We start from the raw sequence: 54,330 nt of genomic DNA on the forward strand, positions 1-54,330 counted from the left end.
TCCGAAAGGGTCAATTCGGCGAAAACGGCCTATCCGCTTTTCAGCAGTTCGCGGCGCTCGCAGCATAATCATGTCCAGAGGTCAGGCCTCTAAAGCCTGATCAAATCTATGCGACAGAACCTGCCCCGACTGCGCTGTTCGATCTGATGGATGACAATGGGTATGCCCGCGAACTCGACTACGGTGAAATCGCGGTATGCCTCTCTGCTGTGCCTGCAACCGTCGCCAGCCCAACCTATGCGCGGGCGCATGTGGCCGAACCTCAAGCAGCGCCGCGAGCGCATTTCAAGTCGAAATGAACTCTCTGAAACTCCTTTTGGAGAACTGCCCAAAATGGGTTGAAATCCAGCAACACAGCAGGCACCGCGCAACGATAGTTGTCGCGCCCCCGCTGGCTGGCAGTGTTGACCCCATTCGCTATTACCTCGAACTCGCCCTCACAGGAAAGGGCGGGGTCTCAGTGAGGGAGCAGCCAGAACATCGCCGATTTCCTGAATTCTGTATGGAGCGTCACATAAATCCAGGGGGCACCTTTTGCCTCGAATACGGGTCTGAAGACAGGCTTGGCGATGTCGATGCGGCCAATCGATGGTGGTCGAGCTTGGAGACCTTTCTTCATAATCAGGAGTACGCTGCAAAACGCAGGGAGTGGCCTCTCGCTGCGGGATTGAGCCATGGGGAAGCTGCGCTTGAACAGCTCGCCATGGAAGAGCTCGCCAAGCCTTTGGGGTGGATTGACGAACTCCTTGGAGGAATGTTTCGCGATCGAGGATGGCTTGCCGAAAAACTCCCACGCGCAACAAAGAAACTGGATCGCGTTGTGAATGCGAGGACGCCCTGTCCTCGTGGTTGTACTTGGAAACACAAATCCCTGAGAAAAAATTCATGCGAACTGGATCGCTGTGAAACCGGTTGTCGAAAGCAGCACAAGCCGATCCTTCGTGCAGACTGCCCAAATCGGCGGGTCGTCGAAGAAATCGTACTGCGTGAGCATCGAAGACGAGCGATTGAGGCAGCACTAGTTGCTGACCTGAAAGGGAAAAAAAACTTATGCTGTGGGACAATGAAGAACTGCCCGCTCCGATAGGACACGGCGGCTGAAGCAAGATCCGCATAGAAGTTGGGCCGGACTCTAATCGAGCGTGGAAGAAGAATCGCGTGGCAGGTCACACAACCCCCGCGTCCTCCAACTGCTCCCGCTCTGGCAGATCCGCGAGAGTCGCCAGATCAAATGCAACAAGGAACTGCTCGGTCGTCACAAAGGTGTAGGGCGCACCGCGGCGTGGCGATCGTGGCCCGGTCCCGATCAAGTCGCGCGCATGCAGCCGCCCGATCAGGTCACGGCTGATCTCCTTGCCAAAGATATCCTTCAACCCGTCGCGCGTAATCGGTTGATGGTAAGCGATGGCGGCCAGAACCGCGACGTCGAATTCGCTCAGATCGAGTAGCTGGTCCCCGACATCTGCCGCCGCGCGGATCGCGGGGGCGTAGGTGGCACGCGTGCGGAACATCCAGCCGCCAGCAACCTGGGCGATCTCGAAGGCCCGCCCCTCCAGATCGGCGGCAAGGTCCTCGACCAGCAGATCCACCGAGGCCCCCTGCCCGACGATGCGGGCAAGGTCTTCACGCGGGACCGGCGCGGCCGAGGCAAACAGCACCGCCTCGATGCGGCGCATCCATTCACGCCAGCGCAGCTCGGGCGGCAGGTCGGACAGCTCGCGATCCAGATCGGGGTCAGGGCGATCCTTTGCCATCGCTACAGCCCGTAGAGCCGGAAGGTGTCGCGCCCGGTCAGCTCGCGCACGGCGCCGAGGTCAACCAGCCGGTCACATAGCCGCCGCGCGGCGCGATCCGGTAAAGGCAACGCCGCAGGCACGACCGCATCGCGGGTCAGAAACATCCCGACCGCCTTCCCGGCCCCTTTTGCTCGCAGCTTTGGTGCGACCGCTTTCAAATGCGCCGCCCGACGCGCGAGATCGGCAGCCTGCCGGACAGCCTCGGCCCCCGATGATACAAGGGCGCGATGGCAGGCGAGACGCAAGTCGTCGCCTTGCTTGCGCAGGTCAGCGCGTTTCAGGCCCGGGGCCAGCAGCGGCACGACACGATCCCAACCGAGGGCTTGGGCAAGGGCCGCATCCGCGAGGACCAGCGCCGCAACCTCCTCCCGCGGGGCATCGACCAGAACGGCCTCCAGCACTGCCGCTGCTCGAGCTACCGGCCCGCCCTGCCCTGCATCGAGCCAAACTGCTATCCGCGCTGGATCGAGTTGCGGCAAGGCCCGGTGCAAGGTCCCGATCGACACCTGCCGCTCCGCCGCGCGTTGCCAAGCCTGACAGACCGCGCCCGCCGGACCGGTCAGATCGCCCGGACGCAGCAGATGCACCGCATCGCGCAACTCCCCTGCCCGCTCGGGCCGACCGGCAAACGCGACACAAGCTTCGGCCGCGCGCAGCGCGAGGCGGTCTCGCAATAAGGCTTGGGGCACATCCGCGCGTCCCAACACAAGATGCAGGTGGGTCAGCGCTGCGCCCGACAAAAACGCAACATCTTCAAGGGTTTCAGCGCGTGCAGAGGTGACCCAGGCGGGCATCCGGGGTAACGTGTCTGGGTCGGTGATGTGATCCGGTCGGGCAACTGTCATGACCAAAGCCTATATCACCACGGCGTTTTTCGCCACAAAAATGCATAGAAACCGCCCCACCTTCCCGTATCGTATCATGTCCAATAAGTTTGCATTATCGGACATACTGGAAGATACTGCGAGACAGGTGAGTTTCATCGCCGGATTCAATGGAAAATGCCCTCAGAGATCGAAAAACCGGGGTCAGCGCGCTCTGATGAGCTTGATGGTTCCCACATCACCAAGAGCGATCAGGATGAACGCGACGACATCGCCCTGCCCTCTCGTGTCGCCGGGTCTGGCAGCCTCGATCGTCTGGTGGATACCGCACGCGACTACGCCCGCGCCGCAGCGTCGGACAATACGCTGAAGGCCTATGCCAAGGACTGGGCACATTTCGCCCGCTGGTGTCGGATGAAAGGGGCCGAGCCGGTGCCTCCCTCGTCCGAGATGATCGGGCTTTACCTTGCGGATCTCGCCGCCGGGTCGGCGCCCCGTGCCCTCTCGGTCTCGACAATCGACCGCCGCCTGTCCGGCCTTGCCTGGAACTACGCGCAGCGCGGCTTTTCGCTGGATCGCAAGAACCGTCACATCGCGGCGGTGCTGGCCGGGATCAAACGCAGGCATGCGCGCCCGCCTGTGCAGAAGGAAGCGATCCTGCCCGAGGATATTGTCGCGATGGTCGCCACCCTGCCGTTCGACCTGCGCGGGCTGCGGGACCGGGCGATCCTGCTGCTGGGCTATGCGGGCGGGCTGCGCCGCTCTGAAATTGTCTGCCTTGATGTGCACAAGGACGACACGCCCGGCAGTCGCGGCTGGGTCGAGATCCTGGACAAGGGCGCCCTGCTGACGCTGAACGCCAAGACCGGCTGGCGCGAGGTCGCGATCGGGCGGGGGTCCAGGGATCAAACCTGCCCGGTCCATGCGCTCGAGCAATGGCTGCACTTCGCGAAGATCGACTTCGGCCCAATCTTCACCGGCACCTCGCGCGATGGCAAACGGGCATCCGAAACCCGGTTGAACGACAAGCATGTCGCGCGCCTGATCAAGCGCACGGTCCTCGACGCCGGCATCCGGTCGGACCTGCCCGAGAAAGACCGCCTGGCACTGTTCTCCGGTCACAGCTTGCGCGCCGGTCTCGCCAGTTCGGCAGAAGTCGACGAGCGCTATGTCCAGAAGCAGCTTGGCCATGCAAGCGTCGAAATGACCCGCCGTTACCAGCGCCGCCGCGACAGGTTCCGGGTGAACCTGACGAAGGCCGCCGGTCTGTGAGCGCTTGCCTTTCCCGTGGTTTGGTTTTCGCGTGCGGATCGAACGGAAAGCCGAAACAGGGTTTCGATGCAAACAGCACATGGCCTGTCACGCCGCCTGCCCGCTGAGCCTGCCATAGAAGCTGCGCTCGAGATGCAGATCCCCTGCCCCGGCTTTCTCGACCATGCCCCGTAGATAGCCGCCCGGCGAGGCCACCTCGCCCGCGCTGTGCTTTTCGAACACAAGCGCGAACGCCGCCGTCGCCAGCTGTTTGCCCATTCTGTCCTGGGTGATGTTCCACGCAAGCGCCGAGATCCCGATCATCGGGCTGAGTTGCCCGGCAACCCGATGCAGATCGCCCCAATCCCGGACGAATCCGCCCATATTGCGTGCCCATGATGCGAACTCTGGACAGGCCTGCAGGATTGTCGGCAGATCCAGCACGGCTCGTTTCTTGCGCGTTTCGGCAACCAAGGTTTCCAGATCCCTGCCGACCGGCTCTTTGGCCAGAGCGTTGGGCACCGTGGCCGCTGGTTTCCCGGATTTCGGGGTATTACTAGTTACAAGATCAAGTTGATTTGTAGTTGGTATATGAGGTTCGGAAATGACCTCCCTGGGGGTCGTTTCCTGAGTATTCCCGGGCGTTTCGGCGGCGTTGTCGGCAGAGTTCTCCACAGGTTTTACCGCGCCGGTCGCCCGGAGATAGGCCGCCTCGACCCGTTGCTGAAGGTCCTTGAACCAGGACAGCAGCCTCGCAAGCTGCTCTGAATCTTGGTGGCGGCGCGGAAGCCGGCCCAGAAGTTCATTGAAAAGCCCCATGAACTGCGCCCAAGGGCCATGCAGCGCGCTGCTGACAGCCGCCTCGATCCGGGCGCGGATCATCCGGCGCGCCACGGTGATCTGGCGCTTGAGGCGCTGGCACAGCTCGCGCTCAGCCTGCAACCGGGCATGCAGGTGTTCGAATTCCTCGACCCGCGCCGACAGCGGCGACAGATCGAAGCCATAGGCCTCGACGATACGCCCGTCTGCGTCCCTGCGGCCCCAACGCTTGCCATTGGGGCTGTCCTGAAAACAGAGCACGCCATGCTCGGCCAGCCGCCGCGCGTGGCGCTTGAGGGCCGATAGCGAAAACCCCGTCTGTTCCATCAGATAGGCGTTCGACGCCCAGACGATCGGGCGCTGCCCCTCGTTCCAGTCCTGCGCCTGGGTAAACGCCCCCAGCGTATCAAGAAGCATCATGTCGCCGGCCTTCAGGCCGATATGCGCGCCAACGCGCTTGAGCGCGACAAACGCCCGAGTTTTGGGTACTGCTACCCGTTCACCGGCTTGGGCAAGCTGCTCAGCAACCCCAAGACCCGGTGTCGGCTTGCGCCAACCTGTATGTTTCATGCCTGTATCTCACCTCCGGTTATGTGGAGGCAAAAGAATGCCGTTCGCTCAGAAGCGTTCGTCGTTGACAGCGATCCCTGTGAGACTTATCCTTAAGGCGACCAAACCAATAAGATCAGCTCTCAGGCCACACCGCTTGGGGGCTTTTCTTTTGCCTTTACGTTGCTCGTTGCTGCGTTCTCTCTTCTCCTTATTGTTCTGAAGACCTTGCCGCCGACAGTGTTGTCAGTCGGTGCCCTTCTCCGGGCTCTGGGCGCTCAGATAGCTTGCGACGAGATCTCCAAGCTTTTCGAGACGCTCCTGGTCAATCGGCACTCCTGCAACCTTGATGGACAGGTTTCCATCCACAGAAGTGACCGAGAGATTTCGGTTGCCCACCTTGCGTTTCACCGTGATCTTTCGGGGCTTGGCCTTCGGTTTGGGCTTTGATTTGTTCGCCCTCTCCAGACCCGCGAGGGCCGCCTGCAGATCGCGAAAGCTCATGTCGTAGGCATTCTTGAACGCGTTCAAGATTTGATCCTGCGCAGCGAATACGGACCGTGCACGCGAGACCAGGCTCTCATGCACGCCAATCTTTTTCGCGAAGGCGACGGCCGTCAGCTTTTCCGCGCCCGACGCCAGTGTCTCATACATTTCACCGATCGAAACCAGGCGCTCGAAGGGGCTGAGGTTTTCACGCTCTTCATTTTCGCGGAACCGAAGGAACAACATTTCGAATTTGCTGTTCTCGGCGCTGCGCGCGTCAGGCGGGGCAAGAATTGCACGAAGAGGCACCCCGAGTTCCGACGCGGCCGCCAGTCGGCGACGCCCCGTCAGCATAACGAATGCAACGCCATCCACATTTGTCGGATCCAACGGATCCGGTGTCCAGTGCGGATCCTCGGGCCAGACCAGAATCGGGGTGTCCTGCCCGTTCGCGGCAATGCTGCCAACCAAGGACCTGAAAGCGTCCTGCGACATCCAGTCCTGTCGGCGGTCGGTCCCCATCGGATCCGAGATCTGGTACGGCGACAGTCGTATCTCATGGCGCCCGTTCAGGATGTCGGAACAAAGCTCGGACCTGCTGCGCTCCATGGCGGCTTGCGACTGTGCAAGCGCTCCGGACTTCCAGGCGCTGCCGGCACCCTTGAAAGGTGTTGAAACGGCGTCGCCCGCGGTGCTGCCTTCGGCCCCGCTGGCGCGCTCCTTGGGTGTATCGGGGTTGGTGGCCTTGCTGACCAGCGACCTTGGAATACTGCGTTTCATGCGTCACCCTCGCCGTCGTCTTCGTAGAACTCGTCCATCCATGTATCGGCGTAGCCCCGTTCGAGGCCCGGCCAGAGCCGCGACACTATGGCGTCGTTCACGGCATCGGCATTTGTGATGAACCGGTTGATCCCCTTGCGCTTTCCCGGCGTGTCCGGCTCGTATTCGTAGACGGATTGATACACATCCGACGCATTCGAGATCGCGTCGGAACGCAGATAGAACACCGGCAAGATCTCTGTCGGGCAATGTTCCAGCAGGTTCCCGATATGGTTGAGGTCCTGCGCGTTGGAACGTTGCACGATCGTCGGCAACAGCATGTTTGCGCCGGATCCGATCTCGATCCGTTCATGGGCCAGAATGTGCTGAAGCATCCCCAGCAGGCCGCTCACGAAGGTGGACAGCGTCGCGATGTCGAACCCCTTCATGGTTTGCGGAATGACCAGCGAAGACGACGCAATCACGTTGTTCAGCTGAAACAGGGTAAGCGCGGGCTGATAGTCGATGATGATGACATCGAGCGTTTCGGTCAGCGCGGCGTCCAGACGTTGCTGATCGACCTTGCCGTCGACCACCAGTTCATTGGGCAGGGTTTTTGGCGGGTGACCCGCCTTCCAGCGGTCGATGGCATCGCGCAGGTAGCGGTAAAAGCTTTTCTCGGCGGGGGCTTCGCGGACAAGTCGCGCAATCTGGATTTCGCCCTCGGATGTTTCGCCGTGGGCAGGCAGCAGGCGCAGCCCCGGCCATGAGGTCTTGAGAAAGAAGCTGTCAAGCGTTTGCGCATCGTGGTCGGTGTATGGCGCGTCTTCCGACTGAAAGAGACCGGCAAAATCCACCATCGATGCGGTGTTTTCATCGGGCATCTGGGGAAGCCCCTCTCCGCCGACAAAATACAGCGTTATGGTGCTTTGCGGGTCGGCATCCATGACCCCCACACGCATGCCGTAATGCAGGCTGAGATACTGGGCGAAATGCGCGGCGCTCAGGCTTTTGGCGGTGCCGCCTTTCTGGCTCGCGAATGAGATGACGGGCAGGGGGGCGTCGGGCTTGCGCCAGGCAAGATAATCGTAGGGCCGCTTTGCCGAGGCCGCCAGAAGCGCCCGCATCTGCATCAATTCGGACAGCGTGAAAACGCGCTCTCTTCCGACGTATTCGCCTGCGGGAAAGTCGTCGCTCGAATTGGCGAACTTGGTCAGGTACTGAATGCTTACATTCAGGAACCTTGCGCATTGGCGCATGGACCACGTGCGCTTGATGCGCTGACGCAATGTAAGTTCTTTGTTCACTGCCACCATCGTGCGCTCGAGCCCACGTGACAGATCTGTCAAAAACTGTTCTAAACTACCGCTCATATATAAGCCCTGACTTCGGTTGGGTCCGAGTTCGACTCGATTCTGGCGTCATGGTAGCACGGTTATGCGCGAAAGATAAAGATACCACGCGCCTATGAATTTCAGGCGCATATTTGGCAGCTTTGTCGTTACCAAACCATCAATCTTGAACGCGTTCAAGATCGACGGTTCGACCGGACGCCCGCCTGCTTTGCGCCGCATCTTTGCCATCGCACGAGATGACCTCCCGCAGTGACAGGCCGCCCTGGCTTGCGGCCACGCAGCGAGGTCGAAGCCGTGTCTGTGCAAGATCAGGGCGCAGCCTTCGGCGCCATCCTTGCTGCCAGGCATCCTGCCAAAATGTTCCCGCCCAAGGTCAAATTTTTTAACGGGAACAGAACCGCTCCTGCCCGGTTTCCGGTGCAGAAAACACGAAGCGGAGACCTGCAAGATGATTGGAACCGAACCCCGGGCGGACCATCTGGTGCAGAACCTGATGGCGCTTGAACAGGATATGCTGGCCGCGTGCGAAACCTTGCGCGACAGGCTTTCGTCGCGGGATCATTTCGACAAGGCGGAAATGACCTGTCAGCAGTTGCCGGCGCATATCCAGGAACTGCGCGACTATGCCGAAAGGGTCGGCGTCACCCCGACCGAGGGCGGCGACCTGCGGGCGCTGCTGACCGTTGGGCGGGTCGAACTCGCCGCACTTGCGGGCGACGACAAGACCCTGCTGCGCGCGATGTCGCGCAACGAAAGCACCCTTGTCGACGCCTGGCAGAACGCGATGGCGAACCCCGAAACCCCGCCGGATCTGATGCCGCTCGCGGAAGCCGCGCTAACCGATGCAAGCCACCACCGCGCGTGGCTGCGTGATGCCGCCAAGGCGTAGAACCCCCTCTGGAACTATGTAAAACAAAGGAGAAAACGATGTTCCATCATTCCTCGCGCCTGCAGTACGAAGTTCGCGTCGATTCCCCCAATCCGGCCTTTGCCAAGCACTTGCAGCAGGCCATCGGCGGTATCGAGGGCGAAATTCGCGTCGCGATGCAGTATTTCTTTCAGGCGATGGGCGCGCGCGGCGATTCCAAATATCGCGACATGCTGATGATGACCGCCACCGAAGAGCTGAGCCATATCGAATTCCTCGGCCACGCCGTTGCGCTGAACCTTGAGGGCGCGCCGGTGTCGATGCAGGACGAGGCCGCGAAAGACCCGGTGGTGCACGCCATCCTGGGCGGCATGAACCCGCGCCACATCCTGTCTTCGGGCCTGTCGGCGATGCCGGTCAATTCCAACGGCGTGCCCTTCGACATGAGCCACGTCTACGCCACCGGCAACCTTGCCGCCGACATGATGGCCAATGCCACGGCGGAATCCGGCGGGCGTGTGCTGGCAAGCCGCCTTTACAACATGACCGGCGATGCGGGCATGCGCGACATGCTGTCCTTTCTGATCGCGCGCGACACCATGCACCAGCAGCAGTGGCTTGCGGTGATCGAGGAACTGGGCGGCTGGGAACAGCAGCTTCCGATCCCCAATTCCACCCCGACCGCGCACGAGGCGACGGAACACAGCTACTATTTCCTCAACACCTCGCTGGACGAGCCGACGCCGCAGGGCCGCTGGACCGCAGGGCCGTCGCTTGACGGGCGCTCTGAATTCTCGGTGCGCGAAAAGGTCGAACCGCTGGGCCAGAAGCCGACGCTGGGCAAGGCAAAGCCCCATTCCGGCGCCCAGTCGGAACAGACCTGACCCCCCGTGCGGCGCAGGGCGGCATGCCACCTTGCGCCGACCTTGCCGGGCGGCAATCGAACCCAGAGCCGAAAAGGATAAACGCCATGGCAAACGCCGACCGCAAATCTTTCGGGCCGGGCCAACAGGACCACGGCAAGGGCAGCGCCGAAGGCGGGATGTCCCCGGCCGATGTCAACCCGCTTCCCGACAACGAGATCCTGTCGAACCGCGACACCTCGCGGCATTCCGACCAGCGCGGGCTGGACAGCGCGCATGTTCAGACGCGCCAGTTCCACCAGCACGTTGACAATCATCAAGAGGGCAAGGGCGAACCCGGCAAGGCCGCCAGCAAGGGCAAACTTGCCGACGAGCGCCCCGGCCCCGAGGACCGCATCACCGGCGGCTCTGGCCCCGAGTGACACATAGCCGCAAACGGAGACTTCACAAATGGCCTATCCCCGCCCCCCGTTTCCCCAACAGACCCAGGACCTGCCCGGCAGCACACAGGACATGCAGCCCGTTCCCGACCATGGCGAAGACAGCTATCGCGGGTCGGGGCGGCTGGCCGGGATGGCCGCGCTGATCACCGGCGCCGACAGCGGCATCGGCCGGGCCGTCGCGCTGGCCTATGCACGTGAAGGCGCTGACGTGGCAATTTCCTACCTGTCCGAAAGCGCCGAGGCTGACCGCACGCGCGAACTGGTCGAACAGGCGGGGCAGCGCGCGTTGGTGCTGCCCGGCGACATCCAGTCCGCCGAGCATTGCCGCGAGATCGTCGCGCGCACCGCCGACAGCTTCGGGCGGCTGGATATTCTGGTGAACAATGCCGCGCATCAGATGCATTTCGACACGTTAGAAGACATTCCCGACGAGGAATGGGAGCTGACCTTCCGCACCAACATCTTTTCGATGTTCTATCTGTCCAAGGCCGCCGTGCCGCTCATGAAAGAGGGCGGCGCGATCATCAACGCGGCATCGGTCAATTCCGACATGCCCAACCCCGGGCTTCTGGCCTATGCCAGCACCAAGGGCGCGATCCAGAACTTTTCCGCCGGGCTGGCGCAATCGTTGGGCGCGCGCGGCATCCGGGTGAACTGCGTGGCGCCGGGGCCGGTGTGGACCCCGCTGATCCCCGCGACGCTGCCCAAGGACAGCGTGGCCAATTTCGGCGCCAACTACCCGATGGGGCGCCCGGCGCAGCCCGCCGAGCTTGCGTCGGCATACGTGATGCTCGCCGATCCGGCGTCAAGCTATACCTCGGGGGCGACCATCGCGGTGACCGGCGGAAAGCCGATCATATAACACCGGTGCGCTTTCAGGGAATGGCGCGCTGCGGGCGCCCCTCGCGCGGCAGCGCGAGGGGTATCGTTTCAGGCCCGGCTGACGCGCGCGCATGGGGCAGGGGGCCTCGCCCGGTGTTCAGGACACCGCATCAGCCCGAGGCGCTGCGCCAGTTGAGTGCCCGCCGGAGGTTATCTCCGGGCAATCGTGAACACGTCGATGCCGCGCCCAAGGCGCGGCTGCCGCTCGCCCTCGTATACCCGACCACTGGCGCGATGATCCGGGCGCCTCACATCTGGGCGGCGATCCAGGCGGGATAGTTCACGTTGCGCCGCGCGCCCACCCCAAGCACCCCGACAACGCGTTCCATGTCGGCCCGCGCCGCGCCTTCGATGGCGACGGTCCAGAATGTCACCCCTGCGGGAATTTCCAGCTGGGTCGCTTCCGCTTCGCAACCGCCCAAGGGGAATTTCCGCCGGATCTTGCGCAGCGCAAAGACCCGGTTGCCCTGCGCGGCAAAGGCTTCGGTGATATCGTCGGCGCTGTAGGTCCGGCCCGGGTCCAGCGCGGGAAACCCGGCGGCGCCGGAAAACACCGCCAGTTCCGCCCCGGTGGCGGGCAACGCCACGCAGCCCCGCGGCGACCAGCGTTCGAACGGCCCGCAGGTATCCGTCAGCCGCTTGCAGTCAAGCGCTGCCGCGCCGCGCAGCTTGAAGGTCTGGTGGGGGTGCCGCAGCCCCGGCGGGGTAAAATACACATCCGTCCGCCGCTCGGGCGGGCCAGGCGTCGCCATCCCCGCAAGGCGGGATCGCACCTGCGCCAACTGCGCACCGAAAATCCTGAACTCAAGCCGATCCATTCGCGTCTCCGTCTTTGCTTGCCAAACCGCCGGGCACCGGCAGGGGTTCCGCGCCGCCGGGAACATCCTGCAAAACTTGCCCTGGTTTTGCGCCGGTTTCGCCGATGTCGCTTGGGCAACAAGCCGAACTCAAAAGCGGCAGACCGCGATCTTGACCGAACCGTGGAACCGAGCCCCGCCCCGAGGGGTTGCTTCGACGCATCGCCTTTGCGGCGGTTCGAAAGGGCGAGAATGAAGCCACGCCGCGGTTCTGGGTCGGATGTTCCGGCACCACGACCCGGGCGCGGCGCAACCTTCGAAGAACGCACCCGACCCTGTTTCAGGACAAGACCGAGGCGGGCCGCACCGACCGCTTCGGAACAATCAATTACCGCAGCGACGCGGAGATAGCCGAAAGGAAAGCACATGATCACGCGACTAATACTGGGGGCGGCGGCGCTTGGCGCGATCGCCCTGTTCCGCAAACCCCGGACCCCGGAGCCCGAGCTGCCTGTCCGCGACGCCGGACCGTCGCAAATGCGCAACCCGCCGCCCACCTGGGATCGCACGGATGAGGCGATCGACGAATCCTTCCCGGCCAGCGATCCGCCCGGAACCTATTGATTTCGCTTGAAAGAACAAAACAAGGGGCCGACGATTTCGCCGGCCCCTTTCGCGTTCAGGCGGCTTGGGGCGCACCAAACGGCCCGCCCCGGCGCAAATCATTCAGCGACCGAGAACGCGCCGCAGGCGATCCGCCCTCCCGCATCGCCCGAGGGCTGGCTTTCGTAGTCGTCGATGCCGTCGTGCACCACGAATGCGGCGCCGTCATCGTCCAACAGGTCACGTTCGACCTCGAGCAGCGGCAGGAACACCTCGACCTCGCCAACGCCGTCTTCCTTGACGGTCAGGTTGGGCATGTCGCCCGGGTGCGGGCCGTCCTGGGACAGCACGCCGTGGCTGCGATCCCCGGCGATATGCCCGCCGGCCGAACTGAAATCATCGGATTCGCAATCGCCCGTTTCGTGCAGGTGGATCGCGTGGATGCCCTCGGGCAGGTTCATCAGCGTCACCGTCGCCAGCGCCATCCCCGAAGGGGTGTCGCGCACGCTGACAGCGCCCAGATCGGTGCCGTCAAGGCCCTGCACCTCGGCGGAGGTTTCAGCGGCGTGAAGGGCGGGGGCGAGAACGCAAAGCGCCGCCGCCGTCAGGGTAAGGGATTTCATCGTCATCTCCTGCTAGCGAATGCCCGGCGGGGCCCGGGTCACTTGGCAAAACCGGCCCGGGGCCCATAGGTTCCAGCGCCGCCCCCAAAGGAACATCCGCAAGGCACAGGTGTTTGCCCAGCGAACACAGGAGGACAGGCGATGGAAGACACGGTTTCGCCGCCGACGGGCGGACTTGGCGACGCGGGGGCCATCCCGCTGGTCGACTGGCGCGAACACGCGCTTTTCCTGGATTTCGACGGCACGCTTGCGCCGCTGGTGGACCGCCCCGAAGATGCGCGCCCATCCGGCGACACGCTGGCCCTGCTGGACCGGCTGGCCCATGCGACGCAGGGGGCCATCGCCATCGTGTCGGGCCGCGCGCTGGATGATCTGGCGCAACGGGTGGGGCCGCTGCCGCTGGCGCTTTCGGGCTCGCACGGGCTGGAAATCCGGCTGGCGGACGGGCGCGCCTTGCCCCCCGCGCAGGGCGAAGGCGGGCTGGATGCCGCCTTTGCCGATCTCAAACCCCTTGCGGATGATGCGGGCCTGCTGATCGAGGACAAGCCCGGTTCGGTCGCGCTGCATTACCGCAACCGCCCAGAAGATGCCGACCGTTTCCGCCAGCAGGTCGCACAGGTCGCCGCCCGCCACGATCTGCGCCTGCTGCACGGCCACATGGTGAGCGAGGCCGCCCTGCGCGGCATCGACAAGGGCGCCGCGCTAAGGCGCCTGATGCAGGAGTCGGCCTTTGCCGGGCGGCGCCCCGTGATGATCGGCGATGACACCACCGACGAAGACGGGTTTCGCGCCGCGCAGGCGATGGGCGGCTTCGGGCTGCGCATCGGCGATGTGTAAACCGTCGCCGCGCAAGACCCCGATGACCCCGGCGTGCTGATCCTGTCGCGCTTTGCCGGGGCGGCCGAAGACCTGACCGAGGCGCTGCTGGTCAACCCCTATGACATCGACGAGATCGCCGCCGCCTACCACGCCGCCTTTACAATGCCGCTGGAAGAACGCCGCGCCCGCCACGCCGCCAGCATGGAGGTGGTGCGCCAGACCGATGCCGCGCTTTGGGCTGACCGGTTCCTGGCCTCGCTGCGCAGCTGCGTGCCGACGCTGGGGGCGTCTTTCGGGGGCATTTCGCCTTTTGCGCGCCGCTCGAACGGCGGCTACGACACGCGGCAGCAGATCGAAGAGCCGATCAAGTAACCCCGCGCGCCGGGTGTGGGGGAAGTGCCCGGCAGGGCTGTTGCCCCGTCATCCTGCGCGCAGGCCTGGGGCGACGAAACCGCCTTGCCGCGAAAACAACGCGGCAAGGCGCTCTGCAGGCCAGACGGGTTTCAGGGCAGGAATGATCAGGGCAGGGGGGTCACGGCCCTGTTGCGGCTTGCCGCGCCGGACCCGTCATGTGCGCCGTGCTGTTCAGGAGGGTCGTTGGCGGGGCAGCCATACGATGCTTGCATGATGTCCCGGTCACCCGTCGCCCGGACTGCGGTGACCGGTGGAAGCGTCGAAAATCAGTCTGGATCGGCGGTTTCGTCCTGCTCGGGCATGGTATCGGTGCGCAACGTCTTGCCCTCTGGGGTCAGCAACGCCCAGTAGCCGCCAAAGCTGAAAACGCCCTGGCCCTGCGGTTCCTCGCCGGGCTGGTCGCGGTAGAACTGGAACAGAGGCTGATCGCCATATTGCGCCACTTTCCGACCCCGCCAGTCGAGCGTGTCGGCCATTGCCGCGTCAAGCCCGTCGCCCACGGTCACGTCGCCATCGACGATCAGCACCGGCCAATTGTCGCGGCAGGTGACTTCGCACGATTGCAGGGCATCCTGCCCGTCTCCGATTTTCAGCTCTGTCAGCATCGCGTAGACGGGGCGCCCGTCCGGCCCCAGAACGTAGGGCCCGAATTCTTCGCTGGCCGCCAGCGTCAGTGTGGGCGCCCCGGCATCCTGCGCCGCCAGCGCGGTGCCGCATGCCGCCATCGCGGCAAACAGGCTCATGACAGTGAATTTGTGCATTGATTCCTCCGGCTTGGGCTTGTGGACACAGGCCCAACCTGAACGGGGCCGATATGTTCCTGCTGCGCGGGTACAATGCGCCCTTCGGGCCGTTCAGGGGGCTGTTTCGTTGCGGCCATCCGGCGCGATGCCCTGCAATCAGGCACTGCCGGGCCGGCGACGCCGGCAGGCTCAGGGGCTTTCGCCCACCTCGTCCGCCTTGACCGCCCCGCGGCGGCCCATCGGAAGATCGCGCCCCGTGGTGCTGTCATGGCGGGTCTGGTGTTCCATCTCGGAATTGATCTCGGCGCCCAGCAGCACGATATAGGCTGACAGCCACAGCCACGTCAGCAAGATGATGACCCCGCCCAGCGTGCCATAGGTTTCGTTGTAGCTGCCGAAGCTGCGCACATAGAGCGAAAAGCCCAGCGAGCCCGCGACCCACAGCACCGTCGCGATGACCGCCCCCCAGGTGACCCAGCGCCATTCGGGGTCCTCGCGCGAGGGGCCAAAGCGGTACAGCACCGCAAGCCCCGCCACCGAAAGCACAGCAAGCAGCAGCCAGCGGCCCCATTCGATCACCGCGACGATGCCGCCCGGCAGGCCCATCCCGCCCAGCAGCGCAGGCAGCACGACAACCACGGCGATGGACAGCAAAAGCCCGAACACCAAAAACAGCGTCAGGCCCAGCGACACCGCCAGTTTCTTGAAGAACCCGCGCTTTTCATCCTCGTCATAGGCGATGTTCATGCCCTCGATCAGGGTGCGCATGCCCTTGGACGCGCCATAGATCGACAGCGCGGCCCCCAGCAGCGCGGCAAGGCCCAGCCCGGTCTGCCCGCTAGAGGCCACCGCCCGCGCCTGCGTCTCGATGATCGCGGCGGCGTTTTCGGGAAGCACAGCCAGAAATTCGGCCAGCTGTGTTTCGATCGTCGCGGGGTCGGTCACCAGCGCGGCCACCGACATTACCGCCCCGATGGCAGGGAACAGCGCCAGCAACCCGAAAAAGGCCACCCCCGCCGCCACCACCGAAACGTGGTCGCGCGACAGTTCGGCGTAGACCCGCAAGAAGATGTCGCGCCACCCGGCGGCGGGAATGTCAGAGGGGCGTATGGCGCCGCGGCCGCGTCGGTCTGATCCGTGCATGGTGTCTCTCCGCAAAGCTGAGCGGGGGGAACACCCCGCCGCCCGTGTGGTTCCCGCGCAGCGGCGCGGCACGAAAAAATCCCTTCCGGCAGGAACCGCCGTTCACGCCGCGTGTTATCGAAACATCAACGAAACGGATCGCGGGCCACCCGCCAGCAGAATGCAGATGCAGTTTCCCCGTCGACCCCGCGTCGACGGCACGGCGGCTTTTTGCCCTGAAAAGCCAGGCACTGCCGATCCGGTTCAACACTGCCACCGCGTTCCCGGGCCACGCCCGGGGAACACAAAAGACAGAGAGCGACATGCAAGACCTTGATCACAACACCCGCGACGTCGGGCAGGAGGCAGGCGAAGACCTCAAACGCTCTGCTGAACGCCTGAGCGACGACGCCCGCAACGCTGCCGAAAGCGTCGGCACCCGCGCCCGCGAAGAAGCCACCCATCAGGCCGACCGCGCCAAATCGGGCGTGGCATCCGAGCTGTCGGGCATTGCCCGGGCGCTGAATTCGGCCGCCGCAGAACTGCGCCACGGCTCGCCGCAGGAACGGGCCTTTGAACAGGTCGCAGGCAGCCTTTCGGGCGTCTCGGATGCCATCCGCGATCGCGATCTGGCCGACCTTGCCGCAGACGTAAGCGCCTTTGCCCGCCGCAACCCGCTGGGCTTTCTCGGGGGGGCCGCGCTGGCCGGGTTTGCCGCCACACGTTTTGCCAAGGCGTCAGGCGCGCCGCGCCCCGGCGCCGACGCGCCCTATAACGCACCGTCTGGTCAGGTCACAACCTCGGCCCCCACCTCGGCCCCGGCCACCGCGCCGGAAACCCGTCCCGACGATGTCATGGCGCCCGCCGTCATCCCCGCCACCTACCTCACGCCGGGAGAGCACTGATGTCCAGCACCGATACCCGTACCCCGCAGGGCGCGCGCACCCAGATCCGCGACACCGGCAACCTGCTTGGCCAGGCGATCCAGCAGGTCATCGCGCTGATGCGCGGCGAGATGGACTTGTTCCGCGCCGAGCTTGACCAGAACGTCAAAAAGGCCGGCGGCGCCGTTGGCATGATCGTGGGCGGCATCGTCCTTTTGCTGGTGGCACTGAACGTGCTGGCGGGGGCCGCGGTGACCGCGATCGTCGCAGCCGGGCTGTCGCCGCTGTGGTCGGCGCTGATCGTGGGCGGCGTGCTGCTTGTCATCGCCATGATCCTCGTGAAATCGGGGCAGGGCAACCTGAAACTTGCCTCGCTCGCCCCGACCCGGACCCGTCGCAACCTGGAACGGGATCGCGACGCCGTCGCAAAGGAAATGAGCAATGACTGACAAACGCACCCCAGACGAGATCGAACGCGAGCTGGAACGCAATCGCGCCGCGCTGCAGGATACCATCCGCACGCTGGAATCGACCTTTACCCCTGACACCATCTTTCGCAGCATCGCCGACACTGTCGGTCGCCACGGCGAAGACTTCGGCCGCTCGACCATGGATGCCGCCCGCGCCAATCCGCTGGCGCTTGGCGTTACCGCCGTCGGTCTTGGCTGGCTGATGTTCGGCAAGGGCCCGTCTGCCGACAAGATCGCCGACACCGCGTCCCGCGCCTCGGGCAGCGATCAGGGCGACAGCCGATATGGCCCCTCTGACACCGCCAGCTTTACGCCGCCGCGCGGCCCGGTTCCGGTGGGCGAAATCGGCCCCAGGTCGCAGGGGCTTTCGGCGGCGCAAAAGGCTCGCGCCAAATGGTACCGGACAGAAAACTACGTCAAGTACGGCGCGAATTCCGCCTCTGACCACGCCGGGGCCGCCCGGGACGGCGCAGCCCATGCCAGGGCGCGCGTGCGCGACCGGTCCAGGGAATTCGCCGACCAGCTGTCCGAAGGCACCGAACGTCTGAGCGCCGAGGCGCGCGAACGGGTGATCGCCGCGCGTGAACGCGCCATTCTGGCCGGTGAGAGCCTGCGCCGCACCGGCGGAGATATCAACCGCAAGGCGCGCAGCGGCGCCGACCGGGCGGTGGAGTTCTTCGAGGAAAACCCGCTTGTGGCAGGTGCCCTTGCGCTTGCAGCGGGGGCGTTCGCCGCCGGCAGCCTGCCGCGCACCCAGTTCGAAGACGAGCATTTCGGCGAACACAGCGACCGTCTTTATGACGAGGCCGAGGCCCTGTTCCAAGAGGAACGCGCCAAGGCCGAACGCGTCGCCGGCGCCGCGCTGGACGAGGCGCGTACCATTGGTGGCGAGCTGCGCGCGGATGCCGATGCGGCCAGCCGACGGCTCAAGGACGCGGCAGATCGCGAAACCTCTGGCGATGGGTCCGCGGCGGATGCCGCCGTCACCCGGGCCGAGGACGCAGTGCAGCGCATTTCCGACGCCGCCCGCGAACAGGCCGCTGACGAAGATCTGGGCCCGCATCGCGGCTGACGCGCTGACTGGGCTGATTGGCAGGAAAGCACCCGCAGCGCTGTTGCGGGTGCTTTTGCATGTGCGGGCGCAGCTCGCCCAGTCGCCGGATATCGCCGCGACGGCAAAGGCGGCCTGGCTCGTCATCGGCCACGGTCAAACCGTGGAATCTGGTGCCCATGCCAGCACCATCACCTTATGGCAGCGCGCTGCCGCGCCGGGATTTGCCGGGGGCCTCTGTGGTATCGCGAAACCGTTTCATCGGCGTTTGCCGATGCGTCAGACAGCGCCCGCAGGTGGAACAATCGCGGCACAGAAAGGTTTGCTCAAGGATCTTCATGAGGAACGAGGTAGGTGCAATGAGCGGCGAGAACGATACAGAAGCGGCTCCGCGCAGCGGCGGCGCCGAAGCCGCCAGGCTTCGCGACGACATTGATCGGGGCGCGACGGGTGAAAAGATCGCCTTTTCCGACCCGGCAGCCGCGCCTCTGGGCACCGACGCCGAAGCCGGCGGCACCCCGACGGACGCCGCCGCGATGGCCAACGCCCGCAAGGCGGAAACCGCGGCCCAGGAGTCGAGCCAGCCCAAGAAGACCCCCGCGCAGCTGCAGCGCACGGCCCACCCCTGGGGCCTTGCCATAATCGTGATGGTCGCCGGTCTGGGTCTGGGCCTTGTCTTGCTGTGGGTTGGCTGGTGAATGGCAATCGCACCGCAAACGGAACCCGGCGGACTGTTTTGAACCTGCATCGCCGGATCCTTCGGACCCCGCGCGCGCAGGGTCCGGGAACCATCGCGCGCGGAATTTGTTCTGGGGTCAAGGCGGGACAGACTGGCGATCCCGGTCGTCACTGCCCGTCACGATGGCAAAGGAGACGCGCGATGCCCGGCAGACCTGACACTTGCGAACGCCCGCTGCGCACCGTTTGTCCCGGTCTTGCCCAACCGGGCGGCCCGCGTCGGCGCAATGGCGTGCGGCGTCTTGCAGGGGTGCCGGTAGCGGAAACCCCGCTGCGCGCGAAACGACACAGCGCGGCAGATCCCGCACGTCGCTGACCGCGCGCGCGTAAATCTTGCCATCACCCGCCGGGCCGCGCCGTTCGTGCGCGGCAAACCGCGCCCCCTACACCCGCAGATCACAGGAGCCAGCGCATGTCGGTCACCGAAAGAGACGCCGAACTTGTCTATGCGATCACCAACAGAGGCACCGTGCCCGAGCCGCCCGAATGGTGGCGCGGCGCGGTGTTCTACGAGGTCTACACCCATTCGTTCAACGACACCTCCGGCAATGGCTACGGCGATATCCGCGGGGTCATCGAGAAACTGCCCTACATCCGCGATCTGGGCGTCGACGGGCTGTGGCTGACGCCGTTCTACCCGTCGCCGCAAGAAGACAACGGCTATGACGTAAGCGATTTTCGCGGCGTTCACCCGCCCCTGGGCAAGGTCGAACATGTGCAGGAACTGATCGACGCGGCCCATGAACGCGATCTGAAGATCATGTTCGATTTCATCGCCGGTCATACATCCGACGAACATCCCTGGTTCAAGGAAAGCGCCGCCTCGCGCGACAATGACAAGGCCGACTGGTACGTCTGGGCCGACCCCGCGCCCGACGGCGGGCCGCCCAACAACTGGATCAGCTCGTTCGGGGGGCGGGCGTGGCGCTGGGTGCCGCAGCGGGCGCAATATTGCTACCGCCCGTTCCTGGCCAGCCAACCCGCGCTGAACCTGCGCAACCAGCAGGTGCTCGCCGAGGTGCTGGACAACATGCGGTTCTGGCTGGACATGGGGCTGGACGGGTTCCGGCTGGACGCCATCCAGTGCCTGAGCCACGACAGCGATCTGCGATCCAATCCCCCCGCGCGCGCAACCGAAAACCCGTCGGTCGGCGGCGGGCCCAACAACCCGTTCAAGCAGCAGATCCACCTGTTCGATCGCGACGTGCCCGAAGCCATCCCGATCCTGCATCAACTGCGCCGCGTCGCCAATGAATACGCGCCCCAGCGGGTGCTTGTGGGGGAACTGGCCGATGTCGACAGCTCGCGCCTTGCGCCCAAATACACCATCGACAACGACCGGCTGCACGCGGTCTACGATTTCGATCTGATCAACCGCGCCGACACCTTGCGCGACTGGACGTCGATGCTGAACCTGCGGTCGCGTTACCTGATGCCGGGATCCAGCCTGAACGTCTTTACCAACCACGATTCGCCGCGCGCAGTGTCGAACCTGATGCCAAAGGCCTGCGAGGCGGGCCATTCCGCCGACGCCGCAAAGCTTCTGCTTTTCCTGCAGGCGACCCTGATGGGCGGCGCCATTCTGTTTCAGGGCGAAGAACTGGGCCTGCAACAACCCCATATCCCCTTCGAGGATATCCAGGACCCATGGGCCAAGGCGCTCTGGCCCGATTTCGAAGGCCGCGATGGCGTGCGCTGTCCGTTGCCCTGGTTGCGCGATGCGCCCAATGGCGGGTTCTCAAGTTCCGACGAGCCATGGCTGAAGGTGCCCCGCCCGCATCTTGATGCGGCGGTCGATGTGCAGGAAGCCGACCCGGATTCGGTGCTTGCCTTTACCCGAAAGCTGCTGCGCTGGCGGCGGTCGGTCCCGATGCTGCGGACCGCTTCGGAACGCATCTTCGAAGACACCCCCGCCAAGGTCATCGCCTTCGAACGCGACAAGTCGGGCGAAAGCCTGATCTGCGCGGTGAATTTCGACATGAAGCCGACCGAGCTGACGCTGCCGCGGTCCTCGCTGCAAGAGCAGTTCTCGTCCGGCAGCTTTTCCCTGCACGAAGATCGGCTGACACTGGATGGCCTTGCCGTGGTGGCGTTGGCCTGACCGGGTACAGCCTGACCAAAAGCACCGTCCGGGGCGGCCATCGCCCCGGCGCCGCGGCGCAGATACGGGCAGCTAGGCGTGCCAGTAGAACGCCGCCGCCGGAACCAGCGCCAGCAATGCCAGCGAAAGCATCGCCAACGCCCCGTCGCGTGTCAGCAGGCTTGCGGCGAACAACGCGATGACCGCCGATGCGATGGACCCCGATGTCGGCACGATCTCCATGAATGGCATGAAGAGCGTAAGTGCCATGACAAGGATCATCGGCAGCCACAGCCAGGGCCGGTGGAAAAGCCATGTCATCCGCGGCCTGAGAAACCGTTCGACAAAGCGAACCGGGCGCCGCAACCACCGAATGCCCTTGCACAGCTTGTCGCCGGGAAGCCGACGACGGGTCACGACAGCCGGCAGCCAGACGGATTCGCGGCCTGCCATCATCTGCGCAACAAGTATGAACACCAGAACCGCCACCACGGCGGTCACCCCCGGAATGGCGCTGGCGGGAGACGTGGAGATCAGCGAAAACACCAGCATGAGCGATCCGAAAGACGACCGACCAAGCGTGTCGACCACATCGCTGACAGCGATCTCGTCTCCCTGCACGGTGGATTCAAGCGCGTCGAGGACATCGCTGATGGCGTGTGTCGTATTGTGCGTCATGGGGCGTACTCGTGGGCTGTGACAGGCGCCCTGATGTTGGTGCTGACGGACCTTTGGTTGCGTCACCGCATGGGGAACGGCTCCCCGTGGCATGCCGCGATGTATCGCGGACCGGTCAGGCAGGCGACCAGCTACAGATAGGCGAACACCCGAACATCGCGTAAGTTCCCGAGTTTTCGCAGCGCCCGCGCATCCGGAGTGCGGGCCGCAGCAGCCGCGATTGCGCGCCCCGGCCGGTTCGCGCAGCAGACACCGCCTTGCCCTTTGCGAACGCAAGCTATACGTCATTGACACATACACCGCTGAAACCTATATGAGACAAGGAATGGCACGATTGCAGACAGTCGTCGAACTGCCCGAATTTCAAAGACGGGCAAGGGCAATCATGTCGGACCACGAACGCGAGGCCGCGATCGACTTTATTGCCGCCAATCCAGAGGCTGGCGTGTCGCTGGGTGGCGGGTTGCGCAAGGTCCGCATCCCAAGAGAGGGCGGCGGCAAGAGCGGCGGTTTCAGGACGGTATATGTTTTTGGCGGGCCCCATATGCCGATCTTCCTGATCACGGTCTTTGCCAAGAACGAAAAGGCCAACCTGTCAAAGACCGAACAGACCGCTGCGGTAGAGATGAGCAAGGCGCTCATCGCGAAATATGGAGACGCAACATGAGCGCATTCGAATCCGTATCCAGGGGCCTGCAAGAGGCGCTGGATTTCGCGAATGGCGAACTTGCCGGTGCCAAGGTGCATGAAGTGTCGGTGGCCAAGGTCGACGTGGCCGAAGTGCGCCAGAAAACGGGTCTGTCACAGGCCGAGTTCGCCAAGAGCATTGGCGTGGCAAAGGGCACGCTGCTGAACTGGGAACATGGGCGCAGGCAGCCGACGGGCCCGGCACAGGTTCTGCTGGCATTGATCGCCAGGCAACCATCCGTGGTGCAGGATCTGCTGCGCGGCGCGTGAACCGGGGTGCCTGGCCGCGGTGGTGTCGATGCGAATGCAAACTTGTGTATCGACCCAGCGGAATCTGCTCAGGTTAGGCCGCTAATATGAATGCCTCGGCAGGCGTGCGCATGGCAAGCGCCTGATGAGGGCGGCGGTTATTGTAGAATGCAATCCAGTCACCGATAACGCGCATCGCATGCTGGCTGCTTTCGAAACGGTGTCGATGCACGCACTGCTCCTTCAACGTCCGGATGAAGCGTTCGACCATGCCGTTCTGTTGTGGGCAGTGAGGGGTGATGAACTCCTGCTTCAGTCCGTAGCAGCGGACGATGGCCGTGAAGTGGTGGCTGGTGAAGACCAGGCCATTGTCTGACCTCAGCAGGAACTCCTCCTCGACCCGGCCCAGGGTGCCGAACCTCGCGATCAGCGCATGCTCAAGGGCGGCGCTGGCCGTCGTAGCCTTGCCGGATTTCGACAGGTGCCAGCCCAGCAGCTCGCGGGTGTGGCAGTCGATCACCAAGGCCAGCGAGGCCCAGCCGTCCTTGCCGGTCCAGATGCGGGCGAGATCGGTCGACCACCTCTCGTTCGGTGCAGCTGCGACAGACGGAACCGCCTGGATGCGAGGCCGCATGCCCACGGCACGCTTGCGAACCTGCCAGCCCTTGATCTGGAAGATCCTCTGCACCGTATTCTTGTTGAAGCCCAGGAGCCAGGCCACGGTCCGATAGCCAAAGGACGGCTCCTCCTCGATCATCTTCTTGATCGGTTCAGCGAAGCGGGGATCGACCTTCGGCGCGGCTTTCACCGGCTTGTAGTAGACCGTGCGCCGGGGAATGCCGAACCACGTGCAGAGCTTGGCGATCGACACTGCGACGCCCTCCGCCAAGAGGCCCTGCTGGATGCGACGGATCAATTCCCGTCCTGCGCATCCAGCAGGGCCTGAAGCTTTTTTCGGGCCCGTAGCTCCAGCATGGCCTCGCCATAGGCTTCCTGCAGGTCCCTGAGCTGCTTCTCGTACTGCTCGCGGATGTCGAGCGGGTTGGCGCGCAGCGAGTTCTCCATCCCCCGCTTGGCGTCTTCAACCCAGCCCTCGATCTCGGAGGGTGTGAGGTCGAATGATCGACTTGCCTCCGACACGGTCGTCTTGCCCTGGATGACCTCGATCACCAGAGCCGTCTTCCGCTTCGCCGTCCAACGCTTGATGCTGTCGTCCATCGTCATACTCATCGCTACGTTCTCCCTTGTAGCATGAGCAGGTTTTCACTGGGTCGATACAACACCGCCTATGAGTACACCTACACTGAGACCGTGCGGCGGTTCGGATGACACATGGAAGGGCTGAGAACGGCGGTGCAAAAGTCGGCCACGGTAGCGGCGGGATGAGCCTGCTGCGGGCGGCGTAAAAGTCGTCCACCTTTACCCTTTCTGGCGACAGGGAGGGCGGGAGGATTTTCACCGTGGATTTGTATCGGAAAGTTCGGCTGGCCTGTGCTGAAGGCATGAGCCAGCGCGAAGCGGCGCGGCATTTCAACATCTCGCGCGACAGCGTAGCCAAGATGATGGCGTTCTCGGTCCCGCCGGGATATCGGCGGTCGGCACCGATCAGGCGGCCGAAGCTGGATGCTTACACCGGGATCATCGACGGCTGGCTGGACGGCGATCGGGAGGTCCATCGCAAGCAGCGGCACACGGCGAAGCGGGTGTTCGAGCGGCTCCGCGACGAACACGGGTTCACCGGCGGCTACACGATCGTAAAGGATTACATGCGGCAGCGTGAACGGCGCGGCCGCGAGATGTTCGTGCCGCTGGCGCATCCGCCCGGTCATGCCCAGGCCGACTTCGGCGAGGCGGTGGTCGTCATCGGCGGCATTGAGCAGAAGGCGCATTTCTTTGTCATGGATCTGCCGCACAGTGATGCCTGCTTCGTGCGAGCCTATCCGGCAGCCACTGCCGAGGTTTGGGTGGATGGCCACGTTCACGCTTTCGCGTTCTTCGGCAAGGTGCCCGCGTCGGTCCTCTACGACAACGACCGCTGTCTGGTTGCGAAGATTCTTCCTGATGGAACGCGTCAGCGGGCCACGCTCTTCAGCGGGTTCCTGTCGCATTACCTGTTCCGTGATCGTTACGGGCGCCCCGGCAAGGGCAATGACAAGGGCAACGCGGAGGGGTTGGTCGGTTATTCCCGCCGCAACTTCATGGTGCCGATCCCGCGGTTCGCGACTTGGGACGCATTCAACGATTACCTGGAGGCACAGTGCCTCAAACGTCAGGCGGATGTCCTGCGCGGCCAGTCCGAGACGATCGCGGAACGCCTCGAGCGGGATTTGGCCGCGATGGCTGATCTGCCGACAGCGCCATTCGATGCTTGCGATCAGGTCACCGGACGGGTCAGCTCCCAGGCACTGGTGCGCTACAAAACCAACGATTACTCAGTCCCCGTCGCCTACGGCCACCGTGACGTCTGGATCAGGGGCTATGTCGACGTGGTCGTGATCGGCTGCGGTGGCGAGGTCATCGCACGACATCCACGCTGCTACGACCGTGAGGACATGGTCTTCGACCCGGTGCATTACCTTCCGCTCATCGAGCAAAAGATCAACGCCCTGGACCAGGCGGCGCCCCTGGCGGAATGGGACCTGCCGCTCGAGTTCGCGACCCTGCGCCGCCTGATGGAAGCGCGGATGATCAAGGCCGGACGCCGCGAGTATGTCCAGGTTCTGCGCCTGCTGGAGACCTTCGACATCGACGATCTGCATGCCGCCGTTAAGAAGGCCCTGCAATTGGGCGCGGTCGGCTTCGATGCCGTCAAGCACCTCGTCCTCTGTCACGTCGAGAAACGGCCGCCGAAATTGGATCTCGATGTCTACCCATATCTGCCGCGGGCGAACGTCGAGACCACATCCCCGGCCAGCTATATGGCCCTGATGTCGGAGGATGCAGCATGACCGACATCCCGAAGATCCTGCTCGCGGATCATCTCAAGACGCTGAAGCTGCCCACCTTCCTGCGGGAATACGAGAAGCTCGCCCGACAATGCGCCGCGGAAGGGCTGGATCATGTCCAGTTCCTGGCCCGCCTGGTCGAGCTGGAATTGATCGACCGCGAGCGGCGGATGATCGAGCGGCGCATCAAGGCCGCGAAGTTCCCGACGGCCAAGAGCCTGGACAGCTTCGACTTCAAGGCGATCCCGAAGCTCAACAAGATGCAGGTGCTGGAACTCGCCCGTTGCAACTGGATTGAGCGGCGCGAGAATGTCATCGCCTTGGGGCCCAGTGGCACCGGCAAGACCCATGTTGCCCTCGGGCTGGGGCTGGCGGCCTGCCAGAAGGGCATGGCGGTCAGCTTCACCACCGCCGCCGCGCTGGTCAACGAGCTGATGGAGGCCCGCGACGAACGCCGCCTGCTCCGTCTGCAAAAGCAGCTGGCCGGCGTCAAATTGCTGATCATCGACGAGTTGGGCTTCGTGCCGCTATCCAAGACCGGCGCCGAGCTCTTGTTCGAGCTGATCTCGCAGCGCTATGAGCGCGGGTCCACGATGATCACGAGCAACTTGCCATTCGACGAATGGACCGAAACCTTCGGCACCGAACGCCTGACCGGCGCGCTGCTCGACAGGCTGACCCACCACGTCAACATCCTCGAGATGAACGGCGACAGCTATCGGCTCGGCCAAAGCCGCGCCCGAAAGGCCGAAGCCTCAACCTGATCACACATTGCAGAATTGGCCCTCCGGGCCAATGCGCCATGGCACGCGCCAGCTATCTGGGGAGCGCACGCGCCATGGCGCTTGGCATCCCGCCACTGGCTTGGTTTTGCGCCGCCACGTGGCCGGTTTTTACTCCGCCGTTGACAAAGGGCTCAACCCATCTCTTGCAGAATATCCAGAATGTATGTATATTCTGGACAAATGGAGACCCTGATCATGCATGAGCTTCCCGAGTTCAAGGCGGCCGACCTGACGCGGCACACAAGTGACCTGTTCGACGCGGCCATTCGGTCGCCGATTGCGATCACCAAACATCGCAAGCCGAAATTCGTGCTCATGAGCATGGATCAGTATCAGCAGCTCGCGCGGGGGGCCACTCAACAAGCTCATATGGTTGACGAGATGCCCGAGGATCTCAAGGCGCTGATGATAGAAGGGCTCGAGCGGGACTTGACGCAGGCTGATGACTAAGCCGAGTGCTGGAGAGGTTTTCCGCTATCCGTTCCTGTGGAAACGCGAGCAGATGGCGGGCGAGACAGAGGGCCGCAAGACACGGCCTGTCTGTATCGCCGTCACTGTCGCCAAGTCCGATAGCGAGACCGTGGTGTTCATCCTGCCGATCACGACGCAACCGCCCTTGCCCTCGCGCAAGTGCATCGAGGTGCCACAGATCGAGTCGCAGCGTGTGGGGTTGGAGACCCATGTCCGCAAATGGGTCATGCTGGACGAGATCAACACCGATATTCTGGAGCGGTCCTATGTCTGGGAGGACCGCACGCCCATCGGCACGTTCAGTTCCGTCTTCACATCCAAAATCCAGTCCAGCCTGATCGCGCTTGCCAGGTCGGGCGGAGCATCGATTGTTGATCGGCTGAAGTAGTCTCAATCACCGCAGGGGCTACCCAGCTTCATTTGTTCCCATCGATCCATTTTGACATCAGCCCCTTGTCGCGGAAACACTCATCCGGGACGGCGCGGCGTTTGATCCGGGCGAGACGCTCGGCGAAGGCGACCTGCTTCGATGTCGGGCGGCTGTCCTGCGGGCCCGGCTTCAGCTTGGCCTGTGCGTCGATCCAGGCGCTCAAGGAGCGCCGATCTTGCTGAACCTCCCACGGCAGAAGCGTCTGGTTGCGCAGGGCCAGCGCGCGCGCATAGGCGATCTGCTTGGGCGTCGCGGGCAGGGCGTAAGTGGTGCTTTCCATCGGGGATCTCCCTTCTTAGCGTGGTTCTTAAAATAGAACATAACAGGAACAAAAGCAAGCCGCTTGCGCAGATCATGGGGTTTGAGAGGGAGAGGAGGGCCGGGGGAGGTCAGGCCTGAGGATGCCCGAAAGAGGGCGTCCGGGCCTGATCCTGTTCCTCATTGGTGTCTGATGCCGGAAAGTGGAGGATCCTACGTTCTCATGAGCTTTGCATTTAACGCTCCCCGGCATCAGATCCCTAAAGAGTGAAAGTGTCCTTCGGGTTTTGTGACTGACAGATGAGGGCCTTTGGGGTCCCTCAGATGGGTCCGGGCCGGATTCCGGTCTGTCTTTTCTGATGAAGGGCATTCCGATGCAAACAGGTGTTTTGCGCGTGTTGCGCGCGACCGCTGCCTGGTGGTGGCGACACAAGGAACTACGCCGAACCGGCCAGACGGGGCAGGCACAACGGCTCGAGCGCGAGACTGTCCTGCGTGACCTCGGCTATCTGAAGCAGGCGGCGTCATTGCCAAACGCGCATGTGACCTGCGGAGAGGGTGGAACATTCATCCATCTCGGTTGGACCACCGTGTCGACCTTCGCGCCCATCGAACGCTTTCCCTTGGCCGCTCTTGCGGTCGCACGTGGCACGCCGTTCATCGATATCCGACCCGTCACCGATGTCATCGCCTTCGCGAACCTGCCGCGGGTGGCGCGGGACGGATCGGTCGACCCTGACTCTTCGGGTCTCGGCAAGTCCGTGTCGCTGACCACCTACATCGACATGGTCGAAGGGCTCGGCGCGAGGATCGTCAACGATCCGCGGCCCCGTCAGTCAATCTAATCATCATTCCTTCACACCAACATTCGAAAGGAGGCCAGCCATGGCCCGATCCCGCACGACCAAATTCGATGCCTCCGAGGTCATCACAAACGAAATCATCCGTATCATCGAGCGCGGCGTCCTACCGTGGCGCAAGCCCTGGACCGCAGGTGGCAGTTCTCGCCCCCTGCGCGTGGGCGGCGAACCCTACCAGGGAGTGAACAACTTTCTGCTGACGATGCGGACCGTGATGGCGGGCCACAGCTCTCCCTTCTGGATGACGCTGCCGCAAGCCAATGCGTTGGACGCAAAGGTCCGCAAGGGCGAGAAGTCCTCTGTCGTCGTTTATTACGGTCAAAGCCGGAAAGACGCGGGCGCAGATGAGCATGACCGCAGCGACGGGGATGATCACTCCGAGGAAGCCCGTATATTTCGCTTCCAGAAATCCTACCGTGTGTTCAATGCCTGCCAGATCGAGGGCTTGCCCGACAGCTTCTTCCCTGACCCGGAGCCCGTGCCCGAGCATCCGCCGTCAGAGCCCATCCCGCACATGCAGGCGTTTTTCGATACCATCGACATCACGACCGTCTTCACGGGCACAGAGGCGTACTATTTGTCCCCCGTGGACAAGGTCTACATGCCGTCCATCACGCGGTTCCAGGACCCGCGCAATTTCTACGGGGTCTGGGCGCACGAGCTGGCCCATGCCACGAAAGCACCCCATCGACTGAACCGTGATTTCGGGTTCTCGAAGTTTGGCAACACGTCCTATGCGCGCGAGGAGATCGTCGCGGAATTGACCTCGGTGTTCCTGGGTCAGACGCTCGGCTTCACGGCGCATACGCTCGAGATGAATGCCGCCTACCTGCACAACTGGTTGCGGGTCCTTCGGTCGGACAAGGGCGCGATCTTCCGGCACGCCGCGGACGCGCAGCGCGCCTGTGATTATCTGATCGCCAGATCGGAGGTGGGCAGGGCAGGTCGCAGTGCCGAGGCCGCCTGACCGCACGGAGAACGGAGACACCCATGTCACGTAAGGAACCCAAAACGCTGCGGGTGGCCTGCTTCAACGACGGCCGCCGCAAGATCATCACCTTCAAGCGCGGTGCCTATTGGTGGAGCGCTGCCGAGGGCGCTTATCCGCTCTCGGCAGCGCTCGAGAGCATCAAAGAACAAGGCGGCTGGATCGAAACCATCCCCAACCCGAATTACAGACCCAAAGGGCTGTTCGGGTGGGGCGCCTTCGGCCTCGATTGATCCGCCAAGCGGAAAAGAAAAAGCGGGCTTTGAGAAGGGTGTTTCAAACCTCTCAAAGGAGATCCCCATGTCCATGAATGTTCAACCCCAGCTAGACCGTCCGGATCCGACCGTGATCGCGGTGCAGAACGACGCGTTTCGCAAACTTGCATGCCTTGGGGTGCCGCCCGCGCAACCCATCCAGGGCCGCATGCATGTCACCCGCTCGCTTATGGAGGCCGGCGATGGCTTCATGGCCGAGGCGGTGAAGGCGACTGGTGCGTTCGATACATTCGAGCCTGAGAATGATCCCGAGGGCTGGCATGATTTCGGGGCGGTCGAGATCCGGGGAGAGACCGTGTTCTGGAAGATCGATCTCTATGAAGCAGACTCGGACTTCCGCTATGGGGCTGAGACCCCGGACAATCCTGCCACCACCATGCGCGTGCTGACCATCATGCTGGCGCGCGACTGGTAGGGCAGGGGACTCCTCACCCTGACATCTGAGACGATGAAGGCCCGCTGACCCCTCAAAGGGAAAGTGGGCCTTTTGTCGTGGTGATCCCTGAAGCCGGGGATTGGTCACGCGCGTGAGCGCGCGGGCCACACTTCACCCTCCTGGAAGGATATCCCATGACCACATGCTTTGCTCCCCTTACCGTCGCTATCGGCGATCTCGTCCCGCATCCCGCCAATGTGCGCAGCAACGCGCCGGAAACCTATCACCCCGAGAACATCGCCCATCTGAAGGCCAGTATCGCTATTCTGGGCCTGCTCCAGCCTCTCCTGGTCCAGAAGCTCGACGGCAAATACGCTGTCCTCGCCGGTGGCCGGCGCTATGCCGCGCTGAAGGAGCTGGTTGCCGACAAGGCCGCCAAGGGGTTCACGGCGAAGACCAAGGTGGACTGCCGCCTTGTGCCGGAAGACTGCGACGTCACCACGGCACTGTCGCTCGCCGAGAACATCACCCAGGCACCGATGAATGCCATCGACGAGTTCGAGGCTTTCGCCCGGATGATGGAGGTCGACGGCCAGACGCCCGAGACGATCGCGAAGACCTTCGGCACCACGGTGGCCGCCGTGAAAGGCCGGTTGCGCTATGGCCTTATCCACCCCGACATCCGCGCCGCGGCCCGGGGCAAGGTGATCACGCTCGACACGATGAAGGCCTTCGCCGAGCACCCGAGCCAGGAAGCGCAGCGCGAGGTCTTCGAGGCGCTCACGAAAGACGGCGGCTATATGCAGGCCTATACCGTCCGGCAGGCGCTCAAATCCCGCGGGGTGCAAGTCAAAGATGATATTGGGGCTTTCGTGCGCGAAGACTACGAGGCGCGTGGCGGCGCAGTCGCGGCTGACCTTCTTGAAGAGCATTCCGTGCTTGAGGATGCGGCGCTGGTCGAGACCATCTTGCTCGAAAAGCTCGGTGCCGCTGCCGAAGAGGCCCGTATGAGGCTGGGCTTTGCCTGGGCCGATGCGATGGTCCGCTATGATTACGCGACCATGGCCGACTACGGCCGCGTCTATCCCGGCCCGATCGAGCCTGATGAGGCTGCCCGGAAGCGCGTGGATGAAATCACCGCCGAGCTTGAGAAATTGCAGCTCGAGATGGAGAATGAGGGACTCGAGGACGGTGCCTACAACGCCCTTTACGAGCGCGTGGACGCCTTGGAAGAGGAAGCCCGCGACCTGCAGGAGGCCTACAGCGCCGAGGACCTCGTCCGCGCTGGTGTGATTGCCTCGTGGCAGGGTGGGCAGATCACGCTCCATGTGGGCCTCGTCCGCCCCGAGGACACCGTCAAAGAGGAGGGCGCGCGCGGCTCCGCGAGTAATCCGACAGGGGAGGAGGCCCCGGACGCCGGAGAAATCACTTATCCAGCCTCGCTGGCAGAGGACCTCAAGACCGAGCGAGCCATGGCCCTTGGCGCCGCGATGGCGCTGCATCCGGAGGCCACGCTCGATCTGACTCTTTTCAAGCTGGTGAGCGACGTTCTGGGCACCGGCATGAGTGTCACGCAGGCGATCAAGATCGATGCCCGCAAGGAATACCGCAACCACGCCAAGATGGACGAGATTGACGAGACCTCCCTTGAGCAGGTGGCCGCGGCGCATGATGTGCTGGACCTCTCGTGGCTCGATGATACCCGCCCGCCCGCCGATCAGTTCGCGGCGTTTCGCGCGCTGAAGGCCGGCGAGAAGGCCAAGCTCGTCGCCTATGCCACGGCCAGCACCACGCAGTCCTGCTTCGCGCGGGATCCTCGGCGCGACAGCCTAATGCATGACTTCGAGATCGAGATCATGCCCGACATCCGCGCCCACTGGACGCCGAACGCGGCGCTGTTCAATCGTTTCAAGAAGGCCTGGCTCCTGAAGATTCTGGGCGAGGATCTGGGTCTGGCCCAGGAGGCGGTGACGCTGGCCTCGTCGAGCAAGAAGGAAATCGTCGCCTTCTGCGACAAGCTCTTCGCCGAACCCTTCGCCACACTCACGGACGCGCAGCGCGCTGCCGTGGCCGCCTGGTGCCCGCCGATGATGCAGACCGCCGGTGGCGCCTGTGATGAGACGGCGCCGATCACGGAAACCCCGGAACCTGACGGCGAGGTCGCGCAAGCGGCCTGAGCCATCACGCGACCCGCGCGAGGCATTCCCTGCGCGGGTCGACCCTCTTCCAAACCGAACAGAAAGACATCCCGATGGCTATTCTCAAGTTCTCTGCCTCCGCAGTTGCGGCGCAGATCGCCCATGCGCGCGCCTGCAAGACCTTCCTGCCCAACTGGAACGGGCCCGTGGACAGGCCGGCCCTGATCCTCATCGTCGGCAATGGTGTGCATCTGCGCTCGAACGGCATCGATGGCACGACCACCCGTATCGTCACCACCGAACAGGCCGATCCCTCCTTCGCCTTCGCCGACGGCATGAACCCATTTCGGGATACCGACTGGATGGCGCAGCGCCGCATGGCGTTTCGCGATCTGACCGGCCAGTTCTACACCGACATCCTGGATGACGTGCAGGTGCTCATCGACCGGGGGCGAGGGGCCATCCGGCTCGCCACCGATGGCCACAGCATCCGCGTCTTCGTGCGCCGGGCCTCGGATTATCTCATCGGCGGGACCTACGAAGTGCCCTCGGGCCTCGGCGGCACCTTCCGGGTCATCCTCAAGGATGCCTGCGACACCTTCGCGATCGTGCAGAACTGCGGCAATTGCGAGGATTTCGACGCCATGCAGCCCTACCGCGTGCCGCTCGATACCCTGATGGAAATCGATGACCGGAGGGTGGCGTAACGCGCCCATTCTCAAACACGCATCGCCAATACCCTGCCGGGCCTGCGGCCCTCTCGGGACATTGGCGACAACAATTTCCCCAGTGACAGAAAGGACTCTGAGATGGGTTGGCTCTTCTACACCGACGGCCGCGTCAAATCCTACGCGGATGAGAAAGCGGAAATCGCCCGGCTCTGCACCTTCGAGGGCGAAATGCGCAGAACCGAACTGATCAAGGCCTGCAAGGTGGGCTCCACCTGGTATGCGGCGGCAAGGGTCACAGGTATCGATGGCTCGCCGGTCGAGGACACGACCTATGTGACCGATGCGGATGGCTCCATCACTTTCGGGGCTGTCTTCCTCACCCGATACGATGACGGCTGCTGGGGCTACAAGGACATGGAGGAAAGCGCTGGCCCGAACGAGTCTCGTGCTCCCCTTGGGCTGATCGAGCTCCTCTCCGACCTGAAAGACCCGGACAGCTACGCCCAGGACTGGCGCCAGCGCTGCCGGGACTGGGCTTCGATCCCTGACTACGAGGAAGGCGACAAGATCCGGCTCGCAGCACCCGTGACGCTCACCGATGGCAGCACCTGCCAGATCGTCACCGCGACACACTACAGGCGTGGGCGGCAAAAACGCCGCTGCTACCGCATCGAGGAAACCGGTGGGCTCGTACGCCTGTCGAAGGCCTCGCTTGCGGGCTCGGAGCTGCTCAGCTCTGCGAAAGTCGCGGCCAGTCCTGTGCTGGCGGAGTTCCTAGCGGGGCAGGGTGGCTGAATTTCCCGCTGAGACAACACCACGGGACTACGCGCGCACATACTGCCGACTTGAATTCGTATCTCAAATGAGATACATCATTCCCATCAACTGGAGGACCATCCATGCCTGCCCAAACATCCATGCTTCATGTCCGTGTTGACGATCAGCTGAAAGCACAGGCGTCGGACGCACTTGCGGGCGTCGGTCTGACGCTCTCCGACGCGGTGCGTATTCTTCTAACCCGCGTGGCCGCAGAAGGCGGATTGCCTGCCGGATTGACCGCTGATCCGGATGCCTATGACGCCTGGTTCCGGGCGAAGGTACAGGAAGCGCTGGACGATCCAAGCCCCACAACGCCCCATGCCAAGGCGATGCAAGACGCCCAGGCATTGATTGACGGGAAGCGCCTTGCCAAATCTTGAATGGAAAGCCACGGCCATAGCCGACTTGCTGGCAATCATTGACTACATCTCTGACGACAACCCGGATGCCGCCCAAGTTCTCAAAGACGAGATTGAACACAAGACGTCCCTCCTTCCAGAACGCCCTCAGATGTACCGCGCGGGCCGTGTGGACGGGACTAGGGAGATGGTTGTTCGGCCGAACTACATCGTGGTCTATGCTGAAAGCCCTGAGATGGTGACCATTTTGCGCGTTCTTCATGCTGCGCAGCAGTGGCCATGATCGGGGTGCAGGCCCCCCGCTAAGAAATTGCCCGCTCTCCGCCTTCAAAGTGTAGAGCAGGCTTTTTGTCCTTTGGAACTCAGACCCTGATCCAAAGGAAACCCCCATGTCCAAGCACCGCTCAACGCTCCCCAATCCTGTTGAATCCGACGCTAACCTCGTCTCTGCCCTCGAGCAGATCGGCACGGAGGTCGACTACCAGCCCCTGCGTAGCTCAGCGCTCGCGCGCATCATGCGCGAGACGTTTCATGGCAGCGATGCCGGCGATGCCTGGGACTGGCGCATGGCATATGACCTGATGCAGGCTGCGGCCATCCAGGTGCTGCTGCGTGGGGACGGCGCGGCAGGTGACATCGCCGCTGCAAGGCTGCTTGCCTCGCGGCTCCTGACGGAAACCCGCCGCTCCGAGCAGCAGATCCGGCTGCAGCAGTTTTCCACACCGCTGGCATTCGCGACCATGGCGGTGCGGGCTGCGGCGATCCGCAAGGGCGAGACCGTGCTGGAGCCCTCGGCTGGCACCGGTGCCCTGGCTGCTTTCGCCGCCCGGGCCGGTGCAACGCTTTTGCTCAACGAGATCGATCCGTTTCGCCAACGCCTGCTGCGGGCCGTCTTCGGGGGCGAGGTGATGGGCCATGACGGCGAGCATATCGACGACCTTCTGCAGGTGCCGGTTCTGCCCGACGTCGTGGTGATGAACCCGCCCTTCGCCTCCTCGGTCGATCGCTCCCGAGACAAGCACATCGCCGCCAAGCATCTCATCGCGGCTGCCAAGCGCCTTGCGCCCGGTGGGCGGCTGGTGGCGATCATGCCGCCGGGGTTCACGCCCGAACGCGATGCCGCGCATTGGTCCCGCGCCTGCGGTCTCCTGACACCGCGACTGGCGCTGACGATGCCGGGGCAGGTCTACCGCAAGCTCGGCACCTCGGTGGAAACCCAGCTCATGGTCTTCGACAAGGTGCAGGAGGACGGCGAGATGATCCGCGCCATTGTGTGCGATTTGGATGAAGCCCTTCCTTTTGTCGACGCCGTGGCCGCGACCCGGACCGAGATGCGCCCCGCCCAACGGGCTGAAGCGATCCCTCATGCTCGGCCGACCGTTCCATCATCTGCCCCGCGCAAGACCGCCGCTGCGCCTGTCGCCGCCTCCAAACCCCGGGCCAATGCCGTCCGTCCGCTCAGCTTCACAAGCCTTGAGGCCCCGCGCGACAACACGCCCATCTCGGACATCTATGCGCGCTACCGTCCGCAGCGGATCGAGATCGCGGGTGCGCAGGAACATCCCACGCCGCTGGTCGAAAGCATCGCCATGGCCTCGGTCGCGCCGCCGGTGCCCTCAGGCGCGGGCAGTGATGACTTGCGCCTGCCCGCACGGTTGATCGAGGAGGGCGATCTCTCCGAGGCGCAGCTGGAAACCATCATCATGGCGCATGATGCCCATGGGCGCGACCTGCCCGGTCGGTTTACCATCGATGACGACCAGACCAAGCTGACGCGCGCCGATGATGACCCGGATGCACGGGCCTATCGCCTCGGCTACTTCCTCGGCGACGGCACCGGTTGCGGCAAGGGCCGCGAATGCGCGGGGCTCATTCTCGTGAACTGGCTTTCCGGGCGCAGGAAGGCGATCTGGGTCTCCAAATCCGCCACGCTCATCGAGGACGCGATCCGCGACTGGACCGATCTCGGCGGCTCGCCAGCCGACATCCAGCCGCTCTCCAAATGGAAACCGGACCAGCCCGTCCCGATGGGCGACGGTATCCTTTTTGTGACCTACGCCACGCTGCGCTCGGCGGGCAAATGCGGCACCACGCGGCTCAGCCAGATCCTGGACTGGATGGGTGAAGACTTTGACGGCGTTCTTGCCTTCGATGAGGCCCATGCCATGCAGAACGCGGCAGGGTCTGAGCAGGGCAGGGGGGTCAAACCCTCGCTGCAGGGCCTTGCTGGCCTCCGACTGCAACTGGCCGTGCCGCGCGCTCGCGTCTTCTATATCTCGGCCACGGGCGCCACGAGCGTGCACAACCTGGCCTATGCCGCGCGTCTCGGTCTCTGGGGGCAAGGCCCCGAATACCCTTTCCCGAGCCGCGAGAGTTTCGTCTCGGCGATGGAAGCCGGCGGTGTCGCCGCCATGGAGGTGGTTGCCCGCGATCTCAAGACGCTTGGGCTCTACACGGCCCGCGCCCTCAGCTTCGACGGCGTGGAGTATGACGTGCTCGAACACGCGCTCACCCCGGCCCAGATCGAGATCTACGATGCATACGCGAACTCGTTTCGGACGATTCATCACAATCTCGAGGCTGCGCTGACCGCGACTGGCGTCAACGACGCCTCGGGCGAGACCAATGCCTCGGCCGCACGCGCCTCGGCCAAGTCCCGCTTCGAGAGCACGAAACAGCGCTTCTTCAACCATCTCCTGATGGGCATGAAAGCCCCGACCATCATCCGCGCAGTCAAGGACGATCTGGCAGCGGGCAAGGCTTGCGTCATTCAGGTGGTCTCTACAGGCGAAAGCCTGCTGAAACGTCGGCTTGAGACGATGGACCCGGAGGACGAGCTGGTCGAGGGCGCGCTGACGCCGCGCGACTATGTGCTGGGCTACCTCGAACAGGCCTTCCCGATTCATGCGCAAAAGCTGGTCGAGATCGACGGCAACATGGTGGCGGAACCCTTGCGGGATGAGACCGGCGCGCTGGTTGTCTCCCGCGAAGCGCTTGCCCTGCGCGATGCGGCCATGATGGAGTTGATGACGCTGGCCCCGATCCCTTCGGCGCTGGATCAGATCCTCTGGGCCTTTGGCGACGATGCCGTGGCCGAAGTGACAGGAAGGTCGATCCGACCTCTGAAGGCGGACGATGGCCACCTCTTCATCGAGAAACGCGCCGCCAGCAGCAATTCATCCGAGACCCAAGCCTTCATGGACGGCGAGAAGGATATCCTTATCTTCTCCGATGCGGGCGGCACGGGCCGCTCCTATCATGCGGCGCAAACGGCAAAGAACCAGAAACGGCGGCGGCACTACCTGTTGGAGCCAGGCTGGCGTGCGGATGCGGCCATCCAGGGGCTCGGGCGCACGCATCGCTCGGCTCAGGTCAGCGCGCCCTTCTTTCGCGTTTGCACCTCCGATGTGCATGGCGAGAAGCGTTTCACGTCGACTATAGCCAAACGCCTCGACCAGCTGGGGGCCTTGACCAAGGGTCAGCGCGAGACCGGCTCGCAGGGCATGTTCCGCGAGGAGGACAATCTCGAAAGCCCGATCGCACGGGCGGCGCTGCGTGGGTATTTCGCCGATCTTGCCGCCGGGCGCGCTGAGGCGATGAGCTACGAGAGCTTCACCGACTGGACGGTCCTGCGGCTGATCGACAAGGACGGGGTGCTCCTTGAGGAGCTTCCCCCGATCCAGCGGTTTCTCAACCGGGTTCTGGCCCTTCCCATCCACATGCAGAACGCACTCTTTGCCGAGTTCATGCGCCGGATCGCTGATCAGACCGAACGGGCGCGCGCGGCGGGCACGCTCGATTTCGGCGTGGAAACCCTGCGCGGCGAAAAGATCGGACAGGTCTCCACAGAGGATCTCTGGACCTGCCCGAAATCTGGCGCCGTGACGCGGATCATCGGACTTGAGGTGACGGACCCGGTCCACGTGCTGTCGGCGGATGACGCCCTGTCGCGCAACCCCGACAAGCTGCCGATGGTCAATCGCGCCTCGGGTCGCGCGGCGCTCATCTCGGCGCGGCCCATGCAGATGTATGACGAGGACATCGTCACGCTGATGCGCAAGGTGGTGCGGCCAAACGGGTCGAGCTATCTCGAAGAGGCGCGGTTCGAGTCCTCGGCTTGGGAAGATATTGAGCGGCGCGAGTTCACCCAGCTTTGGGACGCAGAGGCTGCGTCCCTGCCAAAAACCACCACGACCAAGCTCTACCTGCTGACCGGGCTGCTGCTGCCGATCTGGAAGGACATTCCGACCACCAATGAGCGCATCTACCGGGTCACGCCCGATGGGGCGACCGCCATGATCGGGCGCACGCTGAGCGAGGAAGGGGCGGCCGCGCTGCGCGCCCGCTTCCTCGTCTCCAACCCGCAAACACCGCAGGAGATGTTGACCGCCGCCCTCGGCACCACCGCGCCTGTCGATCTGGGCCGGGGTCTGACCCTGACCCGTCGCCGTGTCGCAGGCGAGATGCGCCTCGAGCTGGGCGGCGCGGATCGGGGCATGATTGATGGCCTCAAGGCAATGGGGTGTTTCACTGAGATCATCTCCTTCCAGCTGCGGGTGTTCCTGCCGCATGGGGACGGGATCGACACGGGAAGCATTCTGGCCCGGATCGTGGGGCAGGAAGCCGCCATGACGTCAGAACAAGCCGCCTGAAAAGTCAAAGCGGGCTTTGGGCCGGGCGTCGCGGATCGGGGTTTGGCCGGTCTGCGTTTTCCGGGCGCGCGCTGACCAATGCCAGGCCCGGCCCCCCCCAAATTCAGAGAAGAGGACGGACCCATGACCAATCCCCAAATCGATTATGCCGCAATGGCGGCTCAGTGGCGCGCGGAGCGCGAAACCACCTTGAAGGCGTCCCGAGCGGAGCTGCTCGCGCAACTACGTGCGCTTGGCATCAGCGAGGTCACTGCCGAATACGAAGGCTATGGCGACTCTGGCAATGTCGAGGATGTGACGGTGCAGCCTGCAGAGGTCAAACTACCGGAGCCGCTTGCCACAGAGGTTGGCGACTTCGCCTGGTCGCTCGCCTATCACCATCACCCGGGGTTCGAAAACAACGAGGGCGGCTACGGCACGCTGACCTGGGACTTGCGCAACGACAGCATCACCCTCGATCACGCGGACCGCTATGTCGAATGCTCGCACAGCTATGACGAGGGGCTGTGAGATGGCCCATCCGCTTCATCATGCCGAAAGCTCTGCCCGGAAATTCGGCGGGGTGCCATCTGACTATCAGTCTGTGCACGATTGGTTTGACGCCTCGAAAGAGCACCTCGCGCTCTTCACGCACCGAGCCATGCGCCACCACGCTCAAGGCCTTTTTGAGGCCGAACGTGTCTTCGGCTTGACCCTGACCAATAGCGCAGGTCGGGACATTCCCGTGCGCTGGATCGGCGAGCAGCATGTCCGCGAAGACTGTCAGGGCCGCATTCCGAGTATGGCGGACTGGCTGCGACGGATACAGCCTGAGCCATGGATGGCCAATGGCCACATCGACCGGCACGCCGGCTCCGAGCCCTGCGGTGACCCAAGGGTTGCCTGGGCCTCCGAGGTCGCCGCCGGAAGAACGGTTCTTGGCCTGAAAGATTGGATGGCGGCGCGCGCGATGCAAGCGGCGCAGAGTGCCTGACAGGACCCGGCTTTTTGCCAATTGAATGCCGCACGGAAGCCCGGTTGGACGACCGGGCTTCTTGCGTCGTTTCCCCACCATTCTTCCTGAGGAGGTTCGCATGACACTCGATGAAATCAAGGCGGCCGTTGATGCCGGCCAGACCGTGCATTGGGCCAATACCGGCTACGTTGTCCACAAGGACCGGCTCGGTCAGTACCTCATCACCTATGTGCCGAATGGTAGCTGCATCGGTCTGACCGACCGGGGCGGGCACCGGTTGAACGGAAAAGAAACGGAGTTCTTCGTCGCGCAATCGAAGGACGCCGCAGAAAATCCAGGTAGCCGATCAAGACCAGACGGGCAGGGGAGGGGCGCAGCACCCGGAGGCACGGGGGCATTCCCTCTCGGACGGCAGCTCTGAGCTTTGGGCGGGGCTGAAAGGAAAGCAGGCTTTCTGATTTGTGATCCCTCAAGGGGTCGAGAAAGCAATCCCGGATGCGCTGGCAAGGACTTCAGGCACCGGCCAATCCAAAAGGAACCATCCCATGTTCGCAGGAACCCTCACCCGCAATGTTGAGACCGCAGCCGCTCAGTACACCGGCATGATCCACTCGTCACGCTTTGACATCGCCATCCAGTTGGAGTCGCGGGCCAAGATGTCCGAACGCAGCCCGGATTTTGACGTGACGGCAGTCAACAAATCAGGCCGCAAGGTGCGCATCGGCACAGCCTGGAACGAGACCGGAAACACCAGTGGCAACCCCTACATCTCGATGCAGATCGATGTCGGCTTGGGTCCGTTCCGGGTCAACGCGGTGCAGACGAAAGAGGCGCGCGCGGCCCAAAGCGGCGCGTTCGAGATCATCCCGCTGGTCTCGAACGGCCTGATGAAATCCGGCTCGATCTCGGGCGAGCTCACCGCCATGGACGCCGACAACGCCTTCACCGGCTACATCGCCAACATGATGTTCGATCTGGAGTTCATGCTGATAGAGAATAGCTACAAATCCGAGGAGACCCATCCCGATTACCGCATCGAGGTCAGCTCGCCCCGGGGCGCACCGATCCGCGTCGGCTCGGCTTGGATGGCGAAAAGCAGCCGCACGGGCAATGACTACCTGTCGCTGCTGATCAACACGCCCGATGGCGATCTGCGCGTCAACGCCGTGCAGAACGAAGAACAGCGCGGCGGGCAGACCTTCTCGATCATCCCGTTCATCGACAGCGGTGAGCAGCCGCAGGACGCGGGCGCGGGGCTCTCCTTGGTCGCCTAATCGGCGCGCGAGGGGAGACGATCTGAATCGAAAGGGGAGCCGTGGGATCACGGTTCCCCTTTTTCCATGTTTGGCTGCATGACGGGCGCCATCTGCTTGCGATCTGCTGAATATGATATACGATAATATATTATTGAATAGACGAAGGTAGGCGCATGGTGGCGAGACTGGGAAAAGCTCCGTGGTTCGAGAGCTTTGATGTAGAAGCAGAGGTTGCAGAGCTTCTTGCTCATATCGAGCGTTGCACCGGATTTGCGCTGCTTAACCGCAAGCGTGATGTCATCATGACCCATGCAAGGGCAAAGCTCGACAGGACAAGGCAGGCATTTCTGGAGGCCAAGGCGGCGGGAAAGCCGGTGTCCACATCGCGCCGCGCTTATCTGACCGAAGTTCAGGACACGATCTTCATGGCGATCCCGGAGGAGAACCTCGCGCGGATGCCGCTGCGCGAGCAGGTTCTCAACGAGCCGTCATTTTACGCGGATGCCATGCACCGCGCCGCTGCAATTAGCGAGGATGAGCTTTTCATGGCGCTGTCCTCTTCGCTGAAAGACATGACAGTCCAAGACGCCCGGGCCTTCGTCTCGAAGCTTTGGCACGGCACGATTGACGACAATGCCCGCAAATATGCCGAAGCACTGAAGCGCCCCGAGCGTGCACCGCAGCCCTTTCGCCCGGGGAACACCGTGTAAGACCTAAGCGATTCTCTTGGCTTGAGCCGTACCGAGGTTGGCCGCCTCAAACCCCCTTTCCTGGAGGTGGCATCCTGTGCAGCGCGCGAAAGCCGTTGAAGGCGCTGTGAGGACGTCTACTGTCGCCAACATGATGAACCGAGATCACATGCGCGCCTTCTTTCGGCGCGCCGCGGCGCTTGCCGCCTTTGTCGCGCTGCTCTGGGCAGTCCAGGTCGTCAATTGGATCGTCGGCTACGGTTTGAACCCAGCCTTCGGCCTGATCCCCAGGCAGCCCGGTGGTTTGGATGGCGTCATCGCAATGCCGCTGCTGCACGGAAGCTTCGCGCATCTTATGGCCAATACGCCGCCGATCCTGGTGATGGGTGGGCTGCTGATGGCCACGACCACGAGGGCCTTGCTGCCTGTGAACGCCGTGGTGATCGGCCTCGGCGGTGGTCTCGTCTGGCTGTTCGTGCTCCGCCATCCATATCGGTGCGTCAGGGCTCGTCTTCGGCTGGTTCGGCTTCCTCGTCGCGCACGGCTTCGTGGATCGCTCATTGACCACGCTGGGCGCGGCACTGGTAGTCGGTGTCCTCTATGGCTCCATTATCTGGGGCGTTCTTCCGGGCCAACCTGGCGTTTCGTGGGAGGCTCATCTCTTCGGCGCTATCGCGGGCGCGGTCGCTGCAGTCCTTGTCCGGACGCATGTCCATGCGCCGCGCCTCGGCGGCGTCGATCTGGAATGAAACAGTACAATCGGCCCAAAGAAGACATCCAAAACCGTCCCGTAATGCTGCAGTTGCATCCCTCATAAGTTGTCATTCGTTTGGCGGGTCGTGGTCAGACCAACGCTTCGATCTGTTTGGCTTCAACCATCGCACTGATTTCAGTGTAAAGGTTGACGGGCTGTCCTGGCGCGGAAATCGAAATCACCAACGCATAGCGCCCCTTGTCATTGAAACGCTTCTGCCCTGAATGGGTCTTCCACCACCCGGTGACAGGATAGATCGCAATCGCGTCGTGCAACGCGAGGTCAATCGCCTTGCCCCGCCACAGGTCACAGTGGAGCGAACCGGCTTGCACCGCTTTTGGGCCGAGGAGCCAACAATCCTTTTCCGTCTCTGCAGGCGGGGTGCCCTTTTCCTGATGCCCAGAAACGCGCCGTAGGAACTGTTGTTTTGTATCCGAGCGTTTCTTCATGGCAAATCGAAGCCCGAACGAACGGTAAGTCTCGGGGCGGGTTGCGGCGCGGCCAGAAAGATTCGGCTCAATGAAATAGGAAAGAGTTACCTTCATCATGACAATGCCATTTTCAATCTCTTCCAGGGCTGCCTTCGGCCACGGGAGGTCATAAAAGTGCATTTCGTTGAAAACTGGCGGGCCGCCTGCATCACTGGGGGCGAAGGGCTGAATCGGAGCCTGCGCAACAAGCGTCACATCGTTCTGCGCCGAGAACACGGCTCGTTGAAGGTTCGGAACACCATAACCGAACTCACGCAGGGCCTTTTGCTTCTTTCCTTTGCTCCCGCCTTTCCAATGCGCACCGCGCGGACCAATAAAGTGCTTTCGGATCGGCTCGGGCCACGAGGCAGAATCTACAGTCAACGCCCGGTGCGTCTCGGGCCACAGATCAGGCAGGGCAGCCTGCAAGCCACCCACGAAATTCCCCGCCACCCCTGCAGCCGCACTGGTCGCCCAAAATGGCACAAGCGGTTGGTTGAACACATCGGAGCCGGGGGCAAGCAGTGATAAGGACGGTTGCCAAAGGCAGAAATTGAATGCATCAACCGACATGTTGCCAGCTTCGAACAAAACCTCGGGCTTGATCGGCGTCAAATCATTTGCAAGTTCTGTTGAGCCTAGGCTGAAAGGGCTTCGATGATTTGCCGGAACCGCCACACCAAGGCCCGGCGGCGTGACAGGAGGTGTTTCTTTTCGAGTAAACCCACCAATGGTGAGCGAATTCCAGCTTTGCGATGGGTCTTCTAACGGATGCGATTGAATTACGTCATCCAGCATTCCGCCGAGCATATTTCCGGCAGCAACCACGACCATGCGCTTAGGGCGTTCTGCGGCTTGGACCCCCGGCTCCTGATCACCGGGCATTGCCCCTGAGGTAATTTGATCTAGGGCTCCGCTCCAAGTTGACGGACGGTCGGGTGGGTAGAAACCAGATGAATTTGCGATACAAAAGGCCCGCCGCACATTCGGTCGCTCTACCTCGACAAGAGACACGGCACCCTCAGTGACCACACCACGATTGGGCGGTGCAGTATCCGCAAATCCGGGCGGCGGCAGGAGCTTCATTGACTCGACTGCATGGGAAAGCTCCACTTGCCGCATGTCGTTCATTAGGGCCTCTAAGTCCCCATAGAGCGCTAGTCCGGCCAGCGGCGTGCCGTGTCCGCCATCTGGATGGTGATCATCCGTCCCCCAAGCCGCATCATAGGCCCAAGCCCCCCGCAGCCCGGGAGCGATCAGCGGGTGCCCACCCGCAACACCAGTATCCAATGTGCAGACCGCATTTGCGTCCGCAGGCGGCGGGGTAACCCGATTCACAAGGTCGGCAACCCAATCCTCCGGTCCGACACCATTGCCCTGCCTGTCAAGGAAAGGCTCAATCGTGGCGGTTGACCTTCGCACTTCCACAAGCGCTCCCAGCACCCTGCCAGCGAAATCCGCTGCCGTGGCCGCCGATCCGTGCACGAAAAGAACGGTCGTATCCGGGAAAAAGAGGCGGTCCTGATGAACCTCAAGGTCTGCATGTTGAGCCGCCGCAGAGACACCTTCGGCTATATTCGCGCCACCGCGCACCCAGAGTTCCCACCAAACGGCATCGGAAGAATCGAAGTCCGCCGGACCAACGAAGAGGGATCGTGCCACTGCGGATTGGATCGTCTCAATCCGCTCAAATCGGTCAAGGTCCTGCCGTGCTTGGTTTCCAGGGTCTTTTCCATACCCCTGAAGCCTGCCCCGCAGAAAAGCACGGGCATCATCCGGTACAAAAATGAGGGCGCTTTCCGTTCGGTCGTCTCGCCGATCTGATCGAAGCACCACCACATCTTCCTGCGGAAACTCGAAGTTCTTAGGCAGTTTCACCGCGCCAGAGCGGGCAGATTGCGGCGGCATGGTGCCCACTTCAACAATCTTCCCGGGCTTCAGCCCCTCGACGGGCAAACGGTTGTCGTGCCCCGCCCCAGGTATCTCACCCAACGCGGCAGCCAATTGGTCGAGAAGGTTCTGGGCGTGTGCCGCGTAATCTTCCCGAAGCGGCTTCTTGTCCATCTTTTGCTTCGGGTAGGAATAACCAACCTCGTCCCGGAACACGTCGAACGGGATGTGCACATGCTTACGCGCGTCGAAATCACTTTGATCCGCCATCAGACCCTGCTTCCAATTTTATTGGGTTCACCATTCACGCTCTGCGTGCACGGCTATAGGTTCGCGCCTTTGCGAAACTTCCCCTTAAGGGTCTGGCGATCATGCAGGGCCGAGCGCAGGGAGTCAGCCGAAATCTTTGTCACGCCGTCAATAATTGCGTCCTTCACCACAGAGTCCGTGGCGCGTACAAGCTCGCCCGGGCTCAACCCGGCCAATGCCGGCTCCAATGAGGACCAAGACCTCGCGCTCAACTTGAACTTGCCAAGCCGCTTTTCAATAATCGCCCGCGCCGCTTCAGTTTCAGGCAGCGAATATTCCACCACCTCGTCAAACCGGCGAGCCAAGGCCTCGTCTAGAATTTCAACATGGTTTGTCGCGGCCAGCACAACGCTATCCGTCGAATTGGGTTCTTCCATGAATGCGAGAACCGAATTCAGGACCCGGCGAATTTCGCCAATGTCGTTCGGATCACCTCGGCGAGCGCCTATAGCGTCGAACTCGTCTAGAAGATACACACCACGCATCTGGGCAATTTGATCGAACAGAATCCGGAGCTTGCCTGCGGTCTCCCCGAAGAACCGGCTGAAAAGGGACTCAAGCCGAACGGTGAACAAGGGCAACCGAAGCTCACCGGCCAACGCCGAGGCCGTCATTGTCTTGCCCGTTCCGGGAGGCCCAACGAGAAGCAAATGGGTTGTGGGCTTCTGACCGAATTGACGCAACGTGGCGCGTTCTTCTTGCTGACGGACCACACGGGCGAGTCGGTTCCGCACATCGTCGGCCAGCACCATGCTGCCCAAGGTAATCTTTGGGAAAGTGCTCTCGACAAGCCCCTGAAGTTCGGCCCGTGGGCGAGCCATCGGAATCGGCGTCTGTACCCCTGTCGGAGAGCCAAGGCGCCGCCGATCGCGCGCCTTCTGCACGACACGCTTTAGCTTCTCCGCGTCATCGGCCCGCCCCTCGCGCGCCTGTTGCGCGGCGATCTGCAAAGCCACTGAAAGGAACTGATCTTCGTCGCCCTCGATGTGCGAATTGAGGAGGGCAAGAATCTGTCGTGTAGTCATCACCTACTCCTCCTTTTCGAAAAAGCTCATTGCGCCAAGGCCTGCGCCGAAATCAAGATGACGGTTCACCTTGCGAAAGCTTCTACCTCAAACGGTGAATCTGCACCATCGAAAAGGTCTTGGAGCGGCTCCAGAACTTGAGCGAGTGGCGATAATGTGTTCAGTGCGGTCGCTTCAATCTCGAATGTCGGCAATAGCTGAACTCCCTCCGATTTTTCGCTCCCGCGGCAAACGGCAGCTTCCCGCCCATCACGTCGAATGCCTGGACAAGCAATCCCTATAGTCGGCAGCGTAGTCCCTGCACATCAACCGTGGCCAGAGCCTTACGGCCTCCCCTGCTCGGCTTCGCGTGTCGCAGGGGAGAACGGCCCTTCGGTCCGTCGCGCATTCGGCCATGCGGCCTCACCGCGGCGTCGCACCCGGCATCCCGGTTTGCCCGCCTCGCGAGCACGTCCCTCCCCGGCCGCTCCGCCGGATTGCGCTCTGGTCTGTTTTGGCCTGAGACCAAAACGATCCCGCCGCTTCATCCGTCTTCCGCGTCCGGTCGGGCCGTTTGCCTGCTCGGGTCGGGCAAACCTACCGTCAAAACACACACACATGAGTGCGGAAGCATATCCTCCGGATGGCCCCCAAATCAGCCCGCGTCAAGGATCGCAAAACTTTTCGGCGAGGGCGGGGCCTGTGGCGGGGGCGGTCCCGTGCGCGAGCGCGCGCATGTGTCGGGTGCTGCGCGCGGAAAACTTTTGCGCCCGGCAAGCCGGCGGCTGCGCCGTCCCTGACCCGGGCAGATTCGGAAACCAGGCATTCGGCCATGCCCCCACACTCACGTGGTGGCCTTGCAACTGAATACTGGAGACCAGACATGGCTTACGACACTGCAAACACCTACGAGACCATAGAGCTTTTCGGACTGACCGAGAAGGACGCGCAGCTGCCGATCCCGGAAGATCACATCCTGACCGACCGCATCATCCGCGAGAGCTTTGAGGCTTTGCTCGGTCAGCTGCGCGGGACCGGGCTTGAAGCAGAGATCGAACCGCTGGCCCATGGGCTCGCCACCATCCTGCAGCGCCGCAAAGTGGCGCTTGGCAAGGAGGTCGACCGCACCGCCGACAAGATCGGCGCGCTGGCAAAATCCCACGACGGATCGGAGATCGCCGAGACCGCGCTCGAAGAGGCGCAGGCCCGCTTCGTGCAGCTGCGCGAGATCGTCAGCGCCATTGAGGTGATGAGCGAGGCGGCGGCGGAATGCTACGAGATCGAAACGGGCCACGCCTTCATCCCGGCAGCCGGGTCGCGCGCAAGCGTCCGCGCGCGAGAGACCGGGGCGGTCTTCGAGGCGCGGCAGCTCCTGGAGCAGCACGACCGCGAGACTGCCGAGAAATCGAAAGTCGAGGGGGTTCCCCTGATCGTCTCAGGCGCCACCGACTGGACCGATGTCGATGTGATCTTCAACACGCTCGACAAGGTTCGCGAGCGCATCAAGCAGAACCGCAACCAGGAGATCTTCCTCTGCCACAAGGGTGGCAAGCACGGGGCGGAGATGATTGCGGCTCGGTGGGCCCGGGCACGCGGGGTCGCGCAGGCGCGCTTCGATCCGCGCTGGTCCGCGCATGGGCGGGCGGCACCGTTCAAGTGCAACGACGAAATGCTGGACGACAAGTTCGCGGCGACGGGGGTTGTACTCTTCGGCGGCAACGGGGTCGCGCTGAACCTCGGGCAGAAGGCGGAAGCGAAAGGTCTGACGGTCATGCGGGTTGCGGACCCGGCGAAGAAGGCGTCGCAGGATTGAAGAGAGGGGGCCGCGCTTGGCGCGGCCCTTTCGTCATGTCTCATGGCGCGTGCGATCGGTCACGCGTGATCGGCAGCTCGCGGCGTCCAGCACCGTTATCCCTCTACCCAGTCCGTCAGAGTGCGGCCCATCCGCATCGGTACGGGTTGGGGATGGTGCGCACCTCACGCACATCGTCAGCATCGCAAGACACGAAGGCTCGAAACGTCGCACTTGAGGCTGAAGACTTGTGCGTCCCTCGGGTGGTGTTTCGGAATATCGCATCCACGCGGGCGGGCTCCGTCAGCACCCCGGCCAGGCTCGGCGGGACGCGGACGCGGATGGTGGCGGCTGCGTGATGGCAAGGGTCATCCGGGTCTCTCCTTTTTGCTCATTGATGTGGATCGCACGGGGTCGGCCCAATCGTGCCCTCAGCTCACGCTTCGGCAAGCACAAATACGGCTTCCACGGCTAGCCGCGGACCCTCCGCATTTGCGCTTGCGACCGGGCCTCTTGCCCCGTGCCGGGTGATCCCCATCGCAACAAGGAGTAACCCAAATGACCAACCACTACGTCGCCACCGTCCCCGTCAAGTTCACCGATACCGATGGCCAGGAGCGCACCCGTTTTCAGCGCGTGGGCGCGATGTTCCGCAACACCCGCAACGGGGACGGCTCGGAGTTCTTCAGCCTCAAGCTCGACTTCCCGGTCGCGGTCTCGGAGCTGGTGATGTTCCCACCGAGCGCGAAAGATCCCCAGGACTAAATCCTCTGACGAGGATGGGCCGTCCCAGGACGATCTTGGGGCGGCCCGATCCCTGTTCCAGGGATGCCGGTCGCTGCGCGTTCAACGGACGCACTCCGCCCGGAATGATCAGGTAGCGACAGACCGGCCAGTCAGCCTCAAGGGGGCCATCCACAAAAACCCATCGGCCAGGGCCTCCCGGTTTTTGCGGCAGAGATTTGGGGGCCCAAATCTGGCCCTCCTTGACCCTGCCTGTCCGCCCTGTCGGTGGGGTTTGCGCCCGCCCGCGGTTCCGTCCGAACACTTGGCGTTCGGCCAGAGCCTCGGGCGGGGCTGGCGGACGGGACCCCTAGGACAGGTAGGTCGCCCGGTGGTGAGGGCGGCAGAGCCGCGTCCCTGCGGGCCGCGGCGTGAAGCGGACACCAAGGCTGCCTGAGACTGAATGCGACGTAAGTATATAATTGACAGCTAGGTATATTATCGTAAGGTAGGGGCAGCCTTGATGGAAGGTGGCAGGAAATAGGGGGTCTTTCTTCCGCATGTCCCGAACGAAACGCCTGACAGAGATGGAGAAGATGCAGATCGTCCGCGAGGCCGCGGAGGGTGTGTCGACGTCCGAGCTGGCTGCGAGGTTCGGTGTTACATCGCGCGCCGTGCGCTACGTCTTGAAAGCCGATGCCGAGCGCCAGACGGATGCCGCAATTCCGGTCTCAGCGATCAGTGTGAAGGTCACGGCTGCGGAGCTTGCGGCGCTCGACGAGGTGCTGGCCGAGGCCGGAATCGAGAGCCGTGCCGAGGGGCTGCGGCGGCTCATTCAGGCGGCGGGTGGGGTGTTCGTTCCGGACGCGCAGATGGCGGCCGAGATGGCGCGCTACCGCGCCTCGCTGCACGAGGTCGGCAATGGGGTCGCGCAGATTGCCAAGCAGATGACGCAGGCCAACCGGCGGGGGCAGGGGGCTGGCTCGGAGTTCACCGAATTGCGCCTCGCGCAGATGCGCGGGCTGGCGCGGTTCATCCTGGATTCTGCTGACGAGATCGATCTGCTTCTGCGCCGCCGTCGGGACGCAATGCAGCTGCAGGCCACGGCCGCGCTGAGGGAGTTTGCCCATGCGGCTGAATGATGCCGTCCATGCCGTCACGGGCGAGGTCTTTCGGGATGGCTGGAGCCGCGTCCGGGGCTCGATGCAAGGGCTGCACGTGGCCAAGCAGAGCCAGCTTGTGCGCGCGGCAGCCGGGCATCGGCCAGCGGTCTTCAAGGCGATCCGGGGTGGCGGTACGCATACCAAATCACAGCTCGCAAACCAGCTCGACTACCTTACCACCAAGTCCACACATATCGTGGACAGTAGCGGGTTCCTGGATGGCAAGGCGAAGCTCGAGGCGGGTGACATCAAGGACCTGACGGAGCGCTTTGCCAAGCGGTGGGATGCGGGCTTCAAGCCCAAGCTCGGACAGACCACCCACATGCTCATGTCCTTCCCCATCGGCACGCGTGGGGAGGATGTGCGCGACATCGCGACGGACGTGGCCGAGCGGTTCTTCCAGACTGATAAGGGGCATTTCGACTACATCATCGCGGTGCATGAGGACCGCGATCACCCCCATGCGCATCTGGTGCTGAACCGCCGCTCGCAGGAAGGCGAGTTCTTCTTTCTGGGGCGCAACCACCGCTTCAACTACGACGATTTCCGCCTCGCCATGGTCGAGGAGGCGGAGAAGTACGGCGTGCGGCTGGAAGCCACGCGGCGGGTGGAGCGCGGCGTCGTGCATTACCCAGCCCGCACCAGCGAGGTTTATGCGGCGAAAGAAGAGGGTCGCGCGCCCCGCGAGCGCGAACGCGTGGGGCAGGACCTGACCCGGACGCTGGCGGAGATCGCCAACACCAGAACCGTCTACCATTCGCTTGCCGCAGAGGCCTCCCGGGAGGCCCGGGAAGACATCGCCGCGGCACTCTTCCGCGCGGGCGAGGTGTTGGCGCATAGCGGACAGGTGGACCGAACAGGAGATGTGTATATGGCCGAGGATCAAAGTTTCGAGGATCTGAGAAGCCTCTATGCGGAAAAGCTCGCGCGGGTGCAGGGCATGATCGCCGAGAAGTCTGACGCGGAACGTCCCGTGCTGGAAAAACGTCTCATCGAGATCCAGACGCAGGTCCAGCACATGCAGCCTCTCGGTTTGCGATCATCCGCGCTGTCAGAGACCCCCTCGGAGGGCGGGATCTATTCCGAAGCCAATATTGACGCCAGCCAGCGCGAGCGTCTGGCAGAGCCCGATCTGAGATCGCGCATTGACGCGGCACTACACGGCACCGGGATCAGCACATCGGAAGTGGTGGCCCGGATCGAGACGGGCGCCTCAAATGCAGCGCTGGAGCATCAATGGATCGCCAATGATCTCTCCAAGATGGCCGAGGCGCGCGATCTGAACCTCGAACGCCGCGCCGATTTGGAACAGGCGCGCGACATTCTCAATGATGTGCATGTCGCGCTTGGCACGCTCCTGGAACGGGAGAACGTGCTGCGCCGGGATGGCGTCATGGAAGCGGAACCGGTCAGCGAGCGGTTCCATTATCACCGGGACGCGGTCCGGGCGATGGAAGGGACAATCCGTCAGGAGATGCGCGCAGACGGCCTGACAGTGCAGCAGATCGAGGACCGGGACTGGGAGGTTGTCTCACGGGCGGAGCGCCGGATCGAGACCGAGCAGCGCACGTATCTCGAAGCACACCCGGACCTGCTTGCACGCCCAGGCGATGTGATCGACCGGTCTGAGCCTTACAGGGAGACCATTACCGATGCGGCCCGCGCCAGCGAGATCACTCGCGAGGTCGACCGGATCATGGAGGGACGCGACGTCCGCACGCCCGTTGCAGATGCAGTCACGGATGACTTGCGCGCGCGCTATCCGGACATGCCGTCCCACCTCGCCCGTGGGCTCGGTGCGACCTATGCAGCCGTCGTCGAGATCCGGGACACGGAGGCCATCAATCAGGTCCGCCGCGAAACCGAGATGCGCGATGGGCTTGGGTCTGGAACGCGCGACACACTCCTCGCAGCCCGCGGTGAAACTGCTTCGCAGTCTGGCCGTACCGACCGCCTCGCAGACGAGATTGCGCGTGTCCTGGACCATGAGCGGGCGGGGGAGTTGTCCGCGCCTTTCGAGACCGAGGCGGAGCGGGACGCCTTCCGAACCGAGATCGCGCGGGTGCTGGATGACCGTCAACTTGAGCGGCTCACATCCGGTGATGCCGATGCGCTGGAAAAGGTTCTCGAGGACCGCCTCGACCGGCTCTATGTCGCCAAGGTCTATCTGCAATCCGATGCCGCGACGGCCAACACGGAGGCCTTGCGCCAGGTGGTCGATGATCTTGCCGACACCGAATATGAAAAACACCGCACCACAGACGTGGATGGCGAGACCGAGCGGGGACAGGTCCATTGAGCGCCGCCATGGGAAAAGCGCGGATCGCCACGGGCGTCCTGCTTGTGACGCTGGTGACCGGGGCCATGGGCTATACCATCGCCTCGGCGGTGCTGACTTACCAGGATCTCGGCTTTGGGGCCGAGATCGACTTTGCATATATCGCGCAGAACTATCTGGCGATCCTGGACCGCCGCCCGGAGGACGCGCAACTTATTCACCTGATCATCGGCAGCTTCGCCGCCGCCGGCCTGATGCTGAGCCTCGCCCTCTCGGGGTCCGCTCTGACAGGCTTTGGCCAGACCCATTGGCAGACCGCGCGCGAGATGAAGGCCAATGGGTTCTTCGGGGCGCCAGGGACCGGGTTCATCCTCGGCAAGCTGGGGACGCCGGGCTCCCGCGCCAATTACATTTGCTCGAAGGTTTTCCCGCATGCGCTGATCGTGGCGCCCACGGGCCGCGGCAAGACCACGGGCTTCGTCATTCCGAACCTGCTGACCTGGCAAGGCTCCGCCGTGACGCTCGATGTGAAGGGCGAGTGTTTCGAGGCCACGGCCCGGCATCGCGCAGCCCAAGGCGACAAGGTCTATCGCTTTGCCCCCACCGATTGGGAGGGCAAGCGCACGCACCGCTACAACCCGCTCCTGCGCATCTTTGAGCTGAAAGATCCCGCGCGCCAGCAGATGGAATTGCAGCTCCTGGCGACGCTCTTCCTGCAGAGCGACAATGACCGGGTGCAGGGCCTGCTCAAAGGCGGGATCGATCTCTTCGTGGCGGCGGGTCTCTTGGCCTTCCAGCGCAAGCGCCCGACCTTGGGCGAGATCTACCGCATTGCCGCGTCGGGGGGGAACAAGCAGAAGGAATACTTCGCCCGCGGCCACGAGGTGGATAACAGGGCCGCCAAGCTGATCTTCACGCGGCTGGCCTCGACCAACAACGATACGCTGACCTCCTATGTCTCGCTCCTGATGACCTCGGGGCTGGACCAGTGGCAGAACCCGGCCATCGATGAGGCGACGGCGGTGTCGGATTTTGATTTCCGCACGATCCGGAAAAAGCCCTTTTCGGTCTATCTCGTCGTCCAGCCGCTGATGGTGAAACCCCTCGCGCCCCTGATCCGGCTCTTCTTCTCCGATCTCCTCTCCGCCATGCAGGAAAAGGATCCCGGGCCGGATGAACCCTGGCCCGTGATGATCATGCTCGACGAGTTCAATCGTCTCGGCAAGATGCCCATCGTGGTCGAGAGCATCGAGACCCTGCGCACCTATCGCGGCCATTTGGCCGTGGTCACCCAAACCATCCCCGCCCTCGATGAAATCTATGGCGAGAACACCCGCCGCGCCTTGCAGGGCAACGCGGGCGTCAAGCTTTACCTGACGCCGTCGGATGAAAAAACCGTCGAAGAGCTGAGCAAGGCGGTCGGCAAGACCACGAAAACCGTCGTCACGCGCTCGCAGTCCATCGGCAAGAACCCCTTTGAAGGGCGCAGCCAATCCACACGGACCGAAGAAAGCTCTCTCCTGCCCGAAGATGAGGCGCGCCGCCTACCGCTCGACGAAATCGTCATGGTCATCGATGCCCAGATGCCCGTCCGCGCGAAGCGGATCCAATATTTTGACGATCGGCTGTTCAAGGCGATCCACGCGGCGCAATCAGGCGAGTTGCCGTTTCCGAAGCCGGGGGACAGGGGACCGCAGGGCACGCTGCCGCTGAGTGTGCGCGCCATGCCGATGACGCCGCCGTTGGATGTGCCAGGGGGAACAGAAGCCGATGTGGAGAGGGCAAGCCAGGCTGGCGATGGTCAACCGTCAGGCCAAGCCGACGCCGCTCCAAAGAAGACCGCGCCTGTCGTTCACGCCGTTATCGCCGAGGAACAGCGACAGATAGAGATGGATTTTGAGAGCCGGGTTGCAGATGCCGAGACAGTGGGCGTGGATGATGAGGCCCAGATGCGCTCTGCAGTCGATGGCTTGGACGACATGGAAGCGATGCTGCGGGAGGGGGATGGCGAAAAGCTGGTTGCTCGATAAGGAGGCGGGCATAGCGGGGACTATCCTGAATTTTGTGCCCTGACGTGGTAACTGCTCGAAGAGGAGACCCACGTATGAGCATCGATAAAGACATCTTGGACCGATTGATGGAAGGCCGCGCGCCTGGTGATTTGTTT

Annotated in this window: 57 protein-coding genes; 41 read left to right on the forward strand and 16 right to left on the reverse strand. The window is 63.2% G+C overall.

The features are described 5' to 3' along the window. The first annotated feature begins 295 nt into the window (after window positions 1–295). Entirely contained in the window at window positions 296–1,087 is a 792-nt protein-coding gene (locus tag ACSR1C_RS17355) for an E2 domain-containing protein (RefSeq protein WP_462596929.1), read from the forward strand. 79 nt (window positions 1,088–1,166) lie between these two features. Here ACSR1C_RS17355 and scpB read toward each other — a convergent pair whose 3' ends face one another. Continuing rightward, window positions 1,167–1,754: an SMC-Scp complex subunit ScpB gene (gene scpB / locus ACSR1C_RS17360; RefSeq protein WP_460260492.1), complete on the reverse strand. Its 588-nt coding sequence runs from the start codon at window positions 1,752–1,754 to the stop codon at window positions 1,167–1,169. A gap of 2 nt (window positions 1,755–1,756) precedes the next feature. Further along, the gene (locus ACSR1C_RS17365) at window positions 1,757–2,641 is read right to left on the reverse strand and encodes a DUF1403 family protein (protein ID WP_460260494.1); all 885 of its coding nucleotides are present in this window, start codon (window positions 2,639–2,641) and stop codon (window positions 1,757–1,759) included. 156 nt (window positions 2,642–2,797) lie between these two features. On the opposite strand from ACSR1C_RS17365, the gene ACSR1C_RS17370 reads away from it, so the two are divergent. Next, window positions 2,798–3,892 (forward strand): tyrosine-type recombinase/integrase, encoded by a 1,095-nt coding sequence (locus ACSR1C_RS17370; protein ID WP_460260491.1) that lies wholly within the window; start codon window positions 2,798–2,800, stop codon window positions 3,890–3,892. An 87-nt stretch (window positions 3,893–3,979) separates the two neighbouring features. On the opposite strand, the gene repC is transcribed toward ACSR1C_RS17370, so the two are convergent. The 3 genes from repC to ACSR1C_RS17385 all read right to left on the reverse strand — a co-directional run bounded on the left by repC (window position 3,980) and on the right by ACSR1C_RS17385 (window position 7,857). Beyond that, window positions 3,980–5,260, reverse strand: a complete 1,281-nt coding sequence (gene repC, locus ACSR1C_RS17375; protein WP_054540717.1) for a plasmid replication protein RepC — start codon at window positions 5,258–5,260, stop codon at window positions 3,980–3,982. 225 nt (window positions 5,261–5,485) lie between these two features. Next, window positions 5,486–6,505, reverse strand: a complete 1,020-nt coding sequence (locus ACSR1C_RS17380; RefSeq protein WP_054540718.1) for a ParB/RepB/Spo0J family partition protein — start codon at window positions 6,503–6,505, stop codon at window positions 5,486–5,488. Next, window positions 6,502–7,857 carry a ParA family protein gene (locus tag ACSR1C_RS17385; RefSeq protein WP_173585998.1) on the reverse strand — a complete coding sequence of 452 codons (1,356 nt, stop codon included), beginning with the start codon at window positions 7,855–7,857 and terminating at the stop codon, window positions 6,502–6,504. The genes ACSR1C_RS17380 and ACSR1C_RS17385 overlap by 4 nt, the downstream gene beginning before the upstream one ends. 430 nt (window positions 7,858–8,287) lie before the next feature. Between ACSR1C_RS17385 and ACSR1C_RS17390 the strand changes: the two genes are divergently transcribed. From ACSR1C_RS17390 to ACSR1C_RS17405, 4 genes are all read left to right on the forward strand, one after another. After that, a complete protein-coding gene (locus ACSR1C_RS17390) occupies window positions 8,288–8,728 on the forward strand; it encodes a DUF2383 domain-containing protein (protein ID WP_054540720.1) in 441 nt (146 codons plus the stop codon). Between the two features lie 38 nt (window positions 8,729–8,766). Next, window positions 8,767–9,591 carry a manganese catalase family protein gene (locus ACSR1C_RS17395; protein ID WP_054540721.1) on the forward strand — a complete coding sequence of 275 codons (825 nt, stop codon included), beginning with the start codon at window positions 8,767–8,769 and terminating at the stop codon, window positions 9,589–9,591. Window positions 9,592–9,677: 86 nt separating this feature from the next. Next, window positions 9,678–9,992, forward strand: a complete 315-nt coding sequence (locus tag ACSR1C_RS17400) for a hypothetical protein (RefSeq protein WP_183314814.1) — start codon at window positions 9,678–9,680, stop codon at window positions 9,990–9,992. 28 nt (window positions 9,993–10,020) lie between these two features. Then, entirely contained in the window at window positions 10,021–10,875 is an 855-nt protein-coding gene (locus ACSR1C_RS17405) for an SDR family oxidoreductase (protein ID WP_054540722.1), read from the forward strand. A gap of 268 nt (window positions 10,876–11,143) precedes the next feature. On the opposite strand, the gene ACSR1C_RS17410 is transcribed toward ACSR1C_RS17405, so the two are convergent. Then, window positions 11,144–11,713, reverse strand: coding sequence for a hypothetical protein (locus tag ACSR1C_RS17410; protein ID WP_460260490.1), 570 nt, complete (start codon window positions 11,711–11,713; stop codon window positions 11,144–11,146). 405 nt (window positions 11,714–12,118) lie between these two features. Here ACSR1C_RS17410 and ACSR1C_RS17415 point away from each other — a divergent pair, with 405 nt between their 5' ends. Then, window positions 12,119–12,316, forward strand: a complete 198-nt coding sequence (locus ACSR1C_RS17415; protein WP_054540724.1) for a hypothetical protein — start codon at window positions 12,119–12,121, stop codon at window positions 12,314–12,316. 98 nt (window positions 12,317–12,414) lie between these two features. On the opposite strand, the gene ACSR1C_RS17420 is transcribed toward ACSR1C_RS17415, so the two are convergent. After that, window positions 12,415–12,918, reverse strand: coding sequence for a superoxide dismutase family protein (locus ACSR1C_RS17420; RefSeq protein ID WP_054540725.1), 504 nt, complete (start codon window positions 12,916–12,918; stop codon window positions 12,415–12,417). Between the two features lie 141 nt (window positions 12,919–13,059). Here ACSR1C_RS17420 and otsB point away from each other — a divergent pair, with 141 nt between their 5' ends. Together otsB and ACSR1C_RS17430 are read left to right on the forward strand one after the other, a co-directional pair. Beyond that, window positions 13,060–13,755, forward strand: coding sequence for a trehalose-phosphatase (otsB, locus tag ACSR1C_RS17425; protein ID WP_082386793.1), 696 nt, complete (start codon window positions 13,060–13,062; stop codon window positions 13,753–13,755). Window positions 13,756–13,788: 33 nt separating this feature from the next. Continuing rightward, a complete protein-coding gene (locus ACSR1C_RS17430; protein WP_054540726.1) occupies window positions 13,789–14,109 on the forward strand; it encodes a trehalose-6-phosphate synthase in 321 nt (106 codons plus the stop codon). A 308-nt stretch (window positions 14,110–14,417) separates the two neighbouring features. On the opposite strand, the gene ACSR1C_RS17435 is transcribed toward ACSR1C_RS17430, so the two are convergent. Both ACSR1C_RS17435 and ACSR1C_RS17440 read right to left on the reverse strand, forming a co-directional pair. Then, window positions 14,418–14,912 (reverse strand): COG4315 family predicted lipoprotein, encoded by a 495-nt coding sequence (locus ACSR1C_RS17435; RefSeq protein ID WP_054540727.1) that lies wholly within the window; start codon window positions 14,910–14,912, stop codon window positions 14,418–14,420. 171 nt (window positions 14,913–15,083) lie between these two features. Then, window positions 15,084–16,037, reverse strand: a complete 954-nt coding sequence (locus tag ACSR1C_RS17440) for a YihY/virulence factor BrkB family protein (protein ID WP_054540728.1) — start codon at window positions 16,035–16,037, stop codon at window positions 15,084–15,086. 302 nt (window positions 16,038–16,339) lie between these two features. Between ACSR1C_RS17440 and ACSR1C_RS17445 the strand changes: the two genes are divergently transcribed. The 5 genes from ACSR1C_RS17445 to ACSR1C_RS17465 all read left to right on the forward strand — a co-directional run bounded on the left by ACSR1C_RS17445 (window position 16,340) and on the right by ACSR1C_RS17465 (window position 21,260). Next, entirely contained in the window at window positions 16,340–16,921 is a 582-nt protein-coding gene (locus ACSR1C_RS17445; RefSeq protein ID WP_054540729.1) for an ATP synthase subunit B family protein, read from the forward strand. Continuing rightward, a complete protein-coding gene (locus ACSR1C_RS17450) occupies window positions 16,921–17,349 on the forward strand; it encodes a phage holin family protein (protein ID WP_054540730.1) in 429 nt (142 codons plus the stop codon). Before ACSR1C_RS17445 ends, ACSR1C_RS17450 begins: the two co-directional genes overlap by 1 nt. After that, entirely contained in the window at window positions 17,342–18,442 is a 1,101-nt protein-coding gene (locus tag ACSR1C_RS17455) for a DUF3618 domain-containing protein (protein ID WP_054540731.1), read from the forward strand. Before ACSR1C_RS17450 ends, ACSR1C_RS17455 begins: the two co-directional genes overlap by 8 nt. A 338-nt stretch (window positions 18,443–18,780) precedes the next feature. Continuing rightward, window positions 18,781–19,119: a hypothetical protein gene (locus ACSR1C_RS17460; protein ID WP_054540732.1), complete on the forward strand. Its 339-nt coding sequence runs from the start codon at window positions 18,781–18,783 to the stop codon at window positions 19,117–19,119. Window positions 19,120–19,571: 452 nt separating this feature from the next. Continuing rightward, a complete protein-coding gene (locus ACSR1C_RS17465) occupies window positions 19,572–21,260 on the forward strand; it encodes an alpha-amylase family glycosyl hydrolase (protein WP_054540733.1) in 1,689 nt (562 codons plus the stop codon). Between the two features lie 72 nt (window positions 21,261–21,332). On the opposite strand, the gene ACSR1C_RS17470 is transcribed toward ACSR1C_RS17465, so the two are convergent. Further along, complete coding sequence (locus ACSR1C_RS17470; protein ID WP_054540734.1) at window positions 21,333–21,917, reverse strand: exopolysaccharide biosynthesis protein; 585 nt, start codon at window positions 21,915–21,917, stop codon at window positions 21,333–21,335. A 220-nt stretch (window positions 21,918–22,137) separates the two neighbouring features. On the opposite strand from ACSR1C_RS17470, the gene ACSR1C_RS17475 reads away from it, so the two are divergent. Together ACSR1C_RS17475 and ACSR1C_RS17480 are read left to right on the forward strand one after the other, a co-directional pair. Beyond that, window positions 22,138–22,584 (forward strand): type II toxin-antitoxin system RelE/ParE family toxin, encoded by a 447-nt coding sequence (locus tag ACSR1C_RS17475; protein ID WP_235974550.1) that lies wholly within the window; start codon window positions 22,138–22,140, stop codon window positions 22,582–22,584. Next, window positions 22,581–22,874: a helix-turn-helix domain-containing protein gene (locus ACSR1C_RS17480; protein ID WP_054540736.1), complete on the forward strand. Its 294-nt coding sequence runs from the start codon at window positions 22,581–22,583 to the stop codon at window positions 22,872–22,874. The genes ACSR1C_RS17475 and ACSR1C_RS17480 overlap by 4 nt, the downstream gene beginning before the upstream one ends. A 73-nt stretch (window positions 22,875–22,947) precedes the next feature. Here ACSR1C_RS17480 and ACSR1C_RS17485 read toward each other — a convergent pair whose 3' ends face one another. Then, entirely contained in the window at window positions 22,948–23,769 is an 822-nt protein-coding gene (locus ACSR1C_RS17485) for an IS3 family transposase (protein ID WP_054540737.1), read from the reverse strand. Further along, window positions 23,766–24,071: a transposase gene (locus tag ACSR1C_RS17490; RefSeq protein WP_460260489.1), complete on the reverse strand. Its 306-nt coding sequence runs from the start codon at window positions 24,069–24,071 to the stop codon at window positions 23,766–23,768. Before ACSR1C_RS17490 ends, ACSR1C_RS17485 begins: the two co-directional genes overlap by 4 nt. Window positions 24,072–24,313: 242 nt before the next feature. Here ACSR1C_RS17490 and istA point away from each other — a divergent pair, with 242 nt between their 5' ends. From istA to ACSR1C_RS17510, 4 genes are all read left to right on the forward strand, one after another. Then, a complete protein-coding gene (gene istA / locus ACSR1C_RS17495) occupies window positions 24,314–25,801 on the forward strand; it encodes an IS21 family transposase (protein ID WP_054539393.1) in 1,488 nt (495 codons plus the stop codon). After that, window positions 25,798–26,562 carry an IS21-like element helper ATPase IstB gene (gene istB / locus ACSR1C_RS17500; RefSeq protein WP_054539392.1) on the forward strand — a complete coding sequence of 255 codons (765 nt, stop codon included), beginning with the start codon at window positions 25,798–25,800 and terminating at the stop codon, window positions 26,560–26,562. The genes istA and istB overlap by 4 nt, the downstream gene beginning before the upstream one ends. A gap of 201 nt (window positions 26,563–26,763) precedes the next feature. After that, window positions 26,764–27,033: a type II toxin-antitoxin system prevent-host-death family antitoxin gene (locus ACSR1C_RS17505; protein ID WP_054540739.1), complete on the forward strand. Its 270-nt coding sequence runs from the start codon at window positions 26,764–26,766 to the stop codon at window positions 27,031–27,033. After that, the gene (locus ACSR1C_RS17510) at window positions 27,026–27,442 is read left to right on the forward strand and encodes a hypothetical protein (protein WP_231582180.1); all 417 of its coding nucleotides are present in this window, start codon (window positions 27,026–27,028) and stop codon (window positions 27,440–27,442) included. Before ACSR1C_RS17505 ends, ACSR1C_RS17510 begins: the two co-directional genes overlap by 8 nt. Before the next feature lie 28 nt (window positions 27,443–27,470). Here ACSR1C_RS17510 and ACSR1C_RS17515 read toward each other — a convergent pair whose 3' ends face one another. Then, the gene (locus tag ACSR1C_RS17515; RefSeq protein ID WP_054540740.1) at window positions 27,471–27,764 is read right to left on the reverse strand and encodes a hypothetical protein; all 294 of its coding nucleotides are present in this window, start codon (window positions 27,762–27,764) and stop codon (window positions 27,471–27,473) included. 352 nt (window positions 27,765–28,116) lie between these two features. Here ACSR1C_RS17515 and ACSR1C_RS17520 point away from each other — a divergent pair, with 352 nt between their 5' ends. From ACSR1C_RS17520 to ACSR1C_RS17590, 15 genes are all read left to right on the forward strand, one after another. After that, window positions 28,117–28,587 (forward strand): hypothetical protein, encoded by a 471-nt coding sequence (locus tag ACSR1C_RS17520; RefSeq protein ID WP_235974552.1) that lies wholly within the window; start codon window positions 28,117–28,119, stop codon window positions 28,585–28,587. A 40-nt stretch (window positions 28,588–28,627) separates the two neighbouring features. After that, window positions 28,628–29,569: an ArdC family protein gene (locus tag ACSR1C_RS17525; RefSeq protein WP_054540536.1), complete on the forward strand. Its 942-nt coding sequence runs from the start codon at window positions 28,628–28,630 to the stop codon at window positions 29,567–29,569. Window positions 29,570–29,592: 23 nt separating this feature from the next. Further along, complete coding sequence (locus tag ACSR1C_RS17530; RefSeq protein ID WP_054540535.1) at window positions 29,593–29,823, forward strand: DUF6330 family protein; 231 nt, start codon at window positions 29,593–29,595, stop codon at window positions 29,821–29,823. A gap of 67 nt (window positions 29,824–29,890) precedes the next feature. After that, window positions 29,891–30,280: a DUF3768 domain-containing protein gene (locus ACSR1C_RS17535; RefSeq protein ID WP_054540534.1), complete on the forward strand. Its 390-nt coding sequence runs from the start codon at window positions 29,891–29,893 to the stop codon at window positions 30,278–30,280. Between the two features lie 155 nt (window positions 30,281–30,435). Further along, entirely contained in the window at window positions 30,436–32,418 is a 1,983-nt protein-coding gene (locus tag ACSR1C_RS17540) for a ParB/RepB/Spo0J family partition protein (protein WP_183314825.1), read from the forward strand. 74 nt (window positions 32,419–32,492) lie between these two features. Continuing rightward, window positions 32,493–33,086, forward strand: a complete 594-nt coding sequence (locus ACSR1C_RS17545; protein ID WP_054540626.1) for a hypothetical protein — start codon at window positions 32,493–32,495, stop codon at window positions 33,084–33,086. Between the two features lie 102 nt (window positions 33,087–33,188). Continuing rightward, entirely contained in the window at window positions 33,189–33,845 is a 657-nt protein-coding gene (locus ACSR1C_RS17550; protein WP_054540627.1) for a DUF6927 domain-containing protein, read from the forward strand. Between the two features lie 104 nt (window positions 33,846–33,949). Further along, window positions 33,950–34,249, forward strand: coding sequence for a type II toxin-antitoxin system RelB/DinJ family antitoxin (locus ACSR1C_RS17555; RefSeq protein WP_074838673.1), 300 nt, complete (start codon window positions 33,950–33,952; stop codon window positions 34,247–34,249). Next, on the forward strand, window positions 34,236–34,511 hold the full coding sequence (locus ACSR1C_RS17560) for a type II toxin-antitoxin system RelE/ParE family toxin (protein ID WP_071974127.1): 276 nt from the start codon (window positions 34,236–34,238) through the stop codon (window positions 34,509–34,511). The genes ACSR1C_RS17555 and ACSR1C_RS17560 overlap by 14 nt, the downstream gene beginning before the upstream one ends. A 106-nt stretch (window positions 34,512–34,617) precedes the next feature. After that, the gene (locus tag ACSR1C_RS17565; RefSeq protein ID WP_460260488.1) at window positions 34,618–38,880 is read left to right on the forward strand and encodes a strawberry notch-like NTP hydrolase domain-containing protein; all 4,263 of its coding nucleotides are present in this window, start codon (window positions 34,618–34,620) and stop codon (window positions 38,878–38,880) included. A gap of 123 nt (window positions 38,881–39,003) precedes the next feature. Continuing rightward, on the forward strand, window positions 39,004–39,390 hold the full coding sequence (locus tag ACSR1C_RS17570) for a DUF6878 family protein (RefSeq protein ID WP_054540529.1): 387 nt from the start codon (window positions 39,004–39,006) through the stop codon (window positions 39,388–39,390). A gap of 1 nt (window position 39,391) precedes the next feature. Beyond that, window positions 39,392–39,853, forward strand: coding sequence for a DUF6915 family protein (locus ACSR1C_RS17575; RefSeq protein WP_054540630.1), 462 nt, complete (start codon window positions 39,392–39,394; stop codon window positions 39,851–39,853). A 100-nt stretch (window positions 39,854–39,953) separates the two neighbouring features. Further along, entirely contained in the window at window positions 39,954–40,256 is a 303-nt protein-coding gene (locus ACSR1C_RS17580) for a hypothetical protein (protein WP_054540631.1), read from the forward strand. Between the two features lie 124 nt (window positions 40,257–40,380). Continuing rightward, a complete protein-coding gene (locus ACSR1C_RS17585; protein ID WP_054540632.1) occupies window positions 40,381–41,109 on the forward strand; it encodes a DUF736 family protein in 729 nt (242 codons plus the stop codon). Window positions 41,110–41,264: 155 nt separating this feature from the next. After that, window positions 41,265–41,801: a hypothetical protein gene (locus tag ACSR1C_RS17590; RefSeq protein ID WP_235974563.1), complete on the forward strand. Its 537-nt coding sequence runs from the start codon at window positions 41,265–41,267 to the stop codon at window positions 41,799–41,801. Between the two features lie 46 nt (window positions 41,802–41,847). Here the strand turns inward: ACSR1C_RS17590 and ACSR1C_RS17595 are convergent, their stop codons facing one another. Further along, entirely contained in the window at window positions 41,848–42,267 is a 420-nt protein-coding gene (locus ACSR1C_RS17595; RefSeq protein WP_054540633.1) for a hypothetical protein, read from the reverse strand. Here ACSR1C_RS17595 and ACSR1C_RS17600 point away from each other — a divergent pair. Then, window positions 42,236–42,529, forward strand: a complete 294-nt coding sequence (locus ACSR1C_RS17600) for a rhomboid family intramembrane serine protease (protein ID WP_328705655.1) — start codon at window positions 42,236–42,238, stop codon at window positions 42,527–42,529. The two genes, ACSR1C_RS17595 and ACSR1C_RS17600, sit on opposite strands and share 32 nt — an antisense overlap. 94 nt (window positions 42,530–42,623) lie before the next feature. Here the strand turns inward: ACSR1C_RS17600 and ACSR1C_RS17605 are convergent, their stop codons facing one another. Both ACSR1C_RS17605 and ACSR1C_RS17610 read right to left on the reverse strand, forming a co-directional pair. Continuing rightward, the gene (locus ACSR1C_RS17605) at window positions 42,624–45,164 is read right to left on the reverse strand and encodes a S8 family peptidase (protein WP_054540635.1); all 2,541 of its coding nucleotides are present in this window, start codon (window positions 45,162–45,164) and stop codon (window positions 42,624–42,626) included. 53 nt (window positions 45,165–45,217) lie between these two features. Continuing rightward, window positions 45,218–46,228 carry an AAA family ATPase gene (locus tag ACSR1C_RS17610; RefSeq protein WP_054540636.1) on the reverse strand — a complete coding sequence of 337 codons (1,011 nt, stop codon included), beginning with the start codon at window positions 46,226–46,228 and terminating at the stop codon, window positions 45,218–45,220. 862 nt (window positions 46,229–47,090) lie between these two features. On the opposite strand from ACSR1C_RS17610, the gene ACSR1C_RS17615 reads away from it, so the two are divergent. The 5 genes from ACSR1C_RS17615 to ACSR1C_RS17635 all read left to right on the forward strand — a co-directional run bounded on the left by ACSR1C_RS17615 (window position 47,091) and on the right by ACSR1C_RS17635 (window position 54,193). Continuing rightward, on the forward strand, window positions 47,091–48,020 hold the full coding sequence (locus ACSR1C_RS17615) for a DUF2493 domain-containing protein (RefSeq protein WP_460260487.1): 930 nt from the start codon (window positions 47,091–47,093) through the stop codon (window positions 48,018–48,020). Window positions 48,021–48,557: 537 nt separating this feature from the next. Next, window positions 48,558–48,764: a hypothetical protein gene (locus tag ACSR1C_RS17620; RefSeq protein ID WP_007120662.1), complete on the forward strand. Its 207-nt coding sequence runs from the start codon at window positions 48,558–48,560 to the stop codon at window positions 48,762–48,764. Between the two features lie 518 nt (window positions 48,765–49,282). After that, a complete protein-coding gene (locus tag ACSR1C_RS17625; protein WP_460260486.1) occupies window positions 49,283–49,864 on the forward strand; it encodes a helix-turn-helix domain-containing protein in 582 nt (193 codons plus the stop codon). Continuing rightward, window positions 49,851–52,184 carry a relaxase/mobilization nuclease domain-containing protein gene (locus ACSR1C_RS17630; RefSeq protein ID WP_460260485.1) on the forward strand — a complete coding sequence of 778 codons (2,334 nt, stop codon included), beginning with the start codon at window positions 49,851–49,853 and terminating at the stop codon, window positions 52,182–52,184. Before ACSR1C_RS17625 ends, ACSR1C_RS17630 begins: the two co-directional genes overlap by 14 nt. 8 nt (window positions 52,185–52,192) lie before the next feature. Then, the gene (locus ACSR1C_RS17635; RefSeq protein ID WP_054540640.1) at window positions 52,193–54,193 is read left to right on the forward strand and encodes a type IV secretory system conjugative DNA transfer family protein; all 2,001 of its coding nucleotides are present in this window, start codon (window positions 52,193–52,195) and stop codon (window positions 54,191–54,193) included. The last annotated feature ends 137 nt before the right edge of the window (window positions 54,194–54,330 follow it).

This window comes from Actibacterium sp. D185-2 (assembly GCF_054954595.1).

Coding starts and splice junctions, on each gene's coding strand:
- ACSR1C_RS17355 (WP_462596929.1), top strand. CDS start 296: ATGAACTCTCTGAAACTCCTTTTGGAGAACTGCCCAAAATGGGTTGAA.
- ACSR1C_RS17555 (WP_074838673.1), top strand. CDS start 33,950: ATGCCTGCCCAAACATCCATGCTTCATGTCCGTGTTGACGATCAGCTG.
- ACSR1C_RS17470 (WP_054540734.1), bottom strand. CDS start 21,917: ATGACGCACAATACGACACACGCCATCAGCGATGTCCTCGACGCGCTT.
- ACSR1C_RS17385 (WP_173585998.1), bottom strand. CDS start 7,857: ATGAGCGGTAGTTTAGAACAGTTTTTGACAGATCTGTCACGTGGGCTC.
- ACSR1C_RS17380 (WP_054540718.1), bottom strand. CDS start 6,505: ATGAAACGCAGTATTCCAAGGTCGCTGGTCAGCAAGGCCACCAACCCC.
- ACSR1C_RS17445 (WP_054540729.1), top strand. CDS start 16,340: ATGCAAGACCTTGATCACAACACCCGCGACGTCGGGCAGGAGGCAGGC.
- ACSR1C_RS17440 (WP_054540728.1), bottom strand. CDS start 16,037: ATGCACGGATCAGACCGACGCGGCCGCGGCGCCATACGCCCCTCTGAC.
- ACSR1C_RS17630 (WP_460260485.1), top strand. CDS start 49,851: ATGCGGCTGAATGATGCCGTCCATGCCGTCACGGGCGAGGTCTTTCGG.
- ACSR1C_RS17465 (WP_054540733.1), top strand. CDS start 19,572: ATGTCGGTCACCGAAAGAGACGCCGAACTTGTCTATGCGATCACCAAC.
- istB (WP_054539392.1), top strand. CDS start 25,798: ATGACCGACATCCCGAAGATCCTGCTCGCGGATCATCTCAAGACGCTG.
- ACSR1C_RS17605 (WP_054540635.1), bottom strand. CDS start 45,164: ATGGCGGATCAAAGTGATTTCGACGCGCGTAAGCATGTGCACATCCCG.
- ACSR1C_RS17590 (WP_235974563.1), top strand. CDS start 41,265: ATGGTGGCGAGACTGGGAAAAGCTCCGTGGTTCGAGAGCTTTGATGTA.
- ACSR1C_RS17540 (WP_183314825.1), top strand. CDS start 30,436: ATGACCACATGCTTTGCTCCCCTTACCGTCGCTATCGGCGATCTCGTC.
- ACSR1C_RS17460 (WP_054540732.1), top strand. CDS start 18,781: ATGAGCGGCGAGAACGATACAGAAGCGGCTCCGCGCAGCGGCGGCGCC.
- ACSR1C_RS17510 (WP_231582180.1), top strand. CDS start 27,026: ATGACTAAGCCGAGTGCTGGAGAGGTTTTCCGCTATCCGTTCCTGTGG.
- repC (WP_054540717.1), bottom strand. CDS start 5,260: ATGAAACATACAGGTTGGCGCAAGCCGACACCGGGTCTTGGGGTTGCT.
- ACSR1C_RS17395 (WP_054540721.1), top strand. CDS start 8,767: ATGTTCCATCATTCCTCGCGCCTGCAGTACGAAGTTCGCGTCGATTCC.
- ACSR1C_RS17610 (WP_054540636.1), bottom strand. CDS start 46,228: ATGACTACACGACAGATTCTTGCCCTCCTCAATTCGCACATCGAGGGC.
- ACSR1C_RS17525 (WP_054540536.1), top strand. CDS start 28,628: ATGGCCCGATCCCGCACGACCAAATTCGATGCCTCCGAGGTCATCACA.
- ACSR1C_RS17620 (WP_007120662.1), top strand. CDS start 48,558: ATGACCAACCACTACGTCGCCACCGTCCCCGTCAAGTTCACCGATACC.
- ACSR1C_RS17535 (WP_054540534.1), top strand. CDS start 29,891: ATGTCCATGAATGTTCAACCCCAGCTAGACCGTCCGGATCCGACCGTG.
- ACSR1C_RS17410 (WP_460260490.1), bottom strand. CDS start 11,713: ATGGATCGGCTTGAGTTCAGGATTTTCGGTGCGCAGTTGGCGCAGGTG.
- otsB (WP_082386793.1), top strand. CDS start 13,060: ATGGAAGACACGGTTTCGCCGCCGACGGGCGGACTTGGCGACGCGGGG.
- ACSR1C_RS17415 (WP_054540724.1), top strand. CDS start 12,119: ATGATCACGCGACTAATACTGGGGGCGGCGGCGCTTGGCGCGATCGCC.
- ACSR1C_RS17450 (WP_054540730.1), top strand. CDS start 16,921: ATGTCCAGCACCGATACCCGTACCCCGCAGGGCGCGCGCACCCAGATC.
- ACSR1C_RS17550 (WP_054540627.1), top strand. CDS start 33,189: ATGGGTTGGCTCTTCTACACCGACGGCCGCGTCAAATCCTACGCGGAT.
- ACSR1C_RS17490 (WP_460260489.1), bottom strand. CDS start 24,071: ATGGACGACAGCATCAAGCGTTGGACGGCGAAGCGGAAGACGGCTCTG.
- ACSR1C_RS17390 (WP_054540720.1), top strand. CDS start 8,288: ATGATTGGAACCGAACCCCGGGCGGACCATCTGGTGCAGAACCTGATG.
- ACSR1C_RS17595 (WP_054540633.1), bottom strand. CDS start 42,267: ATGGCGGAGCACGAACAGCCAGACGAGACCACCGCCGAGGCCGATCAC.
- ACSR1C_RS17370 (WP_460260491.1), top strand. CDS start 2,798: ATGCCCTCAGAGATCGAAAAACCGGGGTCAGCGCGCTCTGATGAGCTT.
- ACSR1C_RS17515 (WP_054540740.1), bottom strand. CDS start 27,764: ATGGAAAGCACCACTTACGCCCTGCCCGCGACGCCCAAGCAGATCGCC.
- ACSR1C_RS17565 (WP_460260488.1), top strand. CDS start 34,618: ATGTCCAAGCACCGCTCAACGCTCCCCAATCCTGTTGAATCCGACGCT.
- ACSR1C_RS17455 (WP_054540731.1), top strand. CDS start 17,342: ATGACTGACAAACGCACCCCAGACGAGATCGAACGCGAGCTGGAACGC.
- ACSR1C_RS17405 (WP_054540722.1), top strand. CDS start 10,021: ATGGCCTATCCCCGCCCCCCGTTTCCCCAACAGACCCAGGACCTGCCC.
- ACSR1C_RS17570 (WP_054540529.1), top strand. CDS start 39,004: ATGACCAATCCCCAAATCGATTATGCCGCAATGGCGGCTCAGTGGCGC.
- ACSR1C_RS17520 (WP_235974552.1), top strand. CDS start 28,117: ATGCAAACAGGTGTTTTGCGCGTGTTGCGCGCGACCGCTGCCTGGTGG.
- ACSR1C_RS17530 (WP_054540535.1), top strand. CDS start 29,593: ATGTCACGTAAGGAACCCAAAACGCTGCGGGTGGCCTGCTTCAACGAC.
- ACSR1C_RS17625 (WP_460260486.1), top strand. CDS start 49,283: ATGTCCCGAACGAAACGCCTGACAGAGATGGAGAAGATGCAGATCGTC.
- ACSR1C_RS17635 (WP_054540640.1), top strand. CDS start 52,193: ATGGGAAAAGCGCGGATCGCCACGGGCGTCCTGCTTGTGACGCTGGTG.
- ACSR1C_RS17420 (WP_054540725.1), bottom strand. CDS start 12,918: ATGAAATCCCTTACCCTGACGGCGGCGGCGCTTTGCGTTCTCGCCCCC.
- ACSR1C_RS17585 (WP_054540632.1), top strand. CDS start 40,381: ATGTTCGCAGGAACCCTCACCCGCAATGTTGAGACCGCAGCCGCTCAG.
- scpB (WP_460260492.1), bottom strand. CDS start 1,754: ATGGCAAAGGATCGCCCTGACCCCGATCTGGATCGCGAGCTGTCCGAC.
- ACSR1C_RS17365 (WP_460260494.1), bottom strand. CDS start 2,641: ATGACAGTTGCCCGACCGGATCACATCACCGACCCAGACACGTTACCC.
- ACSR1C_RS17615 (WP_460260487.1), top strand. CDS start 47,091: ATGGCTTACGACACTGCAAACACCTACGAGACCATAGAGCTTTTCGGA.
- ACSR1C_RS17400 (WP_183314814.1), top strand. CDS start 9,678: ATGGCAAACGCCGACCGCAAATCTTTCGGGCCGGGCCAACAGGACCAC.
- ACSR1C_RS17580 (WP_054540631.1), top strand. CDS start 39,954: ATGACACTCGATGAAATCAAGGCGGCCGTTGATGCCGGCCAGACCGTG.
- ACSR1C_RS17505 (WP_054540739.1), top strand. CDS start 26,764: ATGGAGACCCTGATCATGCATGAGCTTCCCGAGTTCAAGGCGGCCGAC.
- ACSR1C_RS17435 (WP_054540727.1), bottom strand. CDS start 14,912: ATGCACAAATTCACTGTCATGAGCCTGTTTGCCGCGATGGCGGCATGC.
- ACSR1C_RS17575 (WP_054540630.1), top strand. CDS start 39,392: ATGGCCCATCCGCTTCATCATGCCGAAAGCTCTGCCCGGAAATTCGGC.
- ACSR1C_RS17480 (WP_054540736.1), top strand. CDS start 22,581: ATGAGCGCATTCGAATCCGTATCCAGGGGCCTGCAAGAGGCGCTGGAT.
- ACSR1C_RS17545 (WP_054540626.1), top strand. CDS start 32,493: ATGGCTATTCTCAAGTTCTCTGCCTCCGCAGTTGCGGCGCAGATCGCC.